Origin of the sequence: Pseudomonas sp. IT-P395 (assembly GCF_949767675.1) — a bacterium.
Lineage (GTDB): Bacteria > Pseudomonadota > Gammaproteobacteria > Pseudomonadales > Pseudomonadaceae > Aquipseudomonas.
On the sequence record NZ_CATKPW010000022.1, the window covers coordinates 621,637 to 665,063 of the forward strand.

Consider the following 43,427-nt stretch of genomic DNA (forward strand, 5'->3'; position numbering starts at 1 on the left):
GAAACCTTGAGGCGTCTGCTGCTCAAGAGTCATGAGCGTTTGGCGCTGCTGCTTGAACAACTGCAACAACATCAGCCACTGACCCCGGCGCAGGATTTGATCGAAACCCTGCGTCAGGTGCGTCAAGGCCAGACTATCAGCGAAACGCCCCAGCCAGCGGCCGATCACGACAGTGCCGGTCACGACCCGGAGTTGCTGGAAATCTTCCTCGAAGAAGGTTTCGACATCATCGAAAACTCCGGCGCCGCACTGCTGCGCTGGCAGGCCGAGCCGGGCAATCGCCAGGAAGTGGAAACCCTGCTGCGCGATCTGCACACCCTCAAGGGCGGCGCGCGGATGGTCGAGATCGGCCCGATCGGCGACCTCGCCCATGAGCTGGAATACCTTTACGAAAGTCTTTCCAGCGGCGCGTTGCAGCCGTCTGCAGAGCTGTTTGCACTGGTGCAGCGCGGTCATGATCGCTTGGCACAAATGCTCGATGGCGTGCGCGCCGGGCAACCGTGTCCGCCGGCGGATCGGTTGATCAATGCGATCCAGAATTTCAGTCACCCGGTTGCAGTAGAAACACCGCCAGTGCTGTCTGTTCCGGTTAAGACTGACGCGGCGCCGCCGGCTGCCGAGGCTGGCGCGGACATGGTCAAGGTCTCCGCCGAACTGCTTGATGAACTGGTCAATCTGGCCGGCGAAACCTCGATCTTCCGTGGTCGTATCGAACAGCAAGTCAACGACGCGCAGATCGCCCTGAACGAGATGGAAACCACCATCGAACGGATGCGTGATCAGTTGCGCCGCCTCGACACCGAAACCCAAGGGCGGATTCTCAGCCGTCAGCAGGTCGATGCCGAACGCCTCGGCTACGAAGAATTCGATCCGCTGGAAATGGACCGCCATTCGCAGTTGCAGCAACTGTCGCGGGCGCTGTTCGAATCCGCCTCCGACTTGCTCGACCTCAAGGAAACCCTCGATCGGCGCAATCACGACGCCGAGAACCTGTTGCAGCAACAGGGCCGCATCAACACCGAATTGCAGGAAGGCCTGATGCGCACGCGCATGGTGCCGTTCGAGCGCATGTTGCCGCGCCTCAAACGCATCGTCCGTCAGGTCGCTGAAGAGCTGAACAAAGACGTCGCCTTCGTCGTCGGCAACGCTGAAGGCGAGATGGATCGCAACGTCCTCGAACGCATGGCCGCGCCGCTGGAACATATGCTGCGCAACGCCGTCGATCATGGTCTGGAGTCTGCCGAAGTACGGCAGGCGGCGGGTAAACCGGCGCAAGGGCAGATCAGCCTCGACCTGTCCCGCGAGGGTGGCGACATCGTTTTCGACATTCGCGACGACGGCGCCGGGGTGCCGCTGGAGGCGGTGCGGCGCAAGGCGATCAAACGCGGCATGCTCGCGCCGGAAGCCGAGATCAGCGACCGCGACGTGTTGCAGTTCATCCTCCAGCCGGGATTCTCGACCGCCGAAAAAATCACGCAGATTTCCGGGCGTGGCGTTGGTATGGACGTAGTGCACGAAGAGGTGCGGCAGCTCGGCGGCAGCATGAGCATCGATTCCGTGCCGGGGCAGGGCGTGCATTTCCGTATTCGCTTGCCGTTCACCGTGTCGGTCAACCGCGCGTTGATGGTGCAGTGTGGCGAGGATCAATATGCGATTCCGCTGAACACCATCGAAGGCATCGTCCGCGTGTTGCCGAATGATCTGGAAGCTCACTTTCGTGCTGATCCGCCGCGTTACCAGTACGGCGGACAGACCTATGAACTGTGCTACCTCGGCGAACTGCTGAAAACCGCGCCACGGCCGAAACTGCTCGGCCAGAACCTGCCGTTGCCGGTGCTGCTGGTGCACTACAACGACCGGCGTATCGCCGTGCTAGTAGATACCATGGCAGGCACGCGCGAGATCGTGGTCAAAAGCCTTGGCGCGCAATTCGCGGCGGTGCAGGGCGTGTCCGGCGCGACGATTCTCGGCGATGGCCGGGTGGTGCTGATTCTCGATTTGCTCGCACCAATCCGCGCCATGCAGGCACGCATTGCGCCGACATCAACGCTGCCGGAGATCGACAACGAACCGCACAAACCACTGCTGGTGATGGTGGTCGACGACTCGGTCACTGTGCGCAAGGTCACCAGCCGTTTGCTCGAACGTCACGGCATGAACGTGCTGACCGCCAAGGACGGTGTCGACGCCATGTTGTTGCTCGAAGAACACATGCCCGACCTGATGCTGCTCGACATCGAAATGCCGCGCATGGACGGCTTCGAAGTCGCCACTCAGGTGCGCAACGACGAACGCCTGCAACACCTGCCGATCATCATGATCACCTCACGCACCGGGCAGAAACACCGCGACCGCGCCATGGCCATCGGCGTCAACGACTACCTCGGCAAGCCGTATCAAGAGTCGGTGCTGCTTGAAAGCATTGCCCAGTGGAGCAAGAAACATGCATGAGCGCCGGCATAATCAGCGCAGCAGCCAACTGACCGGGTTGCTGCTGCCGCTGGCGGATCGCAATCTGATCCTGCCTAACGTCGCTGTCGCTGAGTTGATCGATTACCAGGCCAGTGCCTTCGATCTGGACACGCCGCCGTGGTATCTGGGCAAAGTTACGTGGCGTGAGCGGCAGATTCCGTTGCTGAGTTTTGAATCGGCCTGCGGGCAGAAAATCGTCATTGGCGAGCGCGCGCGGATCGTGATTTTGAATGCGCTGGGCGGGTTGCCGGAGTTGAAGTTCATTGCACTGCTGGTGCAGGGGATTCCACGGTCGTACAAGCTTGATAGTCAGTTGAGTTATGTCGACGTGCCGTTGTGTGCGCTGGAGCAGGCGGCGGTGCAGGTCGGGGAACAGGTGGCTAAGGTGCCGGATTTGTTGGGGCTGGAGAAGTTGTTGGTGGAGGCGGGGCTGGTCCATTGATCCAGAATTTGTGTTGCTCTGACTGGCCTCATCGCTGGCAAGCCAGCTCCCACAGGGTTTTGTGTGGTTCACAGAATTCGAATACAACTCGGACACTGTGGGAGCTGGCTTGCCAGCGATGGGGCCAGTAGCACCAGCAAATTCTTACAGGCAAATCCTCAATTTCTGCAGTGCAATAAACACCCTTTAACCCCGTTGTTTAAAGACACTCTGTGTTACGGCTCCCTGGCCTACAAATCCTTGCGCCGCTGCCTACGCATGCACCAGAATCCGCCGGCTTGTGCGCCTTGGGCATGCTGCGTAACTTGATTCCGTCACTGATTTCCAGTGATCGGGTTTAGCAGCCCGTGGTTAATCTAAGGGTGCACATGCATCATCGTCAGGCTCAGTCCTGCATTCGATGGCGGCTGTGCGCAGGGCGCTTCGGCGCGCCGGCTTCCTTAGGTTCCCCGGTCTGCTAACCTGCGTTCAGCTGCCACCCCTTCTTTTAGCAGAGAAGTGGTTCCAGCTTTATTTCGGAACCTGAAGATGATTAAACCAACGCCTAACCCCCCGCTCGCAGACCCGGCATCCCCCTACGAATCACCCGACTCGAAGAAATTCCACGAAGCCGCCGAGCGCGCCCTCGACCATTACCTCAGCCCGACCAACGCCGACCTGATGGCCACGCCCTACACACCGAACACGCTGTACATGGCCAACCCCAATGCCGACACCGAATCCCTGCTGGCCGACGCCAGTGAAACCCTTGGCTCGGCCACGGTGATGCTCAACAACCATGCGGCAATGGTCGAAGGTACGCATCGCAAGACTGTGCAAGGTATTGCGCAGGTAGTGATGGTGGCGGAGATGGCTGTTAACCGTTTGTTGGATAGGTTGGTGCCGACGGAGTGACTTAAAAGCTGACCCTCACCCCAGCCCTCTCCCGTAGGGAGAGGGGGCCGACCGAGGTGTCTGGCGTCATACATCGACCTGAAAAACCGAGTCGATTATGGATCTGGTGAACCTGGTAAATTCTGGATTCAGTACAACATTCCCAGGTCGGCGCAATTCCCGAATATCCCCCAATCGGTCCCCTCTCCCTCCGGGAGAGGGCTAGGGTGAGGGTGCTCTTGATCGTTACGCTCAGCGTAATGATTCACCTCTGCGCTTGATTGATGCCCCCACCCCACACGCCTACCTTAGCTCCACGACAGCGAACCCCGTGGAGTGAGCATGACAACAACAATTTCCCCCGACTCGCGCTGGACGCGGCGGCGCGATGAGAAGCAGCGCCGGCTCGATAAGGTGCGCGGGCTGGCCGACGGTGTGGTGTTGCCCACCGACAAGATCGTCGCCGCGCTTGAAGCGCTGATCCATCCCGGCGACCGTGTAGTGCTGGAGGGTAACAACCAGAAGCAGGCGGATTTCCTCTCGCGCTCGCTGGCCAACGCCGACCCGGAAAAGCTCCACGACCTGCACATGATCATGCCCAGCGTCGGCCGCTCCGAGCACCTCGATCTGTTCGAGCGCGGCATCGCCCGCAAGCTCGATTTCTCCTTCGCCGGCACCCAGAGCCTGCGCATCAGCCAGTTGCTCGAAGACGGCCTGCTGGAAATCGGCGCGATCCACACCTACATCGAACTCTACGCCCGACTGGTGGTGGACCTGATCCCCAACGTCGTGCTCTCCGCCGGGTTCATGGCCGACCGCGCCGGCAACATCTACACCGGCCCGAGCACCGAAGACACCCCGGCACTGATCGAACCGGCCGCGTTCAGCGACGGCATTGTCATCGTCCAGGTCAACCAGTTGGTCGACGACGTCAGCGAGCTGCCCCGCGTGGACATCCCGGCGTCGTGGGTCGATTTCGTCGTGGTCGCCGACAAGCCGTTCTACATCGAACCGCTGTTCACCCGCGACCCACGGCACATCAAGCCTGTGCACGTGTTGATGGCGATGATGGCGATTCGCGGCATCTACGAAAAACACAACGTGCAGTCGCTCAACCACGGCATCGGTTTCAACACCGCCGCCATCGAATTGATCCTGCCGACCTACGGCGAATCCCTCGGCCTCAAAGGCAAAATCTGCCGCAACTGGACGCTCAACCCGCATCCGACGCTGATCCCGGCGATTGAAAGCGGTTGGGTCGAAAGCGTGCATTGCTTCGGCACCGAACTGGGCATGGAAAACTACATCGCCGCGCGGCCCGACGTGTTCTTCACCGGTCGCGACGGCTCGCTGCGTTCCAACCGAATGTTCTGCCAACTCGCCGGGCAATACGCGGTGGATCTGTTTATCGGCGCGACGTTGCAGGTCGATGGCGATGGCCATTCCTCAACCGTCACCCGTGGCCGCCTCGCTGGTTTCGGTGGCGCGCCGAACATGGGCCACGACCCGCGCGGTCGCCGTCACGGCACCCCTGCATGGCTGGACATGCGCCACGACGACTCGCAGCAGCCGATGCTCGAACGCGGCAAAAAACTCGTGGTGCAGATGGTTGAGACGTTCCAGGAGGGCGGCAAACCGACCTTCGTCGAAACCCTCGACGCGGTGGAAGTGGCAAAGAAAAGCGGCATGCCGCTGGCGCCGATCATGATTTACGGCGACGACGTCACTCACCTGCTCACCGAAGAGGGCATCGCCTACCTGTACAAGGCGCGTTCGTTGGAAGAGCGCCAGGCGATGATCGCTGCGGTCGCCGGTGTCACCGCCATCGGCCTGCGCCACAACCCGAAAGACACCGAACGCATGCGCCGCGAAGGCCTGATCGCCTTGCCCGAAGACCTCGGTATCCGCCGCACCGACGCCACTCGCGAATTGCTCGCGGCGAAGAGCGTGGCCGATCTGGTCGAGTGGTCCGGCGGTTTGTACAACCCGCCCGCGAAATTCAGGAGCTGGTAATGCACGCATTTAATCTGCAAGCGAAACCGCTTTCTCTGGCGGACCGATTGGCCGATCTGGCGGTGGACGCGCTGATCGACGAAGCCGATCTGTCGCCGAAACCGGCGCTGGTCGACCGTCGCGGCAATGGCGCGCACACCGATCTGCACTTGGGTCTGATGCACGCGTCGGCATTGTCGTTGTGGCCGGCTTTCAAAGAGATGGCTGAAGCAGCGGTTGAAATCGGTGAAGTCGATTCCTTGCGCGAAGCGATTGGCCGCATCGGTCGTGAAGGCGAGCAAGCCATGCTCACGACCACCAACGGCGTGAACACTCATCGCGGTGCCATTTGGGCGCTGGGATTGCTGGTGACTGCCGCAGCACTGGAACCGCAATCTTCCAGCGCCAATGCGGTATCCCTGCGTGCCGCACGTCTGGCCTTGCTGGATGACCGCTACGCACCAAAACCGTTGAGCCACGGCGCCCAAGTCGCCCTGCGTTACGGCGCCCGTGGCGCTCGTGAAGAAGCGCAACTCGGCTTCCCTTCGGTGCTGCAACGCGGTCTGCCACAACTCAAACGCAGCCGCGCCAACGGCCACGGCGAACAGAACGCCCGGATCGACGCCTTGCTCGCGATCATGACGAATCTGGCCGACACCTGCGTGCTCTACCGCGCTGGCGAAGAGGGTCTGCAAACCATGCAAAACGGCGCGCAAGCGGTGCTCGACGCCGGTGGCAGCGCAAGCCTCAGCGGTCGCCGCCGCCTGCACGAACTGGATCAACAACTCATCGCATTGAATGCCTCGCCCGGTGGCGCCGCCGACTTGCTCGCCGCCACGCTGCTGCTCGACCGTATCGAGCGCGACGGCATCCTTCAGGGAGCGTTTTGATGGAAACCCTATCGTTTGAATTCCCCGCCGGGCAGCCGCCACGCGGTCGTGCGCTGGTCGGTTGTGTCGGTTCGGGTGATCTGGAAGTGCTGATCGAACCGGGCCTGGCCGGCAAGCTGACCATCAATGTGCAAACCTCGGTCAACGGTGCGCAGCTGCGCTGGCAGCACCTGTTTGCGCGGATGTTCGACGGCACCACGCCGCCGGCGATGGCCATCGATATCCACGATTTCGGCGCGACGCCGGGGGTGGTGCGCTTGCGACTGGAACAAGGTTTCGAGGAGATCGGCCATGACTGACAGCGCCGCGTTGCTCAACAAACACAGCTTCGTCGAACTCGGCGCGCGGCAACGGGCGAAAGCCTTGCTTGATGCCGGCAGTTTTCGCGAACTGCTCGACCCGTTTCAACGCGTCATGTCGCCGTGGCTCGAACTTCAGGGCGTGGTGCCGCAGGCCGATGACGGTGTGGTGATTGCCAAGGGTAGCCTCGACGGTTTGCCGGTGGTGATCGCCGCGATTGAAGGCGCGTTTCAGGGCGGCAGCCTCGGCGAAGTCGGCGGGGCGAAGATTGCCGGCGCGCTGGAACTGGCGGCGGAAGACAACCGCAAAGGCATTCCGACGCGCGCGGTGTTGCTGCTGGAAACCGGTGGCGTGCGCTTGCAGGAAGCCAACCTCGGGCTGGCGGCGATTGCTGATATTCATGCGGCGATTGTCGATTTGCAGCAATACCAACCGGTGGTCGGTGTGGTTGCGGGCAGTGTCGGTTGCTTCGGTGGTATGTCGATTGCGGCGGCGTTGTGCAGTTATTTGCTGGTGACTCAGGAAGCACGCCTCGGCTTGAATGGCCCGCAGGTGATCGAGCAGGAAGCCGGGATCGAGGAATACGACTCCCGCGACCGGCCTTTCATTTGGAGCCTGACCGGCGGCGAGCAGCGTTTCGCCAGTGGTCTTGTCGATCGGTATGTCGCCGATGACGTGGCGAAGATTCGTCAGCAGGTTGGTGAATTGCTCCAGCAAGGTTTGCCGAAGCAACCGCGCAGCCAACGTGCCGAATGGTTTCTGCAACGCCTGAGCAGTCTGAATACTGACCCGCAAATCGAACCGTCGGTGGTTCGCGATCTGTATCAAGGAGAGCGCTCATGAGCGGTTATTCGCTGCGCGGTTTGCACTGGTTCGACGCCTTGAGCGCGGGCGCTAAAAGTGTCGAAGGGCTGCCGCCATCGTTGAAGGTTGCCGACGCTGAGCTGGGGCGTTTTATCGCTGTGGTCGCTGATCCGGACAATCGTTTCCCGCGTGCTCGCAATGGCGAAGTTGGCTTGCTTGAAGGCTGGGGTCTGGCCAAGGCTGTGGATGATGCGATCACTGCTGATCGTGATAAATCCCAGAAGCGCCCGATCATCGCCATCGTCGATGTGCCGAGCCAGGCTTATGGTCGGCGCGAAGAAGCGCTCGGCATTCATCAGGCACTGGCGGGTGCGGCGGACAGTTATGCCCGTGCGCGTCTGGCTGGGCATCCGGTGATTGCGTTGTTGGTCGGTAAAGCGATGTCCGGGGCGTTTCTCGCGCATGGTTATCAGGCCAATCGTTTGATCGCGCTGCGTGATCCGGGCGTGATGGTGCATGCGATGGGCAAGGCTTCGGCGGCGCGAGTGACGTTGCGCAGTGTTGAAGAGCTGGAAGCGCTGGCCGCCAGTGTGCCGCCGATGGCTTATGACATCGACAGTTATGCGAGCCTCGGATTGCTCTGGGAAACCCTGTCGGTGCAGCAGATTGAGCAGCCAACCGCAGAGGATCTGGCGCGGGTGAACGAGTGCCTGAAGCAAGCCATCAGCGATATCTCCAGCACTGATCTGAGCAATCGTCTCGGCGCGAAAAATCGTGCGGCTTCCAGCAAAGTGCGCGAACTGTTGAGGGCGCAGTGGTGAGCACGCCTCTGGCCCACGATCTGCTCTGGGGCATGACCCCGGCGCAGTTGCCGGCGGATGCGCCGTTGTGGGCAGTCGAGTCGCTGGCTGCCGGGCAACCGGTGGTGGTGCGTCGGGCGTTGAGCGAAGAAGGTTTTATCGCGGTCGGCGTGCGCGGTGTATTGCGCGAGCAGCGGTTGGCGGCGTTTATGGCGGTTGATTCGATTGCCTGTCGGGTCAGCCCCGAAGCGCTGTGTCACGTCGACTGCGAGCGAGATCTGCCGGTCATGCAGGCACTCAAACAACTGCGGCCAATGCTCGACGATTGCGGTTGGATCTGGGGTGTCAGCGGCAGTGTCGGGTTTGAATTGGCCAGTGGTTTTACCGCGATGCACGCGGCCAGTGATCTCGATCTGATTCTGCGTACACCGCAGCTGATCACGCGTAATCAGGCTCGTAAATTCGTAGAGATTTTCGATCAAGCCAAGTGCCGGATCGACATGCAGTTGCAGACGCCGTTCGGTGCTGTGGCATTGCGTGAATGGGCCAGCGGATCTGCGCGCGTGCTGCTGAAAAATGCCCATCAGGCTTGCCTGGTGATCGATCCATGGAACCCGCAGGAGCAGGCAGCGTGAGCAGTCTGCTGGTGTTCCCCGGCCAAGGTGCGCAGCAAGCGGGCATGCTTCAGCGTTTGCCTCGGGAATCGTTGGTCGAGGCCAGTGATGTGCTTGGTGAAGATGTTTTGTTGCTGGATTCCAGCGATGCGTTGCGCACGACAAGGGCGGTTCAGCTGTGCCTGCTGATCGCCGGCGTCGCTGCTTCGCGGCAGTTGTTGCAGGACGGACTCAAAGCGGACTACGTCGCCGGCCTGTCCATCGGCGCTTACCCGGCAGCAGTGGTTGCGGGGGCGTTGAGCTTCAGCGATGCGTTGCATCTGGTCAGCCTGCGCGGCGAACTGATGCAACAGGCTTATCCACAGGGCTACGGCATGACCGCGATCATCGGCCTGCAATTATCCACAGTCGAAACGCTGCTGGCGCAGGTGCATAGCGAAGATTCGCCGGTGTATCTGGCCAACATCAACGCCGACAATCAGGTGGTGATTGCCGGCAGTGACAAGGCCATGCAAGCGGTGGCCGAACTGGCGCGCAGTCGTGGCGCCGGCCTGGCGAAACGTCTGGCGGTAAGCGTGCCGTCGCACTGCCCGCTGCTGGAAAAACCGGCGCAAACCCTCGCCGAAGCTTTCGCCAAGGTTGAACTGAAAACGCCGAAAATCGCTTATCTGAGCGGCAGTCGCGCGCGCCCTGTGACCAAAGTAGAAGCGCTGCGCGACGACCTCGCCTTCAACATGTGCCGCGTGGTGGATTGGCGCGGCACCGTGCAAAGCGCTTACGAGCGTGGCGTGCGTTTACAGATCGAACTGCCGCCCGGTGCGGTGCTGACCGGGCTGGCGCGCCGGGTGTTCGAGCAAGGCACGGTCACTGCCTTCGACAGTGCGCGTCTCGACACCTTGCAGGCGCTGTTGCGTGAGGAGGGTGGCCGCCAACTCTAAAACCGCCGACTCAAGCTTCGAACAACAAAAACAACATTCGACGATGCACTTTGAGGACTACAACAATGATTATTTACGGTGTGGCGCTGCTCGCGATCTGTACGCTGGCAGGGGTGATCATGGGTGACATGCTCGGCGTGTTGTTGGGCGTCAAGTCCAATGTTGGCGGGGTCGGCATCGCCATGATCCTGTTGATTTGCGCGCGGTTGTGGATGCAGAAGCGCGGCGGCATGACCAAGGAATGCGAGATGGGCGTCGGCTTCTGGGGTGCGATGTACATTCCGGTGGTGGTCGCGATGGCGGCGCAACAGAACGTCGTCACCGCGCTGCACGGTGGCCCGGTGGCGGTGCTGGCGGCGATCGGCTCGGTGGTGGTCTGTGGTTGCACGATTGCCTTGATCAGCCGCACCCATAAGGGCGAGCCATTGCCTGACGAGCCGGCGGAAATCTCCCCGGTCGGCACGCCAGTAGGAGGCCGCTGATATGTGGGATCTCATCGAGAAAGGTCTGGAACACAATGGGCTGGTCACTGCATTCGCTTTTGTCGGCGTGATCATGTGGGTGTCGGTGGTTCTGTCCAAACGCCTGACGTTCGGACGCATTCACGGCTCGGCGATTGCCATCGTCATCGGTCTGGTATTGGCGTGGGTCGGCGGCACCATGACCGGCGGGCAGAAGGGGCTGGCGGATCTGACGTTGTTCTCTGGTATAGGCCTGATGGGCGGGGCGATGCTGCGTGACTTTGCGATTGTGGCCACGGCGTTTGAAGTGCAGGCGACTGAGGCGAAAAAAGCTGGGTTGATTGGTGTGATTGCGCTGCTGCTGGGCACGATTTTGCCGTTCATTGTCGGCGCGTGCATGGCCTGGGCGTTCGGTTATCGCGATGCTGTGAGCATGACCACCATCGGCGCCGGGGCGGTGACTTACATCGTCGGGCCGGTGACTGGCGCGGCGATTGGCGCGACCTCGGATGTGATGGCGCTGTCGATTGCCACCGGGTTGATCAAGGCGATTCTGGTGATGGTCGGCACGCCGGTCGCGGCGCGCTGGATGGGCCTGGATAACCCGCGTTCGGCGATGGTGTTTGGTGGGTTGGCCGGGACTGTCAGCGGCGTTACAGCTGGGTTGGCGGCGACGGATCGGCGGTTGGTGCCTTATGGGGCGTTGACGGCGACGTTCCACACCGGGCTTGGCTGCTTGCTCGGGCCGTCGCTGTTGTTCTTCATTGTTCGCGGGATTGTGGGCTGAAGATCAAAAGCCCCTCACCCTAGCCCTCTCCCGGAGGGAGAGGGGACTGACCGCGTTGTTTTGGCGTTATACATCGACCTGAAATTTCTGAGTGGAACTCAGGTTCTGAAAAGCCCCCGATCTGCTCCCTTTCCCCCTCGCCCCTTGGGGGAGAGGGCTGGGGTGAGGGGGTAAGCTCTTGATCTGCTGTTAATCCGCCAACTGCCGATTCGCATACATCCGACACTCCGCCAACAACGCCAGCAAATTCGGATCGCGCTCCTTGGCCTTCAAAAACACCACGCCAATGTGCTGCTGCAACCGATACTTCGCCTGCAACGGAATCAGCTTCACCCGGTTCTCATACACTGCTGCAATCCGCCCCGGCAGCAACGCATAACCCACCCCCGAGCTGACCATGCTCAACAGCGTGAAAATGTCATTCACCTGCATCGCCACCTTCGGTTCGAACCCCGCCTGCTTGAACACCCGCACACCATCCTGATGGGTCGCAAAACCCTGAGTCAGGGTGATGAAGGTTTCATCGCGCACTTCAGCCAGATCCACTTCACTGCGCTGGGCGAACTTTGAATCTGCCGGCGTGGCGAGAAAAATATCATCGGAGAACAACGCAATCTGCTCGCAATCCGGGTCGTTGATGCTGTCGTCCAGCGACACCAGAATCGCGTCAACTTCCATGTTTTTCAGCTTGTAGAGCAGGTCGATATTCGAGCCGAGGATCAGGTCGATGTTGAGTTCGCTGCGGCGGATCTTCAGGCCCATGATCAGTTGCGGCACAGTCTTCACCGTCAGCGAATACAGCGAACCGAGTTTGAAGCGTTCGGCGGAGAACCCGGCCGCTTCGCGGGTCAGGCGCACGCTTTCGACGACGTCGTTGATCAGCTTCTGTGCGCGTTCTTCGAGGACGTAAGCACTTTCCAGCGGTGTCAGGTTGCGACCTTCGTGTTTGAACAGCGGACAGCGCAGGGCGCTTTCCAGCGAATGAATAGCGCGGTGCACGCTGACGTTGCTGGTCTGCAACTCGGCAGCGGCGCGGGCGAGGTTGCCGGTGCGCATGAAAGCGAGGAACACCTCGAGTTTTTTCAGGGTCAATTCTTCGTCGATCAGCATGGCGCGGACTCTTTTTGGAATGCGTCGATTGTGCCTTGAAGATCAAAAGATCGCAGCCTTCGGCAGCTCCTGCATTGGAATGCGTTCGAAGGTAGGAGCTGCCGAAGGCTGCGATCTTTTGATTGCGCTTTTACGCTCAAGGCCCGAGCCTTGCGCGCTGCGGTAACGAATGTGAGGTGAGCAATACATGTATCACGGAGAACGATTGAACGCCTGGACCCATCTGGTCGGGGCAGTGGCGGCATTTGTGGGTGGCGTGTGGATGTTGGTGATCGCCTGCCTCGACGGCAGCCCGTGGAAGATTGTCAGTGTGGCGATTTACGCGTTCACCTTGCTGGTGCTCTACAGCGCCTCGACCGTGTACCACAGCGTGCGCGGGCGCAAGAAAGCGATCATGAAGAAGGTCGATCACTTTTCGATCTATCTGTTGATTGCCGGTAGCTACACGCCTTTCTGCCTGGTGACCCTGCGCGGGCCGTGGGGCTGGACGCTGTTCGGGATTGTCTGGGGGCTGGCGCTGATCGGCATTCTGCAAGAGATCAAACCGCGTTCGGAGGCGCGGATTCTATCGATCGTGATTTACGCGGTGATGGGCTGGATTGTGTTGGTGGCGGTCAAGCCGCTGATTGCGGCGCTGGGTACGACAGGTTTTGCCTGGCTGGCGTCGGGTGGGGTTTTGTACACGGTGGGGATTATCTTTTTTGCCCTGGATCACCGGCTGCGGCATGCGCATGGGATCTGGCATTTGTTTGTGATCGCGGGGAGCTTGCTGCACTTTGTGGCGATCTTGTTTTACGTCCTATAGACCGAGGCGCGGCTAATCGCTGGCAAGCCAGCTCCCACAGGGTTTAGCGTTGTTCACGGATGTTGTGGCTAACAAAGATCCTGTGGGAGCTGGCTTGCCAGCGATGGGGCCTTAGAAATCACCCCAAAGCTGTTGGGCCACCGCCAGCGCAACCACTGGCGCCGTCTCTGTGCGCAACACCCGCGGGCCGAGGCGGGCGGCGTGGAAGCCGTTGCCTTTGGCTTGCTCGACTTCGGCGTCAGTCAGGCCACCTTCAGGCCCGATCAGGAAGGCCAAAGTCGCCGGTTTGGCATGACTCACCAACGGCTCAGCCACCGGGTGCAACACCAGCTTCAACTCGGCTTCAGTCTGCTTGATCCAGTCTGCCAACAACACCGGCGGATGAATCACCGGCACCCGCGAGCGCCCACATTGTTCACAGGCGCTGATCGCCACCTGACGCCAGTGCAGCAGGCGTTTGTCGGCGCGTTCGTCCTTGAGGCGGACTTCACAGCGATCACTGAAGATCGGCGTAATTTCATTCACGCCCAGTTCGGTGGCTTTCTGAATTGCCCAATCCATGCGCTCGCCACGGGACAGTCCCTGGCCGAGGTGGATGTGCAGCGGCGATTCAACCTGGCCGGCGAATTGTTCGTCGATCTGCACGGTTACACGTTTCTTGCCGACTTCCAGCAGGGCGCCGCGAAATTCATGGCCGGAACCGTCGAACAGCTGCACCGCATCGCCCTCGGCCATGCGCAGCACGCGGCTGATGTAGTGCGCCTGGGCCTCCGGCAATTCGTGTTCGCCGGTGCTCAGGGGGGCGTCGATAAAGAAGCGGGACAGTCTCATTTCGGGTCTCTCAGATTAGATCGTTCCCACGCTCTGCGTGGGAATGCCTCAATGGACGCTCTGCGTCCGCTTTGGGACGCGGAGCGTCCCGGGCTGCATTCCCACGCGGAGCGTGGGAACGAGCGAGTAAACCGGATCAACCCGGATCGCGGAAGCCGGGGTGGAAGTCTTTCGGCACGGCCACGCTGACGCTGTCACGCGTGGCAATGTCGATGCCTTCGCTGGCGACTTCGGCGAGGAAGTCGATCTGCTCCGGGGTGATCACGTACGGCGGCAGGAAATACACCACGCTACCCAGCGGACGCAGCAACGCGCCCCGCTCCAGCGCATGCTGGAACACTTTCAGACCGCGACGCTCCTGCCAAGGGTAGGCCTCTTTGGTGGCTTTATCCTTGACCATCTCGATGGCCAGGACCATGCCGGTCTGGCGCACTTCGGAGACGTTCGGGTGATCGACCAGATGCGCCGTCGCCGAGGCCATGCGCTGGGCCAGCGCCTTGTTGTTCTCGATGACGTTGTCCTGCTCGAAGATATCCAGCGTTGCCAGTGCCGCCGCGCATGCCAGCGGGTTGCCGGTGTAGCTGTGCGAATGCAGGAACGCGCGCAAGGTTGGATAGTCATCGTAGAACGCGCTGTAGACCTCGTCGGTGGTCAGGCACGCGGCCAGCGGCAAATAGCCGCCGGTCAGCGCTTTCGACAGGCAGAGGAAGTCCGGGCGAATGCCGGCCTGTTCACAGGCAAACATCGTCCCGGTGCGACCGAAACCAACGGCGATTTCGTCGAGGATCAAATGCACGCCGTAGCGATCGCAGGATTCGCGCAGCAGCTTGAGGTACACCGGGTGATACATGCGCATGCCGCCAGCGCCCTGAATCAGCGGCTCGACGATCACTGCCGCGACGCTGTCATGGTTCTCGGCCAAGGTCTGTTCCATGGCCGCGAACATGTTGCGCGAATGTTCTTCCCAACTCATCCCCTCGGGGCGCCCGTAGCAATCCGGGCTCGGCACCTTGATGGTGTCCATCAGCAGCGCTTTGTAGGTCTCGGTGAACAGCGGCACGTCACCGACCGCCATCGCCGCCATGGTTTCGCCGTGGTAGCTGTTGGTCAGGGTGACGAAGCGCTTCTTGTTCGGTTGACCGCGATTGAGCCAGTAGTGAAAGCTCATTTTCAGCGCGACTTCGATGCAGGACGAACCGTTATCGGCGTAGAACACCCGGTTCAGCCCTTCCGGCGTCATCTTCACCAGTCGCTCGGACAGCTCGATCACCGGTTGATGGCTGAAGCCGGCCAGAATCACGTGCTCCAGCTGATCGACCTGATCCTTGATGCGCTGATTGATCCGCGGGTTGGCGTGGCCGAACACGTTGACCCACCACGAGCTGACGGCGTCGAGGTAGCGCTTGCCTTCGAAGTCTTCGAGCCAGACGCCTTCGCCGCGCTTGATCGGGATCAGCGGCAGCTGTTCGTGGTCTTTCATCTGGGTGCAGGGATGCCACAACACCGCGAGGTCGCGTTGCATCCACTGGTTATTCAGGCCCATGTACAGTCTCCTCGAGGCGGCTCGCGTCAGGCGCGGGCAAACAATCGCGCAAGCCTATGCAATGCATCGCGCGGGGACAACCCATTGTGTCGATTGAGCTACTTTGTATGAGCCGATAGACGTCGCTGGCGGCGTTTTGATGGCTAACGTATTCTTCGCGGTTCTTTGGGTCGTCTGACCCGCAAAACTGCTTTTTCCTACGTGTATTTCCGGAGTTCGCTGAATGTCTGTCGGTTGGCTGCGCGCCTGTGCGCTGGTGATGTTGGGGCTGTTCAGCGTTACAGCGCTGGCCAAGGATAAAACTGCAATCGTGATCGGCGGCGGCCTCTCGGGTCTGACTGCCGCTTACGAACTGCAAAACAAAGGCTGGCAGGTCACCCTGCTGGAAGCCAAGCCGAGCTTGGGCGGACGCTCGGGCATGGCCACCAGCGAGTGGATCGGCAACGACAAGACCCAGCCGGTGCTGAACAAGTACGTGTCGACGTTCAAGCTGGGCACCACGCCGGCACCTGAGTTCGTGCGGACCCCGGGCTACCTGATCGACGGCGAGTATTTCTCTGCCGCCGATCTGGCGACCAAGCAACCGGCCACCGCCGATGCCTTGAAGCGCTATCAGAAAACCCTCGACGATCTGGCACGTTCGATCGACGATCCGCAGAACCCGGCGGCGACCAGTACGTTGCACGCACTGGACCAGATCACCGTATCGAGCTGGCTCGACAAGCAGAACCTGCCGGCCACTGCGCGTCAGCTGATCAACCAGGACATCCGCACCCACTACGACGAACCTTCGCGTCTGTCGCTGCTGTACTTCGCGCAGCAGAACCGCGTGTATCGCGGCATCTCCGACCGTGACCTGCGCGCTTCGCGTCTGGTCGGCGGCAGCCAGGTGCTGGCACAGGCGTTCGTCAAACAGATCAAAACCATCAAGACCAACTCGCCGGTGTCGGCGATCAATCAGGACAAGGATGGCGTGACCGTCAAGGTCGGCAGTGTTGGTTATCAGGCTGATTACGTTGTACTGGCCGTACCATTGCGTGCGCTGAACAAGATTGCTTTGACGCCGGCGCTGGATGCCCAGCACATGGCCGCGATCAAGGGCACCAACTACGGCTGGCGCGACCAGATCATGCTGAAGTTCAAGACGCCGGTGTGGGAAAGCAAGGCGCGCATGTCCGGCGAGATCTACAGCAACACCGGTCTCGGCATGCTCTGGATCGAACCTGCCCTGAAGGGCGGCGCCAACGTGGTGATCAACCTGTCCGGCGACAATGCCCGCGTGATGCAGGCGTTCGGCGACAAGCAGATGGTCGATCAGGTGCTGATCCGTCTGCACGCGTTTTATCCACAGGCCCGTGGCTCGTTCACCGGTTATGAAATCCGTCGCTACAGCACCGACCCGTCGATGGGCGGTGCGTACCTGGCTTACGGCCCGGGGCAGATCAGCAAGTTCTGGCGCCTGTGGGAGCGTCCGTTGCAACGCGTGACGTTTGCCGGCGAACACACCGACACCTTGTACCCGGGCACGCTGGAAGGCGCACTGCGCACCGGTCAGCGTGCGGCCAGTCAGGTTGAAGATCTGGCGGCGGGCAAATCGTTCGAGCCAGCCAAAGTGGTCCCGGCCGCAGCAGCGGCAGGCGCGGCGGGTGCCGTGGCGGCGAAGAAGGGTAACTTCTTCACTAATCTGTTCGGCGGTTCGGATGACGAGAAGAAGCCTGAGCCAGTGAAGGCGCCAGAGCCGGCACCTGCTCCGGTCGCTCCAGCACCTGCGCCGACCCCGGCACCTGCGCCAGCTCCGGTGGAAGCGCCGAAGCCTGCAGCTCCTGTAAAGGCTGAGCCTGCGAAGAAAGCGGCAGCCAAGCCTGCGGCGAAGAAGCCGGCGGCTAAAACCGAAGCGAAAAAGCCTGCGGCGAAACCGGCGGCGAAGAAGGCTGAACCGGCGAAGAAGCCAGCGGCCAAGCCTGCGGCAACGACCGAGACCAAGGCGCAGTAAGCCTTGCGGTGAATGAAAAGCGCGGCGTTTATGCCGCGCTTTTTTTTGCCTGTGAGGGCCCCATCGCTGGCAAGCCAGCTCCCACAGGTTTCTGAGGTGAACGCAGAATTTGTGAACGCCACCGACCACTGTGGGAGCGGGCTTGCCCGCGATGAAGCCTGTCCAGACAGCGCATCATCAGGATCTGCCACCTAACATCCCGCCACACTTTCCCCGTTAATCTTTCCTTAACAAGCCACTTCCAGACTCTTGATCGTATTTCTCGATATTTCAAAGCGAAATTTTCCGCTTTAATTCGATAGATAACTCGCTAGTCTTGGTTCGCAGTTCTCACAGGATTTGGGCAATGCAGCTACGTAACTCTTCTTCGCGCTATGGTTGGGTCAGCATCTTCATGCACTGGGGCGTGGCGCTGGTGGTCTTCGGGCTGTTTGCGCTGGGCCTGTGGATGGTCGGGCTGGATTACTACAGCAACTGGCGCAAAGAGGCGCCGGATCTGCACAAGAGTATCGGCCTGGTGTTGCTGGCCGTGATGGTGTTGCGGGTGCTGTGGCGTTTTATCAGCCCACCGCCGCCGACGCTGCAGAGCTACAGCCGCATGACCCGGATCGGCGCCAAGTTCGGCCACGGGTTTCTGTATCTGGCGCTGTTCGCTGTGATGCTTGCCGGTTACCTGATTTCCACCGCAGACGGTGTCGGGATCCCGGTGTTTGGCCTGTTTGAAGTTCCTGCACTGGTTTCCGGGCTACCGGATCAGGCAGATACCGCTGGGGTGATTCATCTCTGGCTGGCGTGGGCACTGGTAATTTTTTCCGGTCTCCATGCGTTGGCAGCATTGAAGCACCACTTTATCGATCGTGATGCGACCCTGACGCGAATGCTCGGTCGCAAAGCCTGAAATTCAACCTCGACTCAAAGGAAAAGAAAGCATGTTGAAAAAGACTCTGGCCGCTCTGGCAATCGGTTCTGCACTGCTCTCGGCCCAGGCCATGGCAGCGGACTACAAAATCGACAAGGAAGGTCAGCACGCCTTCGTTGACTGGAAAATCAGCCACCTGGGTTACAGCTTCATCCACGGTACTTTCAAAGATTTCGACGGTACGTTCTCGTGGGATTCGGCCAAGCCTGAAGCCAGCAAAATCTCCGTCGATGTGAAAACCGCCAGCCTGTGGTCGAACCACGCTGAACGTGACAAGCACATCGCCAGCAAAGACTTCCTCGACGTGGGCAAGTTTGCTGATGCCAAGTTCGTCTCCACCGCCGTTAAATCGACCGGTGAAAAGACTGCTGACGTGACCGGCGACCTGACCCTGCACGGCGTGACCAAGCCTGTGACCTTCAAGGCCACGTTCAACGGCGAAGGCAAGGATCCATGGGGCGGCGAGCGTGCTGGTTTCAACGCCAAGACCACCCTCAACCTGAACGATTTCGGGATCAAGGGCCCAGGTCCTACCTCGCAAACTGCGGATCTGGACATCTCGCTGGAAGGCGTGAAAGTTAAGTAACTTTCTCCTCGCCACATAAAAACGCCCCCGGTTGAAAGGCCGGGGGCGTTTTTTATTGCCTGCCACAACCCTGATCCCCTGTAGGAGCTGCCGAAGGCTGCTCCTACAGAAAGCGGGTTTGGGTCGTCCATAAAAAATGCCCCGGCTCTTTCGAGGCGGGGCAATTTTCATTGCAGCGTCAAATCAGCGATTGCGGGTCAGCAAGGCTGGTTTTTCGCCACGCGGGCGGCTTGGCAGTTGATCAAGCTGCTCAGGCGTCGGGAAGCGATCGGCTTTCGATTCCTTGTGCATGATCTTCGGGCCGGTGCTGCGCGGGTTCTGCACGGCTGGCTCGCTGCGCGGCTGATCGTCACGGGCTGGACGGCGGTTGCGCGAGGACGAAGCGGAATCGTCGCGACGACCCGACTGACCGTCACGCGGTGCACCATTGCGCGGGCCGCTGCGTTTGGCCGGTGGGGTGCCGGTGCTCGAACCGTTGCTGTTGCGCGGGCCGTTCTGGCGACCCTGCGACTGACCGCCGCGAGGTGCGCCCGAACCTGCGCCAGCACCTTGAGCCGGTGCGCCTGGACGACGACCACGGCCGCCAGCAGGAGCCGGTTTCGGCACGTAGTCAACGCGGTTACCGAAGTTATCGATATCGTCGTCGAGGAATTCGTCCGGTGCGCGATCAGCTGCCGCACGTGGCGGTTGGCTCGGACGCTGTTCGCGGCTCGGAGTACCTTCGCGCGGTTTCTGCTGACGGGCAGGGCGCTCGCCACGTTCACCGGCCGGTTTTTCCTTGCCCTTGTCTTTGCCTTTGTCCTTACGACCGCCACCACCGCCGCCGCCATTCGGCCCGTCGCCGCGTGGGCCACGTGGATTGCGCGGGTTACGCACGTCCGGACGTTCACGCACTTCCGGCTTCTCGGCTTCAATGGTGCTCGAATCGAAGCCCATCAGGTCGCCGTCGGCGATTTTCTGTTTGGTCATGCGTTCGATGCTTTTCAGCAGTTTTTCTTCGTCCGGCGCGACCAGCGAAATCGCCTCGCCCGAACGACCGGCACGGCCCGTACGGCCGATACGGTGAACGTAATCTTCATCGACGTTCGGCAGTTCGAAGTTGACCACGTGTGGCAACTGATCGATGTCCAGACCGCGCGCGGCGATGTCGGTAGCCACCAGGATACGCACCTGGTTGGCCTTGAAGTCGGCCAGCGCTTTGGTCCGTGCGTTCTGGCTCTTGTTACCGTGGATCGCCACAGCCGGCAGGCCGTGCTTGTCCAGGTACTCGGCCAGACGGTTGGCGCCGTGCTTGGTGCGGGTGAACACCAGCACCTGTTCCCACGCGCCGGCGGTGATCAGGTGCGCCAGCAGCGCACGTTTGTGGCTGGCCGGCAGACGGAATACGCGTTGTTCGATGCGCTCGACCGTGGTGTTCGGCGGCGTCACTTCGATGCGTTCCGGGTTGTGCAGCAGCTTGCCGGCGAGGTCGGTGATGTCCTTGGAGAACGTCGCCGAGAACAGCAGGTTCTGACGCTTGGACGGCAGACGCGCGAGAACTTTTTTCACGTCGTGCACGAAACCCATGTCGAGCATGCGGTCGGCTTCGTCGAGGACGAGGATTTCCACGTGGGACAGGTCAACGCTGCCCTGGCCGCAGAGATCGAGCAAACGACCCGGGCACGCAACGAGCACGTCAACACCACGGGACATGGCCTGAACCTGTGGGTTCATGCCAACGCCGCCGAAGATGCAGGCGCTGACGAATTTCAGGTCACGGGCGTAGATCTTGAAGCTCTCGTGAACCTGGGCCGCGAGTTCGCGGGTCGGGGTCAGGACCAGTACGCGCGGTTGGCGCGGGCCATGACGCTGGGATTTGTCCGGGTGACCATTGGGGAACAACCGCTCCAGGATCGGAAGGGCGAAACCGCCGGTTTTACCGGTACCTGTCTGTGCCGCAACCATCAGGTCGCGACCTTGCAACACGGCGGGAATGGCCCGCTGTTGCACCGGAGTAGGCTCGGTATAGCCCGCATCTTCGATGGCGCGGACTAAAGCCTCGGAGAGACCGAGGGAAGCAAAGGACATGAGTAATCCTGTTTTAGTTAGGGCTTGGCCCAATGGGAGTCTTGCCTGGCGCGAATCACGTTTAAGAGGACGCAATCCCGTCCGGTCCTGCTGCGGTTCCGAAGGCACGTCTGGAGCGCTCGCGCGGGCTGCAAAGCTGCGCTGTAGCGGGTCGAGAGGCCTGTTACGGTTCCGGGCGTCCGGGCGTGAGCCTGGCGGGAACGCCGGAGTATAACAGAGCAATCACTGCGCGCTGCTTTCCTGCTGCTCAACGGTTTTGCCGCTGGCCGTAGCATTGCCCAGCGGCGCGGCAATCGCGGGCGCCGCGCCATAACGAGCGCTCAGCTCGGCGTAGGCCGGTTCGCGCTTGAATCGCTTGAGCTCGGCGCCAAACCGCTGCACCAGCAAATCCATGCCGGCATTGCGTCGAACCGCGAGAAACTGGCTCTGACGGCTAATAACCGTCGGGTTTTCGGTGATTTGATCGCGAATATTCAGCTCATCGAGCAAATGCTGACCGACGCGACGGTCAGTGATCAGCAAGTCAATGCGACCGCGCACCAGTTTGCCGAAGTTGGCTTCGTGGGTCGGGGCCGGTTCACGGGTAAACAATGTTGATTCGCTGAAGTCTGGGCTATAGAGATAACCCGGCGAGGTGCCGATGGTCAGGCCTTTGAGTTCTTCGAGTTTGCTGAACGGGTGCGGCCGGTCGTTGGCGTAAAACATCACGAATTCGACGTCCGACAGCGGCTCGCTCGGGTAGAGCAGGGTGGCGTCGCGCTCATCGCTATGGAAGATATCCAGCGCGCCATCGGCAAGGCCGGTTTCAAGCATCGACAGGCAACGCTTCCACGGCAGGAATTGCCATTCGACTTCTATGCCCAGCCGTTTGAAGACGATGGCCGTGGTTTCGTAATCCAGTCCGAGGTTCTTACCGTTCTCTTCATAGACGTAAGGCGCCCACGGCTCGGTGACAATACGCAACTTCTCGCCTCGAGCGGCGAAGCTCAGGCAAGCAAAAACCAGCACGGCGAATAACTGCGTGATCAAAGGCATGGCTTGAGATTACGACGAGAAACGCGAAAGAGCCAGAAAGTGCCTGCACAAGCTCTAATTCGGGGATTTAAAAGCAAAAGATCGCAGCCTTCGGCAGCTCCTACAGGTGTAATTAAATCCTGTGTAGGAGCTGCCGAAGGCTGCGATCTTTTGATCTTGCTTGTTGCTTTCAGCTTGAAGCTTGCCGCTGTTTCAACGCGGCAACTTCAGGTTATTCCAGATCGCCAGACTCGGCTCGGCCTGGTTCATGGAATAAAAATGCAGCCCCGGCGCGCCGCCCTGCAACAGGCGTTCGCACATCTCGCTGACGACTTGCTCACCAAAGCGCTGAATGCTTTGTGTGTCATCGCCGTAGGCTTCCAGTTGCTTGCGGACCCAGCGCGGAATTTCCGCACCGCAGGCATCGGAGAAGCGCGCGAGTTTGCTGTAGTTGGTGATCGGCATGATCCCCGGGACGATCGGCAGATCGACACCCTGCGCCTGCAAACGGTCGACGAAGTAGAAGTAGCTGTCGGCGTTGAAGAAGTACTGGGTGATTGCGCTGTCGGCACCGGCGCGAGCCTTGCGCACGAAGTTGGCGAGATCGTCTTCGTAGTTGCGTGCTTGCGGATGCATCTCCGGGTACGCAGCGACTTCGATGTGGAAATGATCACCGGTTTCTTCACGAATGAATTCAACCAGTTCATTGGCGTGACGCAGCTCGCCGCTGGTCATGCCCATGCCGGACGGCAGGTCACCACGCAGGGCGACGATGCGCTTGATGCCGGCAGCCTTGTACTCGTTCAGCAGGCCGCGCAGATCGTCCTTGCTGTCGCCGACGCACGACAGGTGCGGTGCGGCCGGGATTTTGACTTCGCTTTCCAGTTGCAGAACGGTGTTGAGGGTGCGATCACGGGTCGAACCACCAGCGCCATAGGTGCAGGAAAAGAAGTCAGGATTGTATGTGGCCAGCTGACGGGCAGTGGCGAGCAGTTTTTCATGCCCAGCATCGGTCTTGGTCGGGAAGAACTCGAAGCTGTAGCGACGGTCTTGGGACATGGTCATACCCTTGGAAACACGTAAGCCGGACGCTGCACCCTGTAGGAGCTGCCGCAGGCTGCGATCTTTGCAGATCAACAGATCGCAGCCTGCGGCAGCTCCTACACAGAGCGGTCAGCAGCGCCAGTCAGGCAACGCGGTGCGCCAGGCACACCGCGTCGACGCTCAGCCAATCAGTAGCGGTAAGCGTGTGGCTTGAACGGGCCTTCGACGGTCACGCCGATGTAGTCAGCCTGTTGCTTGGTCAGTTGAGTGACCACGCCACCGAAGCCGCGAACCATTTCCAGGGCCACTTCTTCGTCGAGTTTCTTCGGCAGTACTTCAACGGTCAGACGCTCGGCTTTCTGGGCTGGCGACAGGTCGGCGTACTTCTGGCCGAACAGGAAGATCTGTGCCAGAACCTGGTTGGCGAACGAACCGTCCATGATGCGGCTTGGGTGACCCGTGGCGTTGCCCAGGTTTACCAGACGGCCTTCGGCCAGCAGGATCAGGTAGTCGTCGTTCTGTGCGTCGAAAGCGCCCGGGCCGGTACGGTGAATCTTGTGCACCTGTGGCTTCACTTCTTCCCATGCCCAGTTCTTGCGCATGAAAGCGGTGTCGATCTCGTTGTCGAAGTGACCGATGTTGCAGACCACGGCGCGCTTCTTCAGAGCTTTGAGCATGTTCGCGTCGCAAACGTTGACGTTACCGGTGGTAGTCACGATCAGGTCGATCTTGCCCAGCAGCGCTTTGTCGATGCTTGCTTCGGTGCCGTTGTTGATACCGTCGATGAACGGCGAAACCAGTTCGAAACCGTCCATGCACGCTTGCATGGCGCAGATCGGGTCAACTTCGGAGACTTTAACGATCATGCCTTCCTGACGCAGGGACTGAGCGGAGCCCTTGCCCACGTCACCGTAACCGATGACCAGCGCTTGCTTGCCGGACAGCAGGTGGTCAGTACCGCGCTTGATCGCGTCGTTCAGGCTGTGACGGCAGCCGTACTTGTTGTCGTTCTTGGACTTGGTCACCGAGTCGTTGACGTTGATGGCCGGGATTTTCAGCTCGCCCTTGGCCAGCATGTCCAGCAGACGGTGTACGCCGGTGGTGGTTTCTTCGGTCACGCCGTGAACGCGATCCAGTACTTGTGGGTACTTGTCGTGCAGCAACTGAGTCAGGTCGCCGCCGTCGTCGAGGATCATGTTGGCGTCCCATGGCTGGCCATCCTTCAGGATGGTCTGCTCCAGGCACCACTCGTACTCTTCTTCAGTTTCGCCTTTCCAGGCGAAAACCGGGATACCGGCAGCAGCGATAGCGGCAGCAGCCTGATCCTGAGTCGAGAAAATGTTGCACGACGACCAACGTACTTCGGCACCCAGGGCAACCAGGGTTTCGATCAGCACGGCAGTCTGAATGGTCATGTGGATGCAGCCGAGGATCTTGGCGCCTTTCAACGGCTGTTCGCCGGAATACTTGCGACGCAGACCCATCAGAGCCGGCATTTCCGATTCGGCGATGATGGTTTCGCGACGGCCCCAGGCAGCCAGGGACATGTCGGCAACTTTGTAATCGTTAAAATCTGCAGGCGTGATAACAGCGCTCATGAAGAGCCTCCATTCGTAATGTATGCGAATGGGCGCCGTTGTGCGTTTAGTGTCCAGCCTAAGGCCGGTCAACGCCCCATCCGAGCCTGACAGGTTGAACCTGCTGCAGCGCCCCTCGGACAGGTGGCGGGAAAACGGTAGCAAGTGAACGTTACCGTTTTGAAACGGGGGCGATTATAGCCGTCTAGACTGATCTTCCAAAGGGTTTCTGTCGGCCAGATGAAGATCGTTAATGACGACCATAGTCGAAGCCGCATGGAGCCTGACCGCTCAGTCTGCCAAGATACCGTCCATCGTTCGGCAAGACACTCAGGAGTGAAGATGAATTTCCACACCCGCAAATGGGTAAAACCCGAAGACCTCAACCCCAACGGCACCCTGTTCGGCGGCAGCCTGCTGCGCTGGATCGACGAGGAAGCGGCGATTTACGCGATCGTGCAGTTGGGCAATCAGCGCGTGGTGACCAAGTACATTTCCGAGATCAACTTCGTCAGCGCCTCGCGCCAGGGCGACATCATCGAACTGGGCATTACCGCCACCGAATTCGGCCGCACCTCGATCACCCTGACGTGCGAAGTGCGCAACAAGATCACCCGCAAGAGCATTCTCACCGTTGAGAAGATGGTTTTTGTGAACCTCGGTGAAGACGGCTTGCCGGCACCGCACGGGCGCACTGAAATCAAGTACGTCAAAGACCAGTTTCAGGAAGATGAGTTAGTCAGCGAGTAATGCGAGCCCTGTAGGAGCTGCCGCAGGCTGCGATCTTTTGATCTTGTTTTATAGAGGCAAGATCAAAAGATCGTCCGATCGCGGCCCGAGCCTTCGGCAGCTCCTACACTATTAGCGTGGCGCTCACAGAACGTATTCCAAGCCGCAAGGGTCGTAGGTAAACACCACCCCCACGGTTCCCACGCCATGACCACTCCCACCGACGGCAAGACCCCCGATCTCTCGGCCAAAGAGCAACACGAAGTCGAGAAAAACCAGCCGCCCCGCGCGGCCGTTCTGCACGAAATCATCCGCAGCCAAGGCGATCAGGAACTGGAGCGCAGCATCGCCGCGCTGTGGTGGTCGGCGCTGGCGGCCGGGCTGACCATGGGCTTGTCATTGATGGGCATGGGCCTGCTCAACTCGCGCCTGCCCGACGGTGACGAATTCAAGGTGATCGCCAGCTTCGGCTACTGCGCAGGTTTTCTCGCGGTGATCCTCGCCCGTCAGCAACTGTTCACCGAAAACACCCTGACTGCCGTGCTGCCGGTCATGACCAAGCCGACCCTGCAAAACTTCGGCCGGCTGATCCGCCTGTGGACGGTGGTGCTGGTCGGCAACCTGTGCGGCACGATTCTGGTCGCGTACGTGATGCTCGAACTGCCGATCTTCGACACCAAGACTGACCACGCCTTTCTCGAAATCGGCCGCAAGGTCATGGAAAACCACGCCAGCCAGATGTTCGCCAAGGGCATCGTTTCCGGCTGGATGATCGCCACTATGGTCTGGATGATTCCGTCCATGGAGAGCGCGAAGATGTGGATCATTATCCTCATCACCTACCTGATGGCGCTCGGCGACTTCACTCACATCGTGGTGGGTTCGGCGGAGGTGTCATATCTGGTGTTCGCCGGCGAGCTGCCGTGGAGTGATTTCTGGATGGTCTTCGCTGGGCCTACGCTGGCGGGGAACATCATTGGCGGCAGCTTTATCTTCGCGCTGATCAGCCATGCGCAGATTCGCAGTGAGAGCGGTGCGCCGAAGGAGTCTGCGGATCAGGCCGAGAAACCTGATCCGCGAGAGATCAAAAAATGATCAGTGATGCGCTGGTTCAGTCACGGTTACCGGCTCGTTGCGAGTCGCATGCTTGACCAGTTTGCCGATGGTCAGCCCCTGCAACAGGATCGACGACAGCACCACGATGTAAGTGATGCTCAGCAGCAGATCACGCTCCGGGCCCAGCGGCAGGGCCAGCGCCAGTGCCACCGAAACACCGCCGCGCAAGCCGCCCCAGGTCAGAATGCGGATGGTGCCGGCTGGCACTGTCCGCCAGCGGCGCAGCAGCAGAATCGCCGGGGCCACGGTGAGCAGGCGCGACAGTAGAATCGCCACCGCGAGCAAACCAGCCGCAGCCATGTGCAGCCAGTTGAATGGCAGCAGCAACAACTCCATGCCGATCAGCGCGAACAGCAGCGCATTGAGCATGTCATCCAGCAACTCCCAGAAACCGTCGAGATAGCGGCGGGTCATGTCATTCATCGCCAGATTGCGCCCGACGTTACCAATGATCAGACCGGCGACCACCATCGCGATCGGTGCCGAAACATGAATCTCGGTGGCCATCGCCGAACCGCCGATGACCAGCGCCAAGGTCAGCATCACTGTGATCTGATGCTGCTCGACGCTTTTGATCATTCGATAAACCAGATAACCGATCAGACCGCCGAACAGCACACCGCCGATGGCTTCATGAACGAACAACATCGCGGTGGCGCTGACGGTCGGGGTTTCGCCGAGTTGGGCGATGCCCAGCAGCACGGTGAACACCACGACGGCCGTGCCGTCGTTGAACAGCGACTCACCGACAATGGTGGTTTTCAGCGGCTTCGAGGCGTTGGCGGTACGCAGCACGCCGAGCACGGCAATCGGGTCGGTCGGCGAAATCAGCGCGCCGAACAGCAAGCAGTACAAGAAGCTCACGTGCCAGCCGAACAGGGCAAAAATGTAATAGGCGAGGCTGCCGATCACCGTGGTGGCAATCAACACACCGAAAGTCGCCAACAGACCGATGGGCCAGCGGTAGCTGCGCAGATCGTTGAGGTTAACGTGCAAGGCGCCGGCGAACAGCAGGAACGAGAGCATCCAGTTCATCAGCAGATCGCCGAAGTCGATCTGGCCGATCAGTTGCTGCACGCGTTCTTCGAGACCGGGGTAGCCGAGCACGCTCAGGCCTTGCAGGATCAGCGAGAACAGCAGTGCGGTGACCATCACGCCGATGGTCGGCGGCAGGCCGATGAAGCGGAAGTTGACGAAGGTGAGGAGGGTGGTAAGGCAGATGAAAGCGGCGACAAGTTCAAGCATCCGGGGTCCTTTGGATGAGGGGTGAAAGATAGCGCACCGAATCTTTGGTGCAGGGGTTGGATGGGCTGAGTCAGGATCGGGACACAGTTGATGGTGTGATGAGATCAAGAGCCCCCTCACCCCAGCCCTCTCCCTTGGGGAGAGGGGGAAAGGGAGCAGATCTTCAAGTCTTTCAGGGCCTGAGTTCGGCTCGAAATTTCAGGTCGATGTAACTCGAACACTCAACACGGTCAGTCCCCTCTCCCTCAGGGACAGGGCTAGGGTGAGGGCGCTTTCTGGCACATCACGATTAACCGGAAACATTGACCGCAGCCGCGCCGCGACGTTGCAGATAGATGAAAAACAGCGCCGTCAGCACCGTCAATACGCCAACCAGCGCTCCGGTCCACGGCAAGTCCGCCAGATCCGCGCCACTGGCCACCACCAGCCCACCGATCCACGCACCCGCCGCGTTGCCAAGGTTGAAAGCGCTCTGGTTCAACGTCGAGCCAAGGTTCGGTGCTTCATGGGCCTGATCGATGATCAGCAATTGCAGAATCGGGCACAGCGCAAAAGCAAAAATACCCCACAGCACCAGGGTGATTGCCGCCGGCACAACCGAGCGGCTGGTCTGGCTGAACGCCGCCAGAATCACCACCACCGCCAAGGCCACACCGACCAGCGACGGCAGCAAACGGCTATCAGCCAGACGCCCGCCGAGCATGCTGCCGCCGGTCAGGCCTACACCGAATAACAGCAGCATCACCGTGACGCCGTGCGGGCTGACGCCGGTGATGTCTTGCAGGATCGGCGCGATATAGGTGAACACGCTGAACAGACTGGTCGAGGCCAAAACACTCATGCCCAGCGCCAGCAACACGTTGACCTTGCCCAGCACCTTGAACTCGCTGGCAAGGTTGGCCTTGTCCATCGGGATGTGTTTTGGCAACCACAGCCACTGCGCCAGGGCGGCGACGACACCAATCACCGAGACCGCCCAGAAGGTCGAGCGCCAACCGGCGTATTGCCCGAGCGCCGTGCCCAGCGGTACGCCGAGGACGTTGGCCAATGTCAGGCCGGTGAACATCATCGCAATCGCTTGCGCGCGTTTGTTCGGCGCGACCAGCCCGGCGGCAACCACCGAGCCAATGCCGAAGAACGCGCCGTGACACAGCGCGGTGACCACACGAGCAGCCATCAGCGTCGCGTAGTTCGGTGCGAGGGCGCAGAGGATATTGCCGAGGATGAACATCAGCGTCATGCCCAGCAGCGTTGCTTTACGCGGCATATTCGCGGTGCCGATCGCCAGGATCGGCGCGCCGAACACCACGCCTAACGCGTAACCGGTGATCAACAGGCCCGCGTGAGGAATGCTTACGGCAAGGTCGCGGGCAACATCGGGCAGCAGGCCCATGATGACGAATTCAGTGGTGCCGATGCCGAATGCGGCAACAGCGAGGGCAAGCAAGGCGAGTGGCATGCGCAAGGTCTCTGTCGGTAGTCTTGACGCTTTGATCAGGCATACGCAAGCCGACGACCGATCTCGATGGAGGGCGGTGCAGGCAGGAATTATTGGTATTTTTCTGTGCGCAACTGAGTGCGGCGTGGTCGCTTGCAGTATAAACAGCTGCTGACACATCGCGAATCAATAATCTGACTATTCGGATTTTCACTGTAGGAGCCCGAGCCTGCGGCAGCTCCTACACGGGGACTCATAAAAATAAGGGGTAAGACGTGCTGGCGACAGCTTTGGTATTGATGGCGGCGCTGTTGCATGCGACGTGGAATACGTTAATCAAGTTCAGCGCCGAGCGGCTGCTGGTGGTGGCGTGCATGGACACCGTGGCGCTGCTGGTCGTTGCCATCGCGTTTCCATTCGTGAGCTTGCCGCCCATGGAAATCTGGCCATGGATTCTCGCTTCGGCAGCTTTTGAGCTGCTGTATCGCTACCTGCTGATTCAGGCGTATCGGGTCGGCGATCTGGGCCTGGTGTATCCACTGATGCGCGGATTGTCGCCGTTGGTGGTGCTGGCGCTGACCTTGATCTTCGCCGGTGAAGTGCTCACCACGCAGCAGATTTTCGGGATCATGCTGATCCCGTTGGGCATGGTTTGTCTGTTGTGGCAGGGCGGTGGCGGCAAGCATTTGCCATGGTCGATGCTGCCGGTGGTGGCGTTGATCGGCCTGTGTATTGGTTGCTACACCTACATCGACGGCCAGGCATTGCGGCGCTGGTCGCATCCGCTCGATTACCTGGTCTGGGTCACGTTGTTCAGCGCGTGGCCGTTTCCGCTGTTGGCGTGGGTCGCCAAGCGTCCGGCGTTCATGTTGTTCTGGCGTGAGCAATGGAAGCTGGGGTTGGCGGTGGGCTTCTGCGTATTGGCCAGCTACGCTCTGGTGCTGTGGGCGATGCAGTTGGGCTCGATTGCGGAGGCCGCGGCATTGCGTGAGATCAGTGTGATTCTGGTGGTGCTGTTCGGCATGCGCTACTTGAAAGAACCTTTCGGCCGTCCACGGCTCTTAGCCTGTGGGCTGGTGCTGATCGGCATGCTGGTGATGAAGTTCTGACCGCTCGCGAATTCTATAACTCGAAAAAAGGACGGCGTTATGACGGTGGCTCTGTGGTGTGTGTTGATCGCAATTTTTCTGCCGTATATCTGCACTGGCGTGGCGAAAGCCGTGGGTGGCTACCGGTTGAGTGACAACCACGATCCGCGCGACTTTCTCGAAAGTCTCAACGGTGTGGCCAGGCGTGCGCATGCGGCGCAGATGAACAGCTTTGAAGTGACGCCGGCGTTTGCGGCGGCAGTGATCGTCGCGCACCTGGTGGGGACGGCGGAGCTGGTGACGGTCAATGTGCTGGCGGTGCTGTTTATCACCAGTCGCCTGCTGTACATCATTTGCTACCTGGCGGACTGGGCGATTCTGCGCTCGCTGGTGTGGTTTGTGGGAATGGGGTTGATTGCTTCGTTCTTCTTCGTGTCGGTCTGATTATTTTACTGGTGTTGCTGATGGCCTCATCGCGAGCAGGCTCACTCCTACATTTTGGAATGCGTTCCCCTGTAGGAGTGAGCCTGCTCGCGATAGCTATCTGATTACCTCAGCAGATTCCAAGGCTTACTTCTTCTCTGTATCCGCCACCTGCGGCACTTGCGGCAATGCCGCACCTTTAGGCCAAAGCATCCAGATCTGCCCCTGCTGCTTCATGTCCCCGGCCAATTGCCCGGCCGCATCACCGGTGCCCCAGAACAGATCCGCACGCACCTCGCCGGCAATCGCGCCGCCGGTGTCCTGTGCCGCGACCGGGCGGACCAGTGCAGTGCCATCCGGTTTAGTAGTTGATAGCCACAACAGGCTGCCCAGCGGAATTACCTTGCGATCCACCGCCGCGCTGTAGCCGGCAGTTAGCGGTACGTTCAGCGAACCACGCGGGCCTTCGTTGCTGTCCGGGTTGCGGGTGAAGAACACGTAGCTCGGGTTACTGCCGAGCAGTTCGGGGATGCGCGATGGATTGGCCTTGGCCCAGTTGCTGATTGCGCTCATGGTCACGTCTTCTTTCTTCAGCTCGCCTTGCTCGACCAGCCAGCGGCCGATTGGGCGGTACGGGTGGCCGTTCTGATCGGCGTAGGCGATGCGCAGCTGTTTACCGTCCTCGGTCTGAATGCGCCCGGAACCCTGGATCTGTAGAAATTGCAGGTTCATCGGATCGGTCAGATACGCCACCACTGGCGCTTTCACACCTTTGGATTCGATGGTTGCCGCGTCGTCGTAAGGCTTGAGCACGCGGCCTTCGAGGCGACCGCGCAGGCGTTTGCCTTTGAGTTCGGGATAAATGCTGTCCAGCGAGACGATGATCATGTCCTCCGGCACGCCATACACCGGCACATTGGCCGCGTCGGTGGGCGTCAGGCTGCCGGGGTAGACCGGTTCGTAGTAGCCGGTGATCAAACCGTTGGCGTTGTCGTTTTCAGCGCGCAGGCCGTAGACATCGAGATTCTGTTTGAGGAACGCACGAATCTCTGCGGCGCTCTGCGGCACATTGGCCGCCGCTGCGCAGGTGCTGCCCCAGATGGCGTCAGCCTTGAGCCGGGTGCACGCGCTGCGCCACGAACCGAAACCGGCAACCAGATCGCTGTCGGACACTGCTGGCAGGGCTTCCCAGGTAGCGCTGGAGTAAGTGGCCAGTGCGTGGGTTTTTGGCTTGGCACTGTCGCCACCGGTGCAGCCGGCGAGAATCGCCAGCAGCGGCAGGGTTGCGAACAACGGGTGACGCCAGGCCTTGAAACGGCTGTTCATGGAGTGATTCCTGTGTCGGTTGCCCGCGTGCTCCATGCGCTCGAACAACCCGTATTTTTAATAGGGCTATTGGTGTTTGGCGGTGACGCGAGGATACTGGCCGCCGAATTCCGTGACCTGAAGCCACCATGACTCTTAAAAGCATTGCTGTTGTATTGCTGGCCTGTCTGTCCTTGTCCGCCTGTGGCGGTGTCGATCCGAATTCTCCGCTGGGTCAACGCAAGGCAATCTTCAAACAGATGCTCAAGACCGGTGAAGACCTGGGCGGCATGTTGCGTGGGCGCATTCCGTTCGACGGGCCGAAGTTCGCCGAAGGCGCGGTAAAACTCGATGCGTTGTCCCATGAACCGTGGAAGCATTTTCCGCAGGTGCGTGAAGAAGATCACACCAGCGCCAAGGATGATGTCTGGAAACAGCAGGCGCGTTTTCAGGAAATGGCCCGCAACCTTGAAGCGGCCACCGGTGAATTGGTGATTGCCAGTCAGGTTCAGTCGTACAAGGCCAGCAATCTCGGGCCGGCGGTGCAGAAAGTTGAAGATGCTTGCAGCGCTTGCCATAAACAGTTTCGCGATCATTGATTTCTATTGTTTGAGCTGACGCCTTCGCGAGCAGGCTCGCTCCCACAGTTGACCGAGTTGTACAGGTGAATACGGATCAATAGGGGAGCGAGCTTGTTCCGGGCGACGAGCTGACGAATAGGCCATCAAACTCACTGCATCAATGCTTACTTATCGATTTCGTCCAGCGCGTCCTGCAGTTCTTTGCGCGACTCGGCCAGTTTGTCTTTGCGCTTGTTGATCTTCTCCGGGTCGCCTTTTTTCATCGCCTTGTCGAGATCCGCCTGACGCTTGCTCACTTCGTGCTTGGCTTCGAGCACCTTGTTTTCGCGTTCTTTCTTCAGGCCGGCGTCGGTGCAGTGCTCGGTCACTTCACGCAAGGCCGTTTCCAGGCCTGCCTGCTGATCGGCGTTGCCGCGCGACTTGGCCTGTTCGATCTGATTCATGATGCCCTGCTTCTTGGCGGCGCAACCGGTCAGGCCCGGGGCGTCTTCGTCGGCCATGACGGGGGCGACCATTACGCCGCAAAGGGTCAGCATGGCGAGTGGTGCGAGAAATTTCATAAAAGCTCCATGTGCAAAGGCAGTCGGGTCGGTCAGGCACTGCGCTGTTGGAGCGCCTCGGTGGCCGATGGGTTCCCGGCGCGCCGGGATTGCGTGGTCAGAAACCGTCGATTCCGGCGGCATGTAAGGTTTCGCTCAAAGCCTGTACCTGCGGGTCGCGGAAGAATGCGCTCAATTGCGCTGCGCGTCCCGGGCCGATACCGGCTTCGGCCTGCCATTGTTCGGTGTTGCGTTGCGCCAGCGACTGCCAGGAATCAGTAAGTATTGCCTGGCCGGTTGGCGGCAGGCCCAAGGCTTTGAGCCACTGGGCAAAGGGCCGTTGGCGGGCGCTGTGAAAACTGTGCATCAAGCGTTCGCTGCTGCGCTCGCCGAAGCCGGCAATGTTAGCAAGCTCCGGCCCATCAAGGGTTAACCAATCAAGCAGGTTGTTCACGCGGCGTGTTTCGAGAAGTTTCTCCCAGGTACCGCGACCGACATGCTGCATCGCCAGCCCTTGTTTGCTACTGAGCCAGGTCAAACGGGCGAGAAACTGGCTTTCACATCCGGGGGTCGGTTGCCAGCAACTCAAGGCGTGGAAGTCATCGGCGTTGGGGATATCGATATCCGTGCGTTCGGTGGTGCGCCGTACAACACTGTCGAGCCGAGGAATGGTCAGGCCGGCGAGGCTGATCGCAATCTGATCGCCGGGACGAATGTCCAACGCTTGCCAGCGCTTCAACGAACTGGCGCTGACGCGTTTGATCTCGCGGTCGTCGAGCCTAACGGGAATCAGCTCGATCACCGGTGTAATGCGGCCAGTGCGACCGATCTTGAAGTTGATCTTGCGCACTTCAGCCAAGGCTTGCGCAAATGGATATTTCCAGGCGACCGCCCAGTACGGCGCGCGAGCCTGCCACCGTTCGGCGGGCGGGCGCCGACTCTGGCGCAAAACCACGCCGTCGGTGGCAAACGGCAGAGGTGAGCGATACCAGTGATCGCGCCATTTCTGCGCCTCTGCCAAGTCGGCAACGGGATGGCTGTACGGCTCAATCGTGGTGAAACCCAGGGTTGCCAATCCGGATATGCGCTCGGGCAAGTTCAAAGGTCCTTGTGGCCAGTCCCAAACGAACAGCCCGATGCCGGTGGCTTGTTCTGCGCTAAGGGATTTGCGGCTCATCAATCCGGCCACGGTGGCGCGGGCGTTAACGCTGCCGGCTCGGGCTTGCACATGCTGGTTCAGCCGCCAGTAAAGTTCACCCTGCACCAGCAGATCCAGTGGTTGTGACAGGCGTTGAGGGATAGCGCCGATGTTCTGCGCTGATGGCGTCCAGTCCTGTCCATGAACTCCGTCACCGCGACTGATGGCCTGATGCAAAACGCCGGCGCGGTAAATCAGCGTCACCGCGACGCCGTCGACTTTGGGTTGTATCCAGACGTCCTTGCGATCACGTAGCCAGGCCCCCGCGGCCTCATCTTTGTGGATTTTATCCAGGCCGGTATGGGCGATGGGGTGCGCGTTTGAGCCTGAAACTGTGCGCAAAGGATCGGGTGGCAAGGGCGCTTTGAAACACGCTCGCCACTCGTTCAGTTGCACAAGGGATTGGTCATAGAGTTCGTCGGCAATCAGTGAGCGGCCTTCGCGGTAGTAGGCGTCGTCCCATTGGTCGATCTGGTTTTGCAGGGCGGAGATTTCGCGTTGGGCGTGTGCAGCGGGCCAGTTTTGGCAGGTGGCTTGCGCGCTGAATGTGGCGGGCATCAGCAGGAAAATAAATAACAGGCGCAGCGTGGCAAGCATCGTGAGCGTCCTTGCTCAAGGGGAATGTTTGAAGGTTAGGCGAAAATATTTACTCCGCCGGATGGGTGTTTTACGGCTTGTTTCTGTGCAGTGAAAACAGCCCCTCACCCTAACCCTCTCCCGGTGGGAGAGGGGACTGACCGAGTGGTTTGCTGGATATGCATCGACCTGAACGTTCTGAGTTGAACTCCCGGTTTCAGGCATGAAAAAGCCCCGCACGGCGCGAACCGTGCGGGGCTTTTTGTACCGCCGGGGAAGTCTTACAGACCAGCAGCGGAACGCAGGGCGTCGGCGCGGTCGGTTTTTTCCCAGGTGAACGTGGTGAAGGTGTCTTCGCCAACGGTCTTGGTCTCTGGCGTGCGACCGAAGTGGCCGTACGCTGCAGTTTCCTGGTACATCGGGTGCAGCAGATCGAGCATGGTGGTGATTGCGTATGGACGCAGGTCGAACACTTCACGCACCAGTTTGACGATCTTGTCATCGCTGATCTTGCCGGTGCCGAAGGTGTTCAGCGAGATCGAAGTAGGCTGAGCCACACCAATCGCGTAGGAAACCTGAATCTCGCAACGCTCGGCCAGGCCAGCAGCGACGATGTTCTTGGCAACATAACGGCCAGCGTAGGCAGCCGAACGGTCAACCTTCGATGGATCTTTACCGGAGAACGCGCCACCGCCGTGACGGGCCATGCCGCCGTAGCTGTCGACGATGATCTTGCGACCGGTCAGACCGCAGTCACCTACCGGGCCGCCAATGATGAACTGGCCGGTCGGGTTGATGTGGAACTGAGTGTCTTTGCTCAGCAGTTCGGCAGGCAGTACGTGCTTGACGATCAGCTCCATCACGCCTTCGCGCAGGTCTTTGTACGACACTTCAGGGTTGTGCTGGGTCGACAGAACAACCGCGTCGATACCAACAACCTTGCCGCCTTCGTAACGGCAAGTCACTTGCGACTTGGCGTCCGGACGCAGCCAAGGCAGCAGACCCGATTTACGGGCTTCGGCCTGGCGCTGTACCAGCTGGTGCGAGAAGGTGATCGGCGCTGGCATCAAAACGTCGGTTTCGTTGCTGGCGTAGCCGAACATCAGGCCCTGGTCGCCGGCGCCCTGATCTTCAGGCTTGGCACGGTCAACACCCTGGTTGATGTCTGGGGACTGCTTGCCGATGATGTTCATCACGCCGCAAGTCGCGCCGTCGAAGCCGACTTCGGAGCTGGTGTAGCCGATGTCGCAAATCACGTCACGAACGATCTGCTCCAGGTCGACCCAGGCGCTGGTGGTCACTTCACCGGCAACGATGGCTACGCCGGTCTTGACCAGGGTTTCCACAGCAACGCGTGCGTGTTTGTCCTGGGCAATAATGGCGTCCAGCACCGCATCGGAAATCTGGTCGGCGATTTTGTCCGGATGTCCTTCGGACACGGACTCGGAGGTGAAGAGGGAGTATTCGCTCATCTCGATGTTTTCCTGAATTTACCGATGGTGAGTGTCGCCAGCCGGTCGCTGAAAATGGCGGACCTGGATCTGGAAACCATTACGTAAGCCTACATAGAGGCTTTCCCCGGGAACGAGTCCCGCAGCGGTGGCCCAACGGGCCAAATCGTCCTGTTCAAACCCCAACCACAGATCACCGCAGGCCTCCCTGGCCCAACTCTGGTTGTGGCTACATAACTCTGTCACGAGCAGACTACCGCCCGGTTGCAGCAGGTCGGCCATGTGCTTGAGCGCATCGGCCGGCGCGGCGAAATGGTGCAACACCATGTTCAACACTACGCAATCGGCCGTAAGGCTGGTGCCGTTCAATGCATCGGCCAATTGCAGGCTGACGTTAGCCAGCTGTTCACGTTCACATACCTGGCGCGCCAGTTCGAGCATCGCCGGGCTGTTGTCCAGCGCGGTTACGGTGCCGAAGCGACGGGCCAGTTCCGGCAGAAAAGCACCATCGCCGGGGCCGACTTCAATGGCCGTGGCGGCACCATTGAAGTTCAGTTTGTCGAGCAGGGCCAGCACGCTTTCGCGGTACTGCGGCAGGCCTGCGATCAAGTCTTGCTGGGCACGGAATTTCTCCGCCACCCGAGCGAAAAAGTCCTGACTGGCGGCGGCGCGCTGGCCGTGAACCTGCTCGATGCGCGCTTGCACGTCGTCAGGCAGATTCAGATTGTCGACTTCTTCTAACAATGCTGCGTGCAACTTGCCGCCGAGCAGTTCGGTGTGTGGCAGGGCGCGGCGATAGAAAATCGCGTTGCCTTCGCGGCGTGTCGCCACCAGGTCGGCTTGTGCCAGTACCTTGAGGTGATGACTCATGCCGGACTGGCCAATGCCGAAAATCTGCGCCAGCTCCAGAACACCGAACGAATCGTTGGCCAGCGCGCGCAAGACATTCAGCCGCAACGGATCGCCGCCGGCCTTGCACAGGGCCGCCAGCTCGTCGCAATCGTCATGGCGAATGGAAGGCACGCGTAAATTCATAGGGCCGCAGTCTAGAGACGGGGGGAATTCATCGCAAGGGCAATATCAAAAAGTTTTGATATTGCTCGATCAATGGCGCTTTTTATTGCACTTCTCACCAACCGGTTAACTCTACAAACGAGTAGCGGAAAGGTTTCACCAACAGAAAGCGCCGCTATCCATTGGAAAAACGCCCCCCGATGACTATCTGTCATTGCCCCGAGGCGCCCCGGTGAGGGAAAATGCCCTCCTTTTTTCCGTTTCGACTTACCAGAACCCAGGAGATCAGCGATGCCTAGCCGTCGTGAGCGTGCCAACGCCATTCGTGCCCTCAGCATGGATGCCGTGCAAAAAGCCAACAGCGGCCATCCCGGTGCCCCTATGGGTATGGCAGATATCGCCGAAGTGCTTTGGCGCGACTACCTCAAGCACAACCCGAGCAATCCATCGTTCGCCGACCGTGACCGCTTCGTGCTGTCCAACGGCCACGGCTCGATGTTGATCTACTCGCTGCTGCACCTGACCGGTTATGACCTGTCGATCGAAGACCTCAAGCAATTCCGTCAACTGCACAGCCGCACCCCGGGCCACCCGGAGTTCGGTTACACCCCGGGCGTTGAAACCACCACCGGCCCGCTGGGTCAGGGTCTGGCCAACGCTGTGGGCTTCGCTCTGGCTGAAAAAGTGCTGGGCGCGCAGTTCAACCGTCCTGGCCACAACATTGTCGACCACCACACCTACGTGTTTCTGGGTGATGGCTGCATGATGGAAGGAATTTCCCACGAAGTCGCTTCGCTGGCCGGCACTCTTGGTCTGGGCAAGCTGATCGCTTTCTACGATGACAACGGCATCTCCATCGACGGCGAAGTCGAAGGCTGGTTCACCGATGACACGCCGAAGCGTTTCGAGGCCTACAACTGGCAAGTGATCCGCAACGTTGACGGTCATGACCCGGAAGAGATCAAGACCGCCATCGAGACCGCGCGCAAGAGCCCGCTGCCGACCCTGATTTGCTGCAAGACCACCATCGGTTTCGGTTCGCCGAACAAGCAGGGCAAAGAAGACTGCCACGGCGCTCCACTGGGTGATGCGGAAATCGCCCTGACCCGTCAGGCGCTGAACTGGAACCATGGCCCGTTCGAAATCCCGGCCGACATCTATGCCGAGTGGGATGCCAAGGAAAAAGGTCGCGCGGCCGAAGCCGAGTGGGATCAGCGTTTCGCTGCCTACTCCGCTGCATTCCCGACCGAAGCCAACGAACTGGTACGTCGCCTGAGCGGTGAACTGCCGGCCGACTTCTCCGAAAAAGCTTCGGCCTACATCGCTGAAGTCGCGGCCAAAGGCGAAACCATCGCCAGCCGTAAAGCCAGCCAGAACACCCTGAACGCGTTCGGTCCGCTGCTGCCGGAACTGCTCGGCGGCTCCGCTGACCTGGCCGGTTCCAACCTGACCCTGTGGAAAGGTTGCAAAGGCGTCAGCGCTGAAGATGCCAGCGGCAACTACATGTACTACGGCGTGCGCGAATTCGGCATGACCGCGATCATGAACGGCGTGACCCTGCACGGCGGTCTGGTGCCTTACGGCGCGACCTTCTTGATGTTCATGGAATACGCGCGCAACGCTGTACGCATGTCGGCGCTGATGAAGAAGCAAGTGATCCACGTCTACACCCACGACTCCATCGGTCTGGGCGAAGACGGCCCGACGCACCAGCCGATCGAGCAACTGACCAGCCTGCGTACCACGCCGAACCTCGACACCTGGCGTCCAGCCGATGCCGTGGAATCGGCCGTGGCCTGGAAAAACGCGCTGGAGCGTAAGGACGGCCCATCGGCGCTGATCTTCTCGCGTCAGAACCTGCAACACCAGGAACGCGATGCCGGCCAGATTGCCGACATCAGCCGTGGCGGTTACGTGCTGAAGGACTGCGCAGGCGAGCCTGAGCTGATCCTGATCGCCACCGGTTCGGAAGTCGGTCTGGCGGTTCAGGCTTACGACAAACTAACCGAACAAGGTCGCAAGGTGCGCGTGGTTTCCATGCCGTGCACCAGCGTGTTCGATGCTCAGGACGCCGGCTACAAGCAAGCCGTGCTGCCATTGCAGGTTGGCGCGCGTATCGCCATCGAAGCGGCTCACGCCGACTTCTGGTTCAAGTACGTGGGGCTGGAAGGTCGCGTGATCGGCATGACCACTTACGGCGAATCGGCTCCGGCTTCGGCACTGTTCGAAGAGTTCGGCTTCACCCTGGAAAACATCCTGGGTCAGGCTGAAGAACTGCTGGAAGACTAAGCAGTACGAATGCGGTGGCCCCGGCCACCGCGTTCCCCTGTAGGAGCTGCCGGAGGCTGCGATCTTTTGATCTTGATCTTAAAAAAAACAGGATCAAAAGATCGCAGCCTTCGGCAGCTCCTACATGAGGTTGTGTTGTAGCGAATATTATCGAGAACCCCATGCCTCAACCGCGTCCTTACAAAGTTGCACTCAACGGCTACGGCCGGATTGGTCGTTGCGTCTTGCGTGCGTTGTTTGAGCGAGGCGAGAAAGCCGGGTTTGAAATTGTCGCGATCAACGATCTGGCGGACATGGCCAGCATCGAATACCTGACACGCTTCGACTCCACCCACGGCCGCTTCCCGGGCGAGGTGCGAGTAGAAGGCGATTGTCTGCATATTAATGGCGACTGCGTGAAGGTCCTGCGCAGTGCCACCCCCGAAGGCATCGATTGGGCGTCACTCGGCGTCGATCTGGTGCTCGAATGCTCCGGTGCCTACAACACCCGTGCCGACGGCCAGCGCTTTCTCGACGCCGGCGCGCCACGCGTGTTGTTCTCGCAGCCGATGGCCAGCGAGGCGGATGTCGACGCCACCATCGTTTATGGCGTCAATCAGGATTGCCTGACCGGCGACGAGCTGCTGGTGTCCAACGCCTCCTGCACCACCAACTGCGGCGTGCCGTTGTTGCGCCTGCTCGACAAGGCGATCGGCCTTGATTACGTGTCGATCACCACGATTCACTCGGCGATGAACGATCAGCCGGTGATCGACGCCTATCACCACGAAGACCTGCGCCGCACGCGTTCGGCGTTTCAGTCGGTGATCCCGGTGTCCACTGGTCTGGCGCGCGGTATCGAGCGCCTGCTGCCGGAACTTGCCGGGCGAATTCAGGCCAAAGCCGTACGCGTGCCGACGGTCAACGTGTCCTGCCTCGACATCACGATGCAGACCGCCACCGCGACCGATGCCAATGAGGTCAACCGGATCCTGCGCGAAGCCGCCACCCATGGCCCGCTCAAAGGTCTGCTCGCCTATACCGAGCTGCCGCACGCCAGTTGTGATTTCAACCATGACCCACATTCGGCCATCGTCGATGCCAGTCAGACCCGTGTTTCCGGCCCCAAACTGGTGAACATCCTGGCTTGGTTCGACAACGAATGGGGTTTTGCCAACCGAATGCTGGACGTTGCAGAACACTATCTGCAAACAGCAACTTCAAAAAAACCGTAGGAAGTGCGACCCATGACCGTGTTGAAGATGTCCGACCTCGATCTGCAAGGTAAGCGCGTATTGATCCGCGAAGACCTCAACGTCCCAGTCAAGGACGGTGTTGTCACCAGCGACGCGCGTATCCTGGCTTCGCTGCCGACCATCAAGCTGGCCCTGGAAAAAGGCGCGGCCGTGATGGTCTGCTCGCACCTTGGCCGTCCGACCGAAGGCGAGTTCTCCGCCGAGAACAGCCTCAAGCCTGTTGCTGACTACCTGAGCAAGGCCTTGGGCCGTGAAGTGCCGCTGGTCGCCGATTACCTCGGCGGCGTTGACGTCAAGGCCGGCGACATCGTTCTGTTCGAAAACGTGCGCTTCAACAAAGGCGAGAAAAAGAACGCTGACGAACTGGCCCAGCAATACGCCGCCCTGTGCGACGTGTTCGTGATGGACGCGTTCGGCACCGCTCACCGCGCCGAAGGTTCGACCCACGGCGTGGCCAAGTTCGCCAAAGTCGCCGCTGCTGGCCCACTGTTGGCCGCTGAACTGGATGCACTGGGCAAAGCCCTCGGCGCACCGGCTCAGCCAATGGCGGCCATCGTTGCCGGCTCTAAGGTGTCGACCAAACTCGACGTGCTGAACAGCCTGAGCCAGATCTGCGATCAACTGATCGTCGGCGGCGGCATCGCCAACACCTTCCTCGCGGCCGCCGGTCACCCGGTTGGCAAGTCGCTGTACGAACCGGATCTGCTCGACACCGCGCGCGCCATCGCTGCCAAAGTCAGCGTGCCACTGCCGGTTGACGTGGTGGTTGCCAAAGAATTCGCTGAAACCGCTGAAGCCACCGTCAAGCTGATCGCCGACGTCGCGGCTGACGACATGATTCTGGACATCGGCCCGCAAACCGCAGCCAACTTCGCCGAACTGCTGAAGTCGTCGAAAACCATTCTGTGGAACGGCCCGGTCGGTGTGTTCGAATTCGACCAGTTCGGCAACGGCACCAAAGTGCTGGCTCAGGCCATCGCGGAAAGCTCGGCGTTCTCCATCGCTGGCGGTGGCGACACCTTGGCCGCGATCGATAAATATGGCGTGGCTGAGCAAATCTCCTACATTTCCACCGGTGGTGGCGCGTTCCTCGAATTCGTCGAGGGCAAAGTGCTGCCAGCCGTTGAAGTCCTGGAAATCCGGGCCAAGGCCTGAGGCCGCCCGTTTGGCCAGGCAAAGGAGTGTTTTCATGGTCAAGTCGTTAGCGCTGTTGTTGCTGACCGGTACGCTGGCGGCCTGCGGGAGTAACCCGAAGGCCGAAGCCACGCCGGCGCCGAGCGAGTCGCAGAAGGGCTGTTATCAGGCCGACTGGCAGGCCGAAACCAACCCGGTGCTGAACAAGCGCTCGGGGCCGGACGGCCTGGACAAATACGAGACGCAAACCCCGGCCAAGGAACATGGTTGTCCTTGACGGGTCTGACTCTTTAACTCAGGGCTGGCGGCGTGTGCTGTCAGTCGAGGAACACGGATGAAAGGCTTGATCGCCATTGCGGCGTTGGCATTGTTGGGCGGTTGCGCGCAGTTGAACCTGTTTCAGTCGTCTGCTCCGGCGGACAACTGGATCACCTGGACCTGCGACAGCCAGGCCAAAGTGCTGTGGCGTTACGCCGATGCCGGCCAGAAGGAAGTCGACGTTCGACTGGGTGGCGGTGATCAGGTCTATCGCCTGAAAGAAGAGCTGGGGGCCTCGGGCACGCTGTACAGCGACGGCATGCTGGCGTTTCACGTCAAGGGAGAGGAAGGCCTGGTGTACTGGGTCGCCACCAATGACCTGATCGGCCGCGGCTGCAAAGCGCAGTAATTGCATCACCGCAGACCCAATGTAGGAGTGAGCCTGCTCGCGATAGCGGCCTGACAGTCGCTGCAATATTGACTGAAAGATGGCTATCGCGAGCAGGCTCACTCCTACAAGGGTTCTGCGCAGTTCTGAAGAATTGGCTTTATCGAATCACCAGACCGGGACTCAACCCCCGATCTGCAATCACTTGAATAGCCGCCGCCGCTCCGGCAGGCTGGCACGATTAACGACCCTCAACCGGGAGAGACACACACAATGGCACTTATCAGCATGCGCCAGATGTTGGACCACGCAGCCGAATTCGGCTACGGCGTTCCAGCCTTCAACGTCAACAACCTTGAGCAGATGCGCGCCATCATGGAAGCCGCTGACAAGACTGACTCCCCGGTGATCGTTCAGGCTTCGGCCGGCGCCCGTAAATACGCCGGCGCGCCTTTCCTGCGTCACCTGATCCTGGCCGCGATTGAAGAATTCCCGCACATCCCGGTGTGCATGCACCAGGATCACGGCACCAGCCCTGATGTCTGCCAGCGCTCGATC

Annotated in this window: 41 protein-coding genes and 1 riboswitch (1 of these 42 running past the window's edge); of the genes, 27 read left to right on the forward strand and 14 right to left on the reverse strand. The window is 60.2% G+C overall.

The annotated features are described in order from the left end of the window. The 12 genes from ACM6IN_RS18150 to madM form a co-directional block, all read left to right on the forward strand. Positions 1 to 2,451: the 3' end of an Hpt domain-containing protein gene (locus ACM6IN_RS18150; protein WP_414916466.1), read on the forward strand. The gene continues 3,447 nt to the left of window position 1, outside the view; the window shows 2,451 of its 5,898 coding nt (coding positions 3,448-5,898); the start codon falls outside the window, past its left edge; the stop codon is at positions 2,449 to 2,451. Continuing rightward, entirely contained in the window at positions 2,444 to 2,914 is a 471-nt protein-coding gene (locus ACM6IN_RS18155; RefSeq protein WP_007913679.1) for a chemotaxis protein CheW, read from the forward strand. Before ACM6IN_RS18150 ends, ACM6IN_RS18155 begins: the two co-directional genes overlap by 8 nt. A gap of 528 nt (positions 2,915 to 3,442) precedes the next feature. After that, a complete protein-coding gene (locus tag ACM6IN_RS18160; RefSeq protein WP_414916467.1) occupies positions 3,443 to 3,808 on the forward strand; it encodes a DUF6124 family protein in 366 nt (121 codons plus the stop codon). 321 nt (positions 3,809 to 4,129) lie between these two features. Then, complete coding sequence (mdcA, locus tag ACM6IN_RS18165; RefSeq protein ID WP_414916468.1) at positions 4,130 to 5,800, forward strand: malonate decarboxylase subunit alpha; 1,671 nt, start codon at positions 4,130 to 4,132, stop codon at positions 5,798 to 5,800. Beyond that, positions 5,800 to 6,669 (forward strand): triphosphoribosyl-dephospho-CoA synthase, encoded by an 870-nt coding sequence (locus ACM6IN_RS18170; RefSeq protein WP_414916469.1) that lies wholly within the window; start codon positions 5,800 to 5,802, stop codon positions 6,667 to 6,669. Before mdcA ends, ACM6IN_RS18170 begins: the two co-directional genes overlap by 1 nt. Then, positions 6,669 to 6,968, forward strand: a complete 300-nt coding sequence (locus ACM6IN_RS18175; RefSeq protein WP_007913697.1) for a malonate decarboxylase subunit delta — start codon at positions 6,669 to 6,671, stop codon at positions 6,966 to 6,968. The genes ACM6IN_RS18170 and ACM6IN_RS18175 overlap by 1 nt, the downstream gene beginning before the upstream one ends. After that, positions 6,961 to 7,812 (forward strand): biotin-independent malonate decarboxylase subunit beta, encoded by an 852-nt coding sequence (locus ACM6IN_RS18180; protein WP_414916470.1) that lies wholly within the window; start codon positions 6,961 to 6,963, stop codon positions 7,810 to 7,812. The genes ACM6IN_RS18175 and ACM6IN_RS18180 overlap by 8 nt, the downstream gene beginning before the upstream one ends. Next, entirely contained in the window at positions 7,809 to 8,594 is a 786-nt protein-coding gene (mdcE, locus tag ACM6IN_RS18185) for a biotin-independent malonate decarboxylase subunit gamma (protein ID WP_414916471.1), read from the forward strand. Before ACM6IN_RS18180 ends, mdcE begins: the two co-directional genes overlap by 4 nt. Next, on the forward strand, positions 8,588 to 9,208 hold the full coding sequence (locus ACM6IN_RS18190) for a malonate decarboxylase holo-ACP synthase (protein ID WP_414916472.1): 621 nt from the start codon (positions 8,588 to 8,590) through the stop codon (positions 9,206 to 9,208). The genes mdcE and ACM6IN_RS18190 overlap by 7 nt, the downstream gene beginning before the upstream one ends. After that, entirely contained in the window at positions 9,205 to 10,125 is a 921-nt protein-coding gene (mdcH, locus tag ACM6IN_RS18195) for a malonate decarboxylase subunit epsilon (protein WP_414916473.1), read from the forward strand. The genes ACM6IN_RS18190 and mdcH overlap by 4 nt, the downstream gene beginning before the upstream one ends. Before the next feature lie 65 nt (positions 10,126 to 10,190). After that, positions 10,191 to 10,607: a malonate transporter subunit MadL gene (gene madL / locus ACM6IN_RS18200; RefSeq protein WP_038358777.1), complete on the forward strand. Its 417-nt coding sequence runs from the start codon at positions 10,191 to 10,193 to the stop codon at positions 10,605 to 10,607. Position 10,608: 1 nt separating this feature from the next. Beyond that, positions 10,609 to 11,373 (forward strand): malonate transporter subunit MadM, encoded by a 765-nt coding sequence (gene madM / locus ACM6IN_RS18205; protein WP_007913704.1) that lies wholly within the window; start codon positions 10,609 to 10,611, stop codon positions 11,371 to 11,373. Between the two features lie 189 nt (positions 11,374 to 11,562). On the opposite strand, the gene ACM6IN_RS18210 is transcribed toward madM, so the two are convergent. Beyond that, entirely contained in the window at positions 11,563 to 12,483 is a 921-nt protein-coding gene (locus ACM6IN_RS18210) for a LysR substrate-binding domain-containing protein (RefSeq protein ID WP_414916474.1), read from the reverse strand. 187 nt (positions 12,484 to 12,670) lie between these two features. Between ACM6IN_RS18210 and trhA the strand changes: the two genes are divergently transcribed. Next, the gene (gene trhA / locus ACM6IN_RS18215) at positions 12,671 to 13,288 is read left to right on the forward strand and encodes a PAQR family membrane homeostasis protein TrhA (protein ID WP_007913708.1); all 618 of its coding nucleotides are present in this window, start codon (positions 12,671 to 12,673) and stop codon (positions 13,286 to 13,288) included. 111 nt (positions 13,289 to 13,399) lie between these two features. On the opposite strand, the gene ACM6IN_RS18220 is transcribed toward trhA, so the two are convergent. Continuing rightward, positions 13,400 to 14,119: a 16S rRNA (uracil(1498)-N(3))-methyltransferase gene (locus tag ACM6IN_RS18220; RefSeq protein WP_007913710.1), complete on the reverse strand. Its 720-nt coding sequence runs from the start codon at positions 14,117 to 14,119 to the stop codon at positions 13,400 to 13,402. A 136-nt stretch (positions 14,120 to 14,255) separates the two neighbouring features. After that, entirely contained in the window at positions 14,256 to 15,662 is a 1,407-nt protein-coding gene (locus ACM6IN_RS18225; protein WP_095112782.1) for an adenosylmethionine--8-amino-7-oxononanoate transaminase, read from the reverse strand. Between the two features lie 223 nt (positions 15,663 to 15,885). Here ACM6IN_RS18225 and ACM6IN_RS18230 point away from each other — a divergent pair, with 223 nt between their 5' ends. The 3 genes from ACM6IN_RS18230 (at position 15,886) to ACM6IN_RS18240 (ending at position 19,160) form a co-directional block, all read left to right on the forward strand. Beyond that, positions 15,886 to 17,655 (forward strand): flavin monoamine oxidase family protein, encoded by a 1,770-nt coding sequence (locus tag ACM6IN_RS18230; RefSeq protein WP_123376184.1) that lies wholly within the window; start codon positions 15,886 to 15,888, stop codon positions 17,653 to 17,655. A gap of 346 nt (positions 17,656 to 18,001) precedes the next feature. Continuing rightward, the gene (locus ACM6IN_RS18235; protein WP_414916475.1) at positions 18,002 to 18,553 is read left to right on the forward strand and encodes a cytochrome b; all 552 of its coding nucleotides are present in this window, start codon (positions 18,002 to 18,004) and stop codon (positions 18,551 to 18,553) included. Between the two features lie 31 nt (positions 18,554 to 18,584). Beyond that, positions 18,585 to 19,160, forward strand: a complete 576-nt coding sequence (locus tag ACM6IN_RS18240) for a YceI family protein (RefSeq protein ID WP_007913714.1) — start codon at positions 18,585 to 18,587, stop codon at positions 19,158 to 19,160. Positions 19,161 to 19,343: 183 nt separating this feature from the next. On the opposite strand, the gene ACM6IN_RS18245 is transcribed toward ACM6IN_RS18240, so the two are convergent. From ACM6IN_RS18245 to ahcY, 4 genes are all read right to left on the reverse strand, one after another. Then, entirely contained in the window at positions 19,344 to 21,227 is a 1,884-nt protein-coding gene (locus ACM6IN_RS18245) for a DEAD/DEAH box helicase (protein ID WP_007913716.1), read from the reverse strand. Between the two features lie 222 nt (positions 21,228 to 21,449). Then, positions 21,450 to 22,262 carry a substrate-binding periplasmic protein gene (locus tag ACM6IN_RS18250; RefSeq protein ID WP_123376187.1) on the reverse strand — a complete coding sequence of 271 codons (813 nt, stop codon included), beginning with the start codon at positions 22,260 to 22,262 and terminating at the stop codon, positions 21,450 to 21,452. Between the two features lie 192 nt (positions 22,263 to 22,454). Then, a complete protein-coding gene (metF, locus tag ACM6IN_RS18255; RefSeq protein ID WP_414916476.1) occupies positions 22,455 to 23,300 on the reverse strand; it encodes a methylenetetrahydrofolate reductase [NAD(P)H] in 846 nt (281 codons plus the stop codon). Positions 23,301 to 23,473: 173 nt separating this feature from the next. Then, entirely contained in the window at positions 23,474 to 24,883 is a 1,410-nt protein-coding gene (gene ahcY / locus ACM6IN_RS18260; RefSeq protein ID WP_007913721.1) for an adenosylhomocysteinase, read from the reverse strand. Positions 24,884 to 24,906: 23 nt separating this feature from the next. Then, positions 24,907 to 25,006: riboswitch (S-adenosyl-L-homocysteine riboswitch) on the reverse strand. A 198-nt stretch (positions 25,007 to 25,204) separates the two neighbouring features. On the opposite strand from ahcY, the gene ACM6IN_RS18265 reads away from it, so the two are divergent. Both ACM6IN_RS18265 and ACM6IN_RS18270 read left to right on the forward strand, forming a co-directional pair. Beyond that, positions 25,205 to 25,612 carry an acyl-CoA thioesterase gene (locus tag ACM6IN_RS18265; protein ID WP_007913723.1) on the forward strand — a complete coding sequence of 136 codons (408 nt, stop codon included), beginning with the start codon at positions 25,205 to 25,207 and terminating at the stop codon, positions 25,610 to 25,612. Between the two features lie 186 nt (positions 25,613 to 25,798). Continuing rightward, positions 25,799 to 26,686, forward strand: a complete 888-nt coding sequence (locus ACM6IN_RS18270) for a formate/nitrite transporter family protein (RefSeq protein ID WP_007913725.1) — start codon at positions 25,799 to 25,801, stop codon at positions 26,684 to 26,686. Here ACM6IN_RS18270 and ACM6IN_RS18275 read toward each other — a convergent pair whose 3' ends face one another. Both ACM6IN_RS18275 and ACM6IN_RS18280 read right to left on the reverse strand, forming a co-directional pair. Further along, positions 26,687 to 27,952 (reverse strand): cation:proton antiporter, encoded by a 1,266-nt coding sequence (locus ACM6IN_RS18275; protein ID WP_007913728.1) that lies wholly within the window; start codon positions 27,950 to 27,952, stop codon positions 26,687 to 26,689. A 289-nt stretch (positions 27,953 to 28,241) separates the two neighbouring features. Then, complete coding sequence (locus ACM6IN_RS18280) at positions 28,242 to 29,411, reverse strand: MFS transporter (protein ID WP_007913735.1); 1,170 nt, start codon at positions 29,409 to 29,411, stop codon at positions 28,242 to 28,244. Positions 29,412 to 29,665: 254 nt separating this feature from the next. On the opposite strand from ACM6IN_RS18280, the gene ACM6IN_RS18285 reads away from it, so the two are divergent. Continuing rightward, positions 29,666 to 30,499, forward strand: coding sequence for an EamA family transporter (locus ACM6IN_RS18285; protein WP_007913737.1), 834 nt, complete (start codon positions 29,666 to 29,668; stop codon positions 30,497 to 30,499). 39 nt (positions 30,500 to 30,538) lie between these two features. After that, positions 30,539 to 30,922 (forward strand): MAPEG family protein, encoded by a 384-nt coding sequence (locus tag ACM6IN_RS18290; protein ID WP_008081053.1) that lies wholly within the window; start codon positions 30,539 to 30,541, stop codon positions 30,920 to 30,922. Positions 30,923 to 31,048: 126 nt separating this feature from the next. On the opposite strand, the gene ACM6IN_RS18295 is transcribed toward ACM6IN_RS18290, so the two are convergent. Further along, a complete protein-coding gene (locus ACM6IN_RS18295; protein WP_414916477.1) occupies positions 31,049 to 32,227 on the reverse strand; it encodes a murein transglycosylase A in 1,179 nt (392 codons plus the stop codon). 128 nt (positions 32,228 to 32,355) lie between these two features. On the opposite strand from ACM6IN_RS18295, the gene ACM6IN_RS18300 reads away from it, so the two are divergent. Beyond that, positions 32,356 to 32,805 (forward strand): c-type cytochrome, encoded by a 450-nt coding sequence (locus ACM6IN_RS18300; RefSeq protein ID WP_414916478.1) that lies wholly within the window; start codon positions 32,356 to 32,358, stop codon positions 32,803 to 32,805. Positions 32,806 to 32,951: 146 nt separating this feature from the next. On the opposite strand, the gene ACM6IN_RS18305 is transcribed toward ACM6IN_RS18300, so the two are convergent. The 4 genes from ACM6IN_RS18305 to ACM6IN_RS18320 form a co-directional block, all read right to left on the reverse strand. Continuing rightward, on the reverse strand, positions 32,952 to 33,347 hold the full coding sequence (locus ACM6IN_RS18305; RefSeq protein ID WP_007913741.1) for a DUF1090 domain-containing protein: 396 nt from the start codon (positions 33,345 to 33,347) through the stop codon (positions 32,952 to 32,954). A 97-nt stretch (positions 33,348 to 33,444) separates the two neighbouring features. Then, a complete protein-coding gene (ligB, locus tag ACM6IN_RS18310) occupies positions 33,445 to 35,121 on the reverse strand; it encodes an NAD-dependent DNA ligase LigB (protein ID WP_414916479.1) in 1,677 nt (558 codons plus the stop codon). Between the two features lie 260 nt (positions 35,122 to 35,381). Continuing rightward, positions 35,382 to 36,572: a methionine adenosyltransferase gene (gene metK, locus ACM6IN_RS18315; protein WP_007913745.1), complete on the reverse strand. Its 1,191-nt coding sequence runs from the start codon at positions 36,570 to 36,572 to the stop codon at positions 35,382 to 35,384. A gap of 18 nt (positions 36,573 to 36,590) precedes the next feature. Further along, positions 36,591 to 37,586: an ArsR/SmtB family transcription factor gene (locus ACM6IN_RS18320; protein ID WP_123376191.1), complete on the reverse strand. Its 996-nt coding sequence runs from the start codon at positions 37,584 to 37,586 to the stop codon at positions 36,591 to 36,593. Between the two features lie 270 nt (positions 37,587 to 37,856). Between ACM6IN_RS18320 and tkt the strand changes: the two genes are divergently transcribed. The 6 genes from tkt to ACM6IN_RS18350 all read left to right on the forward strand — a co-directional run. Further along, entirely contained in the window at positions 37,857 to 39,854 is a 1,998-nt protein-coding gene (gene tkt, locus ACM6IN_RS18325) for a transketolase (RefSeq protein WP_007913749.1), read from the forward strand. Positions 39,855 to 40,015: 161 nt separating this feature from the next. Further along, positions 40,016 to 41,068 carry an erythrose-4-phosphate dehydrogenase gene (epd, locus tag ACM6IN_RS18330; protein WP_102900055.1) on the forward strand — a complete coding sequence of 351 codons (1,053 nt, stop codon included), beginning with the start codon at positions 40,016 to 40,018 and terminating at the stop codon, positions 41,066 to 41,068. A gap of 12 nt (positions 41,069 to 41,080) precedes the next feature. Beyond that, positions 41,081 to 42,244 (forward strand): phosphoglycerate kinase, encoded by a 1,164-nt coding sequence (locus tag ACM6IN_RS18335; RefSeq protein WP_414916480.1) that lies wholly within the window; start codon positions 41,081 to 41,083, stop codon positions 42,242 to 42,244. Positions 42,245 to 42,278: 34 nt separating this feature from the next. Continuing rightward, positions 42,279 to 42,500: a hypothetical protein gene (locus tag ACM6IN_RS18340; protein WP_007913756.1), complete on the forward strand. Its 222-nt coding sequence runs from the start codon at positions 42,279 to 42,281 to the stop codon at positions 42,498 to 42,500. A 57-nt stretch (positions 42,501 to 42,557) separates the two neighbouring features. After that, positions 42,558 to 42,890, forward strand: coding sequence for an MliC family protein (locus ACM6IN_RS18345; RefSeq protein ID WP_414916481.1), 333 nt, complete (start codon positions 42,558 to 42,560; stop codon positions 42,888 to 42,890). A gap of 252 nt (positions 42,891 to 43,142) precedes the next feature. Next, positions 43,143 to 43,427: class II fructose-bisphosphate aldolase (locus ACM6IN_RS18350; RefSeq protein WP_414916482.1), on the forward strand; the 285-nt coding region annotated here is incomplete at its 3' end.

What these genes read in the sequence shown, in the direction of transcription:
- epd (WP_102900055.1), top strand. Translation starts at nt 40,016, where the DNA reads ATGCCTCAACCGCGTCCTTACAAAGTTGCACTCAACGGCTACGGCCGG.
- ACM6IN_RS18155 (WP_007913679.1), top strand. Translation starts at nt 2,444, where the DNA reads ATGCATGAGCGCCGGCATAATCAGCGCAGCAGCCAACTGACCGGGTTG.
- metF (WP_414916476.1), bottom strand. Translation starts at nt 23,300, where the DNA reads ATGTCCCAAGACCGTCGCTACAGCTTCGAGTTCTTCCCGACCAAGACC.
- ACM6IN_RS18240 (WP_007913714.1), top strand. Translation starts at nt 18,585, where the DNA reads ATGTTGAAAAAGACTCTGGCCGCTCTGGCAATCGGTTCTGCACTGCTC.
- tkt (WP_007913749.1), top strand. Translation starts at nt 37,857, where the DNA reads ATGCCTAGCCGTCGTGAGCGTGCCAACGCCATTCGTGCCCTCAGCATG.
- ACM6IN_RS18305 (WP_007913741.1), bottom strand. Translation starts at nt 33,347, where the DNA reads ATGAAATTTCTCGCACCACTCGCCATGCTGACCCTTTGCGGCGTAATG.
- ACM6IN_RS18300 (WP_414916478.1), top strand. Translation starts at nt 32,356, where the DNA reads ATGACTCTTAAAAGCATTGCTGTTGTATTGCTGGCCTGTCTGTCCTTG.
- ACM6IN_RS18335 (WP_414916480.1), top strand. Translation starts at nt 41,081, where the DNA reads ATGACCGTGTTGAAGATGTCCGACCTCGATCTGCAAGGTAAGCGCGTA.
- ACM6IN_RS18295 (WP_414916477.1), bottom strand. Translation starts at nt 32,227, where the DNA reads ATGAACAGCCGTTTCAAGGCCTGGCGTCACCCGTTGTTCGCAACCCTG.
- ACM6IN_RS18210 (WP_414916474.1), bottom strand. Translation starts at nt 12,483, where the DNA reads ATGCTGATCGACGAAGAATTGACCCTGAAAAAACTCGAGGTGTTCCTC.
- metK (WP_007913745.1), bottom strand. Translation starts at nt 36,572, where the DNA reads ATGAGCGAATACTCCCTCTTCACCTCCGAGTCCGTGTCCGAAGGACAT.
- ACM6IN_RS18270 (WP_007913725.1), top strand. Translation starts at nt 25,799, where the DNA reads ATGACCACTCCCACCGACGGCAAGACCCCCGATCTCTCGGCCAAAGAG.
- ACM6IN_RS18280 (WP_007913735.1), bottom strand. Translation starts at nt 29,411, where the DNA reads ATGCCACTCGCCTTGCTTGCCCTCGCTGTTGCCGCATTCGGCATCGGC.
- ACM6IN_RS18230 (WP_123376184.1), top strand. Translation starts at nt 15,886, where the DNA reads ATGTCTGTCGGTTGGCTGCGCGCCTGTGCGCTGGTGATGTTGGGGCTG.
- madM (WP_007913704.1), top strand. Translation starts at nt 10,609, where the DNA reads ATGTGGGATCTCATCGAGAAAGGTCTGGAACACAATGGGCTGGTCACT.
- ahcY (WP_007913721.1), bottom strand. Translation starts at nt 24,883, where the DNA reads ATGAGCGCTGTTATCACGCCTGCAGATTTTAACGATTACAAAGTTGCC.
- mdcE (WP_414916471.1), top strand. Translation starts at nt 7,809, where the DNA reads ATGAGCGGTTATTCGCTGCGCGGTTTGCACTGGTTCGACGCCTTGAGC.
- ligB (WP_414916479.1), bottom strand. Translation starts at nt 35,121, where the DNA reads ATGCTTGCCACGCTGCGCCTGTTATTTATTTTCCTGCTGATGCCCGCC.
- ACM6IN_RS18250 (WP_123376187.1), bottom strand. Translation starts at nt 22,262, where the DNA reads ATGCCTTTGATCACGCAGTTATTCGCCGTGCTGGTTTTTGCTTGCCTG.
- ACM6IN_RS18180 (WP_414916470.1), top strand. Translation starts at nt 6,961, where the DNA reads ATGACTGACAGCGCCGCGTTGCTCAACAAACACAGCTTCGTCGAACTC.
- ACM6IN_RS18175 (WP_007913697.1), top strand. Translation starts at nt 6,669, where the DNA reads ATGGAAACCCTATCGTTTGAATTCCCCGCCGGGCAGCCGCCACGCGGT.
- mdcA (WP_414916468.1), top strand. Translation starts at nt 4,130, where the DNA reads ATGACAACAACAATTTCCCCCGACTCGCGCTGGACGCGGCGGCGCGAT.
- madL (WP_038358777.1), top strand. Translation starts at nt 10,191, where the DNA reads ATGATTATTTACGGTGTGGCGCTGCTCGCGATCTGTACGCTGGCAGGG.
- ACM6IN_RS18220 (WP_007913710.1), bottom strand. Translation starts at nt 14,119, where the DNA reads ATGAGACTGTCCCGCTTCTTTATCGACGCCCCCCTGAGCACCGGCGAA.
- ACM6IN_RS18245 (WP_007913716.1), bottom strand. Translation starts at nt 21,227, where the DNA reads ATGTCCTTTGCTTCCCTCGGTCTCTCCGAGGCTTTAGTCCGCGCCATC.
- ACM6IN_RS18345 (WP_414916481.1), top strand. Translation starts at nt 42,558, where the DNA reads ATGAAAGGCTTGATCGCCATTGCGGCGTTGGCATTGTTGGGCGGTTGC.
- ACM6IN_RS18235 (WP_414916475.1), top strand. Translation starts at nt 18,002, where the DNA reads ATGCAGCTACGTAACTCTTCTTCGCGCTATGGTTGGGTCAGCATCTTC.
- ACM6IN_RS18340 (WP_007913756.1), top strand. Translation starts at nt 42,279, where the DNA reads ATGGTCAAGTCGTTAGCGCTGTTGTTGCTGACCGGTACGCTGGCGGCC.
- ACM6IN_RS18275 (WP_007913728.1), bottom strand. Translation starts at nt 27,952, where the DNA reads ATGCTTGAACTTGTCGCCGCTTTCATCTGCCTTACCACCCTCCTCACC.
- ACM6IN_RS18320 (WP_123376191.1), bottom strand. Translation starts at nt 37,586, where the DNA reads ATGAATTTACGCGTGCCTTCCATTCGCCATGACGATTGCGACGAGCTG.
- ACM6IN_RS18290 (WP_008081053.1), top strand. Translation starts at nt 30,539, where the DNA reads ATGACGGTGGCTCTGTGGTGTGTGTTGATCGCAATTTTTCTGCCGTAT.
- ACM6IN_RS18160 (WP_414916467.1), top strand. Translation starts at nt 3,443, where the DNA reads ATGATTAAACCAACGCCTAACCCCCCGCTCGCAGACCCGGCATCCCCC.
- ACM6IN_RS18170 (WP_414916469.1), top strand. Translation starts at nt 5,800, where the DNA reads ATGCACGCATTTAATCTGCAAGCGAAACCGCTTTCTCTGGCGGACCGA.
- trhA (WP_007913708.1), top strand. Translation starts at nt 12,671, where the DNA reads ATGTATCACGGAGAACGATTGAACGCCTGGACCCATCTGGTCGGGGCA.
- ACM6IN_RS18265 (WP_007913723.1), top strand. Translation starts at nt 25,205, where the DNA reads ATGAATTTCCACACCCGCAAATGGGTAAAACCCGAAGACCTCAACCCC.
- ACM6IN_RS18225 (WP_095112782.1), bottom strand. Translation starts at nt 15,662, where the DNA reads ATGGGCCTGAATAACCAGTGGATGCAACGCGACCTCGCGGTGTTGTGG.